This window comes from Yersinia vastinensis, from assembly GCF_044905075.1.
Taxonomy (GTDB): domain Bacteria; phylum Pseudomonadota; class Gammaproteobacteria; order Enterobacterales; family Enterobacteriaceae; genus Yersinia; species Yersinia vastinensis.
Window position 1 is genome coordinate 4088171 of record NZ_CP173260.1, and the last position, 57671, is coordinate 4145841.

The following is a 57671-nucleotide window of genomic DNA, read 5'->3' on the forward strand; positions in this document are numbered from 1 at the left end:
TAAAAATTCGGGCCAGTTAAGATTCAGTTGATAAGCCATGCTTTCACACCAGTAAGAAAAAAACGGGCCTGATTATAAAGTGGCTAATACCCAAACCGCCTTGTCATTGGTCAAGGCGAAACGAATCTTGGCGAACGGTGCTCTGGCAATAAGGAGATAGTCACAGTGCGCTGGTTTTCTCTTTGCAGATCACATGTTTTGGCTGCCGCTATTCCCTCATAAAAACTGCGCGTTATTATTCACGACGTAAATCCCTTTCAACTCATGCAGGGGTTTGATGCTGGGAATGTTTGGGATGATTGCATTCACCGCCTTGATATCGATAACCAATGCCATGCACAGTTCGAATCAATACGGGATTCACTGGGTCAAGTTCAATGGTTTTGCGCAACTTGGAAATGTGCTGATCCAATGTCCGGCTCTGCGGTAAATGGTCGTATCCCCATACGGCATCAAATAGCATATCCCGGGTCACGACTCGATTTTTGTGCTGATAAAGATAACGCAGAATATTGACTTCGCGCAGTGATAACTCAAGACGTTGCTCGCCTCGGGTAGCGCACAGCTCAGTAGGAATAACAGTCAAATCTCCAAACGGGAAACCCGCATCTTCTTCAGAGAGCGGTGCCTGTCGTAGGCAACGACGAGCAATAGTTTTAATTCTGGCGCGCATCTCATGAATACCAAAGGGTTTACTGATGTAATCATCTGCTCCCAGCTCTAATCCAATCACTCGATCAATCTCTTCATCCTTAGCTGACAGAAAGACGATAGGTATCTGCCAGTTGTGTTTGCGGATCTCCCGACAGACTTTGTAGCCATCAAGCTCCGGCATCATAATATCGAGAATAATAAAATCGGGCTGCTGTTGACGGTATAGCGCCAGTGCCTGAACCCCATTTTCGGCTGCAATAGGGTGATAGCCTTCATGCGCTAAAACCTCCATCAGGCCGTTGCGGATATGGGCATTATCTTCAGCAATTAATATTTTCACGTTGATGGCTCCTTGCCTATATTGGTTTTTTCATCCGGTGTCATGGGCAGTTTAAGGGTAAAACAGCTACCCGTCGGGCCACTGCTGACTAAAATTTCGCCCTGCAAACTGGTCGCCAACTGTCTGGCAATGGTGAGCCCAATACCGGTCCCTGATACGCCTTCAGTAATGTGGCTTTTCACTCGATAGAAGGGCTGAAAAATAGCTTTCAATTCTTTCGCAGCCATACCGCTGCCGTAGTCTCGCACCCGGATCAGCACCCTGTTGTCGGCCTGTTCAGCAATCAATTCCACCCGCTTTCCCTGCGCTGCATATTTTTCAGCGTTACTGAGAAAATTACTGATAATTTGCGTCAGCCGATCGACATCGGTCGTGAGGTGAATATCGCCATTAACTATTAACACCAACTCCATATCTTTCGCGGCAAAAGCGGGAGTAAAAGCATGGTAAATATCGTTTAGCAATGGGCGCAACACCACGGGCTGTAAGTGTACTTTTGGCACATTGGTAAAACTGAGGATATTTTGAATAAGGCGGGAGAGCCGCTGGCTTTCATTAAGGATCACTGCAAGATAGCGCTGACTAGGGCTAGAAGAGGTGCTCTCCTCCGGCTGTAATTCCTGAAGCATTTCGGCATACAGAGAAATATTGGTCAATGGCGTTTTTAGCTCGTGAGAAACCTGCCCGACAAAACTGACCTGCTGCTGTGCAAGGCGCAACTGACGGGTATATTCCCGGTAAAGGTATAACATCGCCAACCCGATAATCGCCATCAGAAACCCCAACATCAGCCCACCCCAGAGGTAAAGAGAGGAGCTGTTCACCGCTTTGGCGTAATAATCTATCTGCCAGGCGTTCAGTGGGTAAGGCAAGTGTTGGGAGTTCAATGCAACCCGATCACTCGTCAACGTTTGATGATCATTTTGGTAGAGTAAGCGCCCATCATCCAGCACCTGCAATGTATTCGGTGCAGAGTCAAAATCCAGTGAGTTAATCACATCAGACAGTAGCTTGACGTAGGGGACCTTAAAACCAATAAGCTGGCTGCCCTGTTGTTGCCAATAAATGAGCAAGGGATCGTTCGCTTCACGGCTAAAGTACCAGCCGGAGGTGGGTTGGGTCTGTTCGTCGGTGAAATGGTGACTGTAGAGTAAACTCGGATCCTGCACGATAGGAGTGATGGCCTGCACCCAGCTTTTTTCCTTCTCCGTTAATGCCGCCTCGGTATTGGGAAACAAAAGCTGATTTTTCTTCAGCACGAACAGAGCATCAATGCCGCTCTCCTGCGCAACTAATGCGTTGAGCGTTTTGCTGTCTACATTAACATAAGAAGCAATCGAGCTAAGGCGCACTGCATTTTGATTTAGCAGGTCCAAAATAAAACGACTGACTTGCTCAGTATGGCTTTGAGCTAAACGTTGATTTTGATAATGACGTAATAAGGTTTCATGGGTCAGAGTACGATAGCCAAAATAAGCAATCGCGGAAAAAATCACTAATGTGATAAACGCAAAAAGAAACAGACTTCTCGACGATTTCATGTTCCATCCCATGGAGATACTGAGCCAACCCACTGACTCAGTATTAAAGTTAACTGTTACTTCTGCTGCTGTTTGACGTTGTAGTTCTGCTCTTTTAATTCTTTACGGTAGGTGGCGGCATCTTTACTGTCAATATCCTCCGCCAGCTTGAGTTGTTTAGTGGTGCTCTCTCTCACTTTTCTCTCGGCGACAGGGCTGGAGAATGACATAGAACCTAATGCAGCAGCATTGGATTCTAATACTTTCTTCGCCTCCTCCTTATTCCCTGCATCGATAAGCCTGATGGCTTCGTCATTGGCAAGCGCCGTTTTTTGAATCTCTGACTCGGCCAAGACCTCTTCTAAAACGGCATCACTCACCTTAGCTACCGATTTGCTGTAGCTGACGATAACCCGCTCATTGATATTATTTTGCTGCTTGCTGCTGAGATTAAGGTAACTGACACTGACATCGGCGAGATTTTTTTTCTGATTATCACTCCCCTTCTCTGGTATTACTTCCAGCAGAATGTATTTCTCCTGATTGGAGTAAAGCTGGTTTAGTTTCACATTAACGGTGTTACCAGAGATATCGCCGTCACGGCCTAGCAACCGGACCGGTTTCACTTGATTGTTGGTCTTAATCTGGACGATGACATCTTGCGCCACCACCGACATCACATCCTGAAACTCTTTAGTAAAAGCACTTTCTAAATCGGCAGAGTTGGCCACGAAAGAGTGATTACCATCACTGTAGCCAGCAATAGCCGTCATCAGGTCTTCGTTGTAGTCTTCGCCCAAACCGATAGTGGTGATGGCAATCCCCTTCTTCGCGGCCATACGAGCCAGATCAGAAAGCTCACTGATTGAGGTTGGGCCGGTATTCGCCTGACCGTCAGACAACAAAATGATGCGGTTCACTTGTTCAGGGTTCAGGTTTTTATCCACCTGGCCGATACCTTTGCTGACACCGGCAAATAAGGCTGTCATTCCCATTGGGTGGATATGCTGTTGAATCTTGGCAATCAAAGCGGGTTTATTACTGACTTTGGAGGCCGGAATAATCACTTGTGCGTTGTTATCATAGGCCACCACCGATAGCGTATCAGTCGCATCAAGCATATTGACTGCCAGAATTGCAGCCTCTCGCGCCTTCTCAATACGGTCCCCCGTCATTGAGGTAGAGCGGTCAATCACCAATGCCAGATTAATGGGGCTACGACGTTTGCTGTCGAGATTAAAACCCGTCAGAGATACTTTTAGGTAGTTTTTATCTTCACTGTTGACCAACATCACTGGTGCTGAAAGTTCTGATTTAACAGTGACGGCTGGCGTAGCTACCTTGGCCATGACAAATAGCGGGAGTAGAAATAATATGAATAAAGTTATGGCCTGTTTTATTCTCACGACCTGTTTTATTAACATGATAAAACCTCTTGTGCAGGACTCTAGGAGTAGTGCAGCGATTATTCATCTTATCATGCGTCGAGTTGTCTGTTTGCTGTATAAAGTTGTCAAAAGTTTGTAAAACAAAGCGATATCAATATTTGGCTGACTGAATTTAAAACCCAAATCAGTTCTATTTAAAAATAAGGGCCTCACCCATAGAAAGCCCTTTATATTATTTTGATTAGTATCCTTCAATCGGCAGGTTTAGCTACCAGAAGTTTTGGTGCAATACAGCCTTGTCCACCCAGAAACTCGCATCAAGCTGATAGACACACAGTGGGATCGCTGCCTGAAGGCGCTGTTAGATGGTCAAGCTGACCTAGCGCTGACTGCGGGCCAGCCATCGTTGAGTACATTTAATTCAACACTGCTGTTTTCTGATAAATTTTACCTGCTGTGCCATCGCAATCATCCATTAGCACGACTCGAAATGGTAGATATTGCTGACATTGGTCAGTATCCCTTTATTGGTTTTTGTCCGGGAACCCGTATTCGTCAGCATACCGATAGATTGTGTGATGGCAGAGAAGGATTCAATTATCAAATGGAAGTACGACAACTCACCACGATGATGGGATTGATTGCTGCCAATTACGGCGTCAGTATTACGACTGGCCTCACTCTATTCCAGTTCCGCCATAAAGATATCGCCATCATTCCATTTCGCGATCTTGTACTGGAAGCACATAAAGAGATAATATTTCTCTTTATGTGCTCGGAGAATGGTCACCACCGGGTCTGAAAAGCCGAGTTTTCGATTTGCGACTGTCGGGCTGCCCTGTTCTGGCAAAAGAGTGGTAGAATCACAGCGTTAACTCACTAAACAGTAAGAATGAATGACTGTCGAAACGCAACTTAATCCTACACAGCCCGTAAATCAGCAGATTTATCGAATTCTTCGTCGGGACATCGTGCATTGCCTTATTGCACCGGGCACGCCGCTTTCTGAAAAAGAGATTTCTGTCCGTTTTAGTGTGTCTCGCCAGCCGGTGCGTGAGGCATTTATCAAACTGGCGGAGAACGGTCTGATCCAAATTCGTCCTCAGCGCGGCAGCTATGTAAACAAAATTTCGTTATCGCAGGTGCGTAACGGCTGTTTTGTTCGTCAAGCAATTGAATGTGCAGTTGTTCGTCGTGCAGCATCGATGATAACCGACAGCCAATGCTACCAACTGGAGCAGAATCTTAACCAGCAACGCGTTGCCATCGACCGCAAGCAGATTAATGATTTTTTCGAGCTAGATGATGATTTTCACCAGCAACTAGCAACTATTGCTGACTGCCAATTGGCATGGGACACCATCGAAAACATTAAAGCGACAATTGATCGAGTCCGCTATATGAGCTTGGATCATGTTTCCCCGCCAGAGATGCTACTGCGCCAGCATCTGGACATTTTTACTGCCCTTGAAAAGCATGACGGTGATGCAGTAGAGCGAGCAATGACAATACATCTGCAGGAGATCAGTGAGTCTGTTCAGTTGATTCGTCAAGAAAACAGCGACTGGTTTAGCGAAGAATAATGGCATTAATACCGCCCAAAGGCGGTATTTATCATCTGCTGATTACAGCTTTGCGGCATATTTTGCAACGGTCGCTTTTGCGCCTTCCGCCAAAAGTAACAGATACGCCTCTTTCACTCTCTTCGTGAACAGTTCAATGTGCGGAAGTTGATTGCCAAAAATTGCATCAATATCCAGCAGTGCCTGAACACGGTTTTCACCTTCGTCACTTTCTTGTACCACTTTTTGAATCACTGGTAGCAGAGGATCACTGATTTCAATTGCATGGCCTTGTTCATCTACCCCACCGACATAACGCATCCAACCCGCGACCCCCAGAGCCAGCAACTCGAAACCGCTATTATGTGCCAAATGCCAGCAAATAGAGTCCAACATACGTTGAGGAAGCTTTTGGCTACCGTCCATTGCTATTTGCCAAGTGCGATGGCGTAGCGCTGGGTTACAGTAACGATCAATCAGCAGATCAGCATAACGCTCAAGATCCACCCCCTGTACTTTCAGCGTCGGGGCCTGTTCTTGCAGCATTAATGCTCGCGCGGTCAGACGATAATTTTCGTCACCCATACAGTCGTTAATATGTTGATAGCCCGCCAGATACCCCAGATATGCGAGAAAGGAGTGACTTCCGTTGAGCATGCGCAATTTCATCTCTTCAAAAGGAATAACATCAGCGACCAGTTCTGCACCTGCTTTTTCCCACTCAGGGCGGCCCGCGACAAAATTATCTTCAATTACCCACTGACGGAATGGCTCACATGCCACACCCGCGGGATCTCGAACGCCGGTTAGTTGCTCAATTTTATCCAGTGTGTCTGCCGTTACCGCTGGCACAATCCGATCAACCATCGTGGAAGGGAAAGTGACGTTCTGCTCGATCCACGCCGCTAATTCAGCATCAATGGCACGGGCATAAGCGGTGACCACGTTACGCACGACATGACCATTTTCAGGCATGTTGTCGCAGGACATTACGGTAAATGCCGGTAAACCTGCCGCTTTACGGCGTGCCAGTGCTTCAACCACCACGCCGAGTGCCGTTTTTGGTTGCTTGCGGTTTTGTAGATCAGCTGCGATCATCGGATGATCTAACATCAATTGACCGGTTGCCGGGGAATGACAGTACCCTTTCTCCGTAATTGTCAGCGACACAATAGCAACCTGCGGTTCGCACAGCGCATTCAGTACTGATTCCAATCCATCAACTTCTGCATGCAGCGCATTCGTCACCACGCCAACCACTCTTGCTGTCCACGCATCCGCCGACATTTCCGCTACGGTATAAAGGTTATCCTGCTGTTTCAGATCAGCAATCTGCTGTTCACCGCCGATCAAGTTAATTTCGCAATAGCCCCAGTCGCTGTGGTGCTCAGTAGCCAGAATATCGGTATACACTCCTTGGTGAGCACGGTGAAATGCACCAAAACCAAGATGAACAATACGTGGAACCAGCTTAGTGCGATCATAGCCAGGAAGTGTCGCCTTTGCCGTTAAGAGCTTGTTTTGCATTGTATGGCCTACTTTATAATGAGTCAGGACGTCTTTAGGGAAACGCCTTTATGGTTACATGTACAAATTTGAATGACGTTTTTCGTCATGGGCATAACATCATTTTTAAGTTATATGCCCCCCTAACTTTCCATCAGGGGGGCACTGTATTAACTCAACGTTGTAGCCGACTTGGCTGCTTTAGCCACCGTATCATCCGCGTCGCACCACAGTGCGTCATAAGAGTAACCGGTTAAATCTTCAACAATCCGCCGAGTCTCTGGTTCTACATCCTGTTTCAGGCCATGAGCTTTCAAACGGTCCACTTCATCAACAAAGATTTTGTGCGTGCGTTTGTTCAAGTGGAATGTCACCGCCTGCCATAGTGCCAGCAGCAGTAAACCTGCGGTTCCGGCAAACAATAGTGTTGCGATGGTGTTGATCGCCTGCTCAGGCTGCACCAAACTCCCCTTCTCAAATCCACCATTCTGTAGCATCAGACCCACAATGAAGGTGGCGATGGCAACCGTCGTTTTACGCGAGAAAGTCATCACCGCAGCAAACAAACCTTCGCGGCGCTGGCGAGTGATCATCTCATCAATATCTGGAATGAAAGGAAACACGTTCCACGGGGTGAACTCCAACACACAACGACCAACTTGATACAACGCCGCCAAAATCAACAACACCGTCACTTTGTTTCCCATCGGGAACTGGTAAACCATGAACAAACCGGCCAGGCACAACATCATCAATGTGTATGCGAAGACATACAGACGAGAAGGACCGTATTTAATGATAGCCACCCCCGCTAACAAAGTGACCGGCAGACCAACAATACTCATCGACAGCAGCGTACCGGCCAGCGATGAAGAAACATTCAGGCAGTAAACACAGAAGAAAACAAACACCGTGTTGTAGACATCTTTTGCGGTAAAGGAAAACAGATATATGGCCAGATGTTTTCTGAAGGCGCGAACCTTTAATGTCGAACCATATTCCTTAAATAGCCCCCCAACCATGACTAATTTTTCACTGAACGTTTTTGGCTGATTGCTGCGTTCCAATTCTTGCAACATCTCCGGAGTTAATTCGCGCTCCCATGTTACTTTCCAAGAAATAAACACACACAGCATGAACAGAACCGCAAAAACTACGCCATTAATAAAATAGGCATTTGGATCGTGCTCACCAAAATGACCAATTAACAGACCAGGAATAAAGGTGGCCAGAAATGTACCTGATGCAGAGAGGAACATACGGCAAGTCGAGAGTTTAGTTCGGGAATTAAAATCCTTCGTCATTTCCGAGGGCAGAGTCTCCCATGGAATTAACACTACTGCTGCAATGATTTCGAATGCCAGATATACCGTAAGGTAAAACCAGAAACTCATTCCAGTTACCCACAGCAAAATATAAACCAGCATTAATGGCGCGCCGATAAGTAAAAAGAAGCGCCTTCTGCCAAATCTTTTACCCAATGCATTTTTATAAAAGTGGTCAGTAAAAGATCCCATAAATAAACTGACAATGGCATCAACGATCCTCGCAATCGCGACAATTGACGCCGCCTCGACCGGAGATAAACCGACAAAGGTGGTATAAAAGAAAAGTAACCAGGCGCCAATAACGGTAAATGCGCCGCCACCCATAATATCCGTCAGACCATATCCAATACTGACCGGAATGGTAATTTTGCGGTTGGTACGAGTCATGTTCTATCCTCACAGGGAAGAGTATTAGAAGTTGAAATAGTTATTAGCGTTAGCGTGACAAATGTTTCTGATCATTCGCGTCAGAACTTCTTTATTATTTGGTATTTCACCTTTCTCAACCCACCCACCGATAAGGTTGCAAAGGATCCTGCGAAAATAGTCATGTCGGGTATAAGAAACGAAACTGCGGGAATCGGTCAGCATGCCAACGAAATGCATGAGCAACCCTTGGTCAGCAAGACTATTAAGCTGATTTTCCATACCCCGACGCGTGTCGTTAAACCACCAGCCTGAACCAAACTGCATCGGAGATTTCACCCCATGCTCTGCACTCTGGAAATTAGCGATAGTTGTCGCAACAACATCGTTGTAACTGGCATTAAGGTTATAAAGGATGGTTTTTGGCAACGCGTTTGCTTGTACCATCGCGTCCAACAATTGATTAAGGGATGATGCCAGATGCACTTGATCGTTTATCGAATCAAAACCGGAATTAATCCCCACTTGCTGACACATTCGGCTGTTATTATTACGAATGGCACCAAAATGAATCTGCATAGCCCAATTTCTAGCTTTGTAGTGCGCGGAGAGCATGATGAAAATAGCGCTATTGAGCTGTATTTCTTCCTCGTCAGTCAGAGATTGCCCCCCGGCTTTACGAGAAAAAAGAGAGTTCACATCTTCCGGCGAACAAACTTTGTATTGAATATTTAGCGGGCCATGGTCGGAAATACGGCAACCCACTTCATGAAACCAGTCAATACGTTTACCTATTGCATCGGAAAATTGATTAAAGGTATTTATCCTGACGTCAGTTAACTGAGCGAGTTTTTTAATAAAGAGGGCAAATTCAGTCGCTTTTTCATTAAAAACATCATCGGGCCGAAATGTCGGTAATACCTTAATTAAAAAGGTTTGATCCTGCTGTAACAGGCGATGATATTCCAGAGAGTCCAGCGGAGCATCGGTCGTACAAATAACCTCGACATTTGACCGTTCCATAAGGCGGCGCGGTTTAAAATCACTGTGCTTAATAAGCCGGTTACAGTGCGCCATAACTTCACGCCAGTTCTGACTATCGAGATTTATATTGCAGTCAAAGTATTTACTCAGCTCTAAGTGCGTCCAGTGATAAAGCGGGTTACCGAATGCGGCCTCCACGGTTTCAGCCCAAGCACGGAATTTCTCTTCTGCGCTGGCGTCTCCAGTAATAAAGCGTTCATTAATACCGTTAGCGCGCATTGCTCGCCATTTATAATGGTCGCCCGCTAGCCAGAGTTGGGTAATATCTTCAAATGATTTATTTTCGTAAATATCTTTTGCTTCAAGATGACAATGATAATCGATGATCGGCAGATCTTTTGCGACGTCCTGATACAGCCGAACACCGACTTCATTGCCGATCATGAAATGATCGTTAATGAAGTCCATGTTTATTCTCCTGTATTCACTACTGAATCGTTAATTACCAGTTCCACAACGTGCCATCTTCCAGACGGGCCACGGGTAAATGGGCTGGTTCATACGGATATTTCGCTGCCAGTTTTTCATCGAACTCAATACCGAGGCCTGGCTTATCTCCCGGATGCATATAGCCGTTATCAAACGTCCAGTTGTGTGGAAAGACTTCCAGCATTTGTTCGGAATATCCCATGTATTCCTGAACACCGAAATTGGGTACCCACAGATCAAAGTGCAGAGCAGCAGCCATGCAAACTGGAGAGAGGTCGGACGGGCCATGCGAACCTGTACGAACCTGATATAAGGAGGCGAAGTCAGCAATACGGCGCATGCCGGTGATACCGCCTGCGTGGGTAATCGTGGTACGGATGTAGTCAATCAGTTGTTCTTCAATCAACTGCTTGCAATCCCATATGCTGTTAAAGACTTCACCAACAGCGATTGGGGTGACGGTATGCTGACGGATCAAGCGGAAACACTCCTGATTTTCAGCAGGTGTCGGATCTTCCATCCAAAATAGCCGATAGTCCTCGATGCTCTTACCAAAACGCGCAGCCTCAATGGGCGTCAGGCGGTGATGCATGTCGTGCAAAAGGTGCTCATTAAAGCCGAACTCATTGCGTACGGCTTCAAACAGTTTTGGTGTAAAGTCGAGGTACTTCTCGGTTGACCACAACTGTTCTTCCGGCCATTGCCCCTTGGTTGCAGGCTCGTAAGCCAGCCCTTTCCCCTTCGACATACCGTAAGTCGTTTTCATGCCCGGAACACCGCACTGCACGCGGATTGCTTTAAACCCCATCTCTTTATGACGTGCGTAATCTTCCAACACATCATCAACGGTATGGCCGGTGGTATGGCAATAAACCATAACCCCCTCGCGGGATGCACCACCTAACAATTGATACAGTGGCATATTGGCCGCTTTCGCTTTGATATCCCACAGCGCCATATCGACAGCAGAGATAGCCGACATGGTGACTGGACCACGACGCCAGTAAGCGCCTTTGTAAAAGAACTGCCAGATATCTTCGATACGATGCGCATCACGGCCGACAAGCTGAGGACACAGGTGATCTTTCAGGTACGACGCAACAGACAGTTCACGCCCATTCAACGTCGCGTCACCTAAACCGGTAATACCATCTTCGGTCGTAATTTTCAGGGTGACAAAGTTACGCCCTGGACAGGTGACAAAGACTTCAGCCGCTACAATCTTCATTTTTTGTTCCTTACATCTCTTTTGCGATGTAAAGAATTTACTCAACTCGCATACTACCATACAAGTATGATCACGATAAAATCGCTAGCTGATCACAAAAAACCGTTACTTCTGCTTAGTGAACAACATCAATACACACTATTGCTATGTGGGTTGGTGCCCCGTGGAATAAACAAAAAGGCCATTCCCGCAATGACAGGAACAGTGAGTCGGTTGGCGGGTCTCATCCGCGATGGAAACTTCGTTCGCCCTAGATGCATTGGAACATGCGATGTGGGCCAGACACATGAACGGGGCCATCCATCACAGCAACAAAGGGTCATAATATGTGTCGCTGCCTTATACACAGCGACTGAGTGACGTAGAGTGGCAGCCTGATTACTCAGGCAAAAATACTCTCCAGGAAAACCGGAGCGCTTTAATGTGTATGTTTCAATCTGAGAAAAGCCTTTTTGCTTCCTTCGTTAATCACGTCTCCAAGCGTAAAATACCAATACTATTGAATGTACTGTTCACATTTTAGCGAACCGTCCAGGCAGGGCTGAAGTCCTCTTCTTCAAACAGTTCGGTAAGCCCGCTTATCTGTTTCAGACGCAGAACCTCGTCTCTGTCCATACCCAGTTCCTGACCAATACGCTCATCCGTCCATCCGAGCCGAGCTAGGTCCCTGACAATATCTGACATGGACATTATTTGATGTTTTCCCCTGGCACGGTTATGCCTGATGGTAGAAGCTATCCGCTCAGCCTGTCCCTTCCGTTCAGGATTGATACAGGTGACAGGAAGCCAACCTTTCAGACGCTCTCCTGCTCCGGACTCGCGTCTGCCCAGTAACTGTCGGTGAAAACCATCCACAACCAGATAATTCCCTTTATCTTCGGAGACTACGACGGGCTGAGTAAAGCCGTCCTCCTGCAGTGAGCGCTGTAGTAGTTTTTTCTCACCTGCCGCCATAATGTTGGGATTGTAATCATTGGCCACTACTGCATCGGCTTTCACCCATAGCACTAGGTCTACTGGCTCCCGGGTAAAAGGACTGAGTTCATGAAGTGTTGTACGGAGATAATTCATGGCAGCGACCTTTTCTTCATCAGATTCATGCTGGCTGAAATACCGGGTAATTAATTCGGCTATCTGCTCCAAGGTCACATTATCCCCCATTCTTTCCTCCTTTGTTTCATACGCTCCCGATAACGTTCGTAATGCCGGGGTTTATTAGGGCTAAAGGACAGAGTCCGGCACCAGAAATCATTTTTAATCAACGTCTTGCATATTCGCCGCCAGGAGGGGATATCCTTGCTTCTCAGATCATTATCCTGTTCATCTGGAATATCGTCCGGGTAACCGTGCGTTTGAGACCAGCGCAGATATACCGCTATCTTGTTCCGGTAATGTTCAGCCGTTTTTTCTGGCATGGCATTCAGCAGAAACATGGCATAGCTGCGCCAGGTATGATGTGCCGGTTTGGAGATACGTTTGCGCAAGGCAAAATAAGCGCCACTTTCATTGGCATAGATAGCCCCGCTGACCGCTCCGGATACACGGGCACACATTCTGCCCCAAGTCTCCGGCTCCAGAACATGGTAAAGCCATAGTCCAAGGCGCTGTTCGGGTCCAAACGGTTCACAGACACGCATATTACGCAGGGGAACACCGGCCCTATACATCAGATCATACAACGGATTATAAATAGCACCTGTTCGGGCGTGATAAATCCAGATGTCCCGGGCTTTCCAGTCATACAGAGGATACATCGTATAATAAAAGCCCGCGGGCGAGGCGGTGGTCCAAGGTTTGTCATCCGCATAGCGAAGCTTACGCTGGCAAGTAAGGCCTAGAAACCTGTTCAAGGATTCATCCGCACGAACACCGGTCAGCACAGCTACACCACACTGATTCTGCGTGAACCAGGCTGAAAATGCCGGGATAAACTCTTCAAATGTCATGGCATATCGATAAAAGGGAAAATATGTCATATCGGTAATGGCATCTTCCGGTGGCTGCCGAACCCACTCCATGTCCGGTTCCCAGCACACCCACTCGGGTTGAAACTGTGAAACGCCGTTCACAGTAGTCAGTGGGAGTGCCACCCAGAAAAATGTCTCCGTCACATCACGGTGCAATTCCTGCATTTTCTGCACATGTTCAATTGTGTTCTGATACTGCGCCTCCCAGTCGATAAACAGAACAGAGAAACGCCGACGTTTCCTGCGGGCAATCGTGGCGACGAGATGAAACAGAACGGTTGAGTCTTTACCGCCGGAAAAAGACAGGCAAACCTGAGAAAAGGTATCGAATATCCACTCTATACGGCAGGTTACCGCTGACAACACATTCTCGCCAGCTCTGATTTTCTGTATATGATTACGTTCCATCATGGAGTTGTCTGATACGAATTCAAAAGAGTCGTTTTCCTGTTATTTTTTGATAAAGTTTTTCTTATTTATTAACTCATTTATCACTAAGATGACAATACAAAATTTAATTTTATCAACAAGAATTGAACCCGCCCGTAAATTTTTAAATTTTGCTTTATGTACAGGTGGTATTTGCCGTACGGTCAAATAGTTCCTTTTAATAAGTTAATTTTCAGTGTTGATATATAGCATTTTTTAAAGGTGGTATTTATATGTCCTGATACAGTAAGCAATGCGGAATATATAAAAACATATTAAGGATAAGATATGATCAGAGATATATTTCGACCCACCCTAGAGTGTGTCCCTTAACTATTTTTTGTTCAATCTAGCACATGGTTTAACTGCAAAAGCCCTTCAATTTGGCTCGTTACGATTTTCCGAATGATACTTGGGCGCTGATTTCACGCATGCTACCACCTGAAAAAGGCACTTCCAGAGGCGGACGCTCCAACTTTGCACACAAGCACGTCATGAATGGTATTTTGGGGTTCTTTGCTCCGATGTTCCATGGCGAGGTTTAGCCGAACGCTATGGTCACTGGAAAACTATTTTCAACCGCTTTCATTGGTGGTCTAAAACCTGAAAAATAAATAGTATTTTCAATAAATTACTACATATTTTGGATGAAACGTCGTTAATTGACTGGGGTGTTATCGCACCTGATGGCAGTAACATTTGAGCACTGAAAGCGGCAGTCGGATCGAAAAAAATCCCGATGAACCCGATAATCATGAGCTAGGTCGCTCTCGCGGCGGTATTGGCACAAAAATCCATCTGGCGACAGATGCCGCAGGTTTACCCCCCAGCTTCTGCTTGAGCGGTGGGCAGGCCCACGAAAGTCAATATGCGAAAACCTTACTCAACCGGATTGGTATTATTCATACAAGTGGTTGTCTGAAATCCCGCCCAAAAGCGGTGCTGGCGGATAAGGGAGCCTCTAGTAACAGTTTTGTACTCATCTGAAAATAAAAGCAGCAATTCCTTTTAAATCGAACGAAAAGGCGAAGGCCGGACTCGCACATGCCAATCAACTAACTGATTTCAATATTTTTTATTTATAGCGCTAGGTATTTGTACCCGCACTTGTACCCACAAATGACGATCCGTACAAAAATCAGACACAGCCAGCGTGCACAAAGCCATATCAATACAACACCAATATAGCGACCAAGACAAGGGCTAAGCAGGTAAGAATGTTTTCTTCAGAGGAACCAAAAGTTTGGTCTCAATATCAACTTGCTCGTAATTTTCAATGAGCGCCCGAACTAGATCATCAAGTGTCCAAAGAGTCAGAGGAATCGTCGAGCGATCGGCCTCATAGCGAGCATCTTTACTAAAGCCGCCGGTACTGACATAGAGTCCACGATCATCTTTATGACGACCACCAATAAAGCTACGAATTTGTTGGCTTCCCATCTGCTCTCTACGATGTTTCACCTCAACGATAATGCGCGGATTTTCGAAACCAAATCCATCAGGCGAAGCAATGATATCCTTACCGCGATCGGCTCCTGCTGGAGAAACCTGCGTTTTATAACCCATGCTGCGTAAGACTCCAGCAACAAGATTTTGCATCTCATCCCAATCGAGAGAATTGATTCGATCTTTAATGCCCTCAAACGCCAGCATTTCCATATCACGGAGTGGATCAGAAATCACTTCATCTTCATCCAGTGTAATGGAAGTCTGAGTAACAGCATCAGCTGCGGGTTTCTTATCCTGTAGCAGCTCTTCTAATGCATATTCCGGAAGCTGGAAAACAGTAAGCGTGGAACCCAATGTATTTTTGGTTGCGGTAGACAGCCTGTCACGCTCAATCTCTTCTCCGTTCCATTTGACCTGCCGGGCAATCCCCATTCCATCTTCAATCCATTCGGGATGATACTGGAAGTCGGATATTACTTTACCTAACAGGTAAGTACGGTTAGCAGGAGAATATGTAATGACCCAGTCACCTTTCTGAATTTCATTCACAAAACGCCAGACTTGCGATGCACCCGAACGGGCAGTCCCCAGCTTGGTTAACGGATCGGCTTCCTGATATAACGCGAGTAGCTGCGCTCGGGACAGACCAGGTTTAACCAAGGGAGCCAGCTGCGGCCAACCAATACCTACGATTTGTCTATCGCGAAAGTCATCATAGAGCTTGCCGCCATCGCCGCGAATCATCCACATTCTGTTAGCCATACCCGTCCCTTCAAGAAGAAAAGAAATTACGACGGATCATATGCTTGTTATCCAAGGGCGTCAAAACTCTCCGTAACTATTACGCTAGCATTCCCGGGTAGTGTTTAGCGATGATGTCGTTCATCCTCTCAACCAACTCCAAGCGCTTGAAGATCAAGTGCACCGTCCCCTTCTGAAAGTAACGAATACTGAAGAACTCATCTTCGTAAACCTCCTTCGCCGAGTTATCACGAATATGTTCCATCAATCGAGTAGAGATATCGCCACGATTGTCAGGGATAGGTTTACCATCCAGCAGGAACAGCATTCTCTCCAAGTCAGCCAGTTGGTCTCGCCGCCAGCCCCAGTTAAGACTGAATCCCCAGCGGTTATGCTTCACCAGGTTGTTAATGATGATCTTCTTACCGAACCTGCAGGGACTATTAGTTTTATAATCCCATGACAATCCTCTGAAAACATTGATGATCCCACGCTCAAATACATCTATTTTATTCAGATGCAACCGCTCAAAGGTACTGAGGATATTCGCCTCGCTGATTGCAGGAAGCTCCCCCTCCTCTAGGTTCTTATGCCACTGATCGCGAGCCTGAGCATCCATCAAGGCCATCATGCCAGACTTCAACATTAAATTGCGCCAGATACTGCGATCGATATTGCGAGTGATCGCAGGCATCGCTTTATCAGCCTTTTCTGTCAGCCAACTGTCGTAGCGGTGTCCAGCCTTCATCGCCCAGTCTTGCGCTGTACCACCGCCGATTTCTGAGGTTAACCGGGAAATAGCATCAAGCTGCTCGATGATTTGTGTAATCTGCATCAGTGCAGAATCGCGACCAGTGACAATGCGCTCGATACTGGTCGAAAGGATGAGTTCATTGTGTTCCGTCAACACGTCGGGTTCTGTTTGCATCGCTAATCGTCCATAAAAGCAAACACGCCTGCCGGGAGTGGCAGGCGCATTATGCGATGAATAAAAAGAGTGGAAAGTGCAGAGATAAAAATCAGGAATGAGGATCGAAAAATTTACGTATTCATCAGCCCGGTAGCACGTCTTGCTCTGAGAATATCGGTAGCAGTCAGGAATGGTGTCTGCTCCTGCCATGTGAAACCCTTACGATCAGTGCGCACCAGTTCATAGCGTTCCACCAGGAAATTCACTGCATCAGCAAGTGTTATTCCCGCTTCAATATGTTCCTGAATGGCCGCGTCGTTGTGGAATGGCGTGTCGTTAAACGTCAGTCCGTAATGGTGATCCAGCAGATACGTTAACAGTTGCTGCCAGACCTGCACGGGCGACAGGCGAGCCGAAACCGGCACCGTGGCCGGTACAGATGAAATGTGCATGAGTTGAATCCTGATAATAGAAGAAGAGAGAAGGTGTTATTGGGTTGGATAAATAGAAATGTAAACGTAGCCGCAACTACCACGGGTATCAGCTATGCAGGTTAAACTCGCAAGCTGAATGGTCACCTGATGTTGCTGGTGTGGATTTAGCTCACCGGAATGCAGCATTGCTTCCAGTTGATCTATAAACAGTGGGAAAGCCTGATCCAGTTTCTGTAATTGCTCCGGGCTAAAGCTCCCCGTCAACCCAGCCCTGTCAGCTAGGTAATGCAGCCGGTTACCTTCCTGAACCAATCTTGCGCCAAATTGTGGGGTGATATCGCTTTGTAAACCCCATTCATGAGGTGGTGTTAATGGCATGAAAACCTCCGTTTAAAGCAACCCCTGCTCAGCAAAAGAAACCACTTCATTCCCAACCACAAGATGATCCAGCACTCGCACTTCGACCAGTGCCAACGCTTTTACAATCTGCTGAGTAACATGTTTGTCCTGCTGGCTGATTTCTGTCGTACCTGACGGATGGTTGTGCGCCAGAATTACTGCAGCGGCGTTGTGGCGCAGAGCCGCTTTCACCAGCTCACGGGGATGTACTTCGGTATGGTTGATGGAGCCTGTAAACAACGCTTCGTGCCCCAGCAGGCAATGTTGGTTATCAAGGTACATCACGAGAAATACCTCCCGCTCCTCGCTAGCCAGTTGTAACTGTACCCAGCTTTTAGCAACACTGGTGGCGGTAAACTGTTCACCCGGCTGGCGTTGATATTTCTCCAGCAAGCGCAGGGCTCGCCGGATAATGCGCTGCTCGTTTGCCGGGAATACCGGGGATAGATGAAGTGCAGACATATCAGTTCCTTAAAACACTAAGCCCCGCCGGTTTATCGACAGGGCCTGAAGGGAGTGAGGGCAAAAAGATTCATGAAGCAAGCTGCAGCATATTCTCGGCCATCACCCACAGAGCGCGGTTAAGCTTCACATCACCGTCGATACCTTTTACAGCACGAGTGTGGGCACGTTTGCCTTTGGTCGTTCGCCCTGACAGCCCGCCTTTAATCAGGTTTTCCTGAATACGCTGGTAAGTGGTCCACAGGTCATTGTTTTCGTCCTGCCAGCGGCGGGGGGAAAGGATCTGCGATTCCGTTACCGGCTGATGCTCTTCACCAAAGCGATAGGTTAATGCTGCTTTTGCCATCGCCTGTTGAGCGGGTGGTGGTAACAGCAGCGACTGCATGGCATCGCGCTTCTCTTCCACTCGGTCAAATATCCCCAGTATTTCGTAAGCCCCTTCAATGGCTTTCTCCACCACATTGCCTTTATGCGGCACGCGCACCTCACCAAAACTCTCACCGCAAATCAGTCCATTTTGGCAAACCGATCTAAATAGCCCCGGCAACATCTGGTATGAACTGGAACCGTCATGGCTGTTAAGCAGAATGATTTCTGGCACCTGCTTACCGGTGATTTGGCCTTCGCGGCGCAGGCGCAGCATGTGTTTGGTGTGTTCACGCTTGCTCTGATCTCGGACGCGGGTCTGGCAGGCAAAGAACGGCTGGAATCCTTCACGTTGCAGGTTATCGAGCAGGGTAATGGTCGGGATGTAGGTGTACCGGTCGCTACGTGATTCATGCTTTTCTTCACTAAAGACACTCGGTACGTAATGCGCCAGTTCATCACGGGTTAGCGGGCGGTCGCGGCGTACAAGATTGACCGCACCAAAGCGGCTGGCTAATCGAGTCATGGTTAGTTCCTTATTCAGAGATTAAAAACGAAAAGGCCATGCTTCCCGAAGGGAGCATGGCCTGATGTGTAGTGAGGAGATTGTGTTAAGTTAAGGTTTGGCAGATGCATAGCTAAGCCAGTTATGATGACTTATTCCCGGCAACCGATACTGACAGTGGCTGGTAATACTGTGCGTCGAAAACGGACAGTGGCAGCCTAACCTGATGGCCGTTGCGCTCTTCGGTCGCCTTCATGATTTCAACGGCACTGACGTTTTCAACACATTCATGCTCCAGAAAAGCCTCCTGAGAACGGGTAGCGTCGCTATCGCCAAAGGGGGCAACGTCCATGGTTCCCGTCGCCAGCGTGTTGCCCGCCTTGTCTTTCAGCCTCAGCGAAACAGACAGTGGGCCAAAACCCACACCGCTACCACCATCATCCAGACGGAACTGATACGCGCAGATATTACCGGGAGTCCACACGGTATCGGTGTTGCGGATGCTGATATAGCGTTGTTCGTCAGCATAAGCGGATGACAGGTGGCACAGCATTAAACCGGCGATGACAGGTAAGGCTTTAACAAATTGGCTCATGGGTGGCGCGATTTTGCGGTAAATAGGCTTTGCCCATACCCTTGCCGTCGTGAGAGCCGGTATCGCAATAACCTTCTGATAATCCTTTTCCATCGATCTTTGCCTTTAGTGGTATTGAGAAGAAGTCAGCAGTTTCCTGTGCGGCGACATAATTCAGCGAGACTTTGCTGTGCCACCCATTGCTGGAGCTTTCGGTCTTCTTCCGAACGTTTAGCAGCCAAAACGGCCTGCTGTTGTTTATTCACGCAGTTATCCGGCATGACCATAACTACCTGTGGGCTGAATTGCTGCCTGATTTTAGCCAGCTCGTTTTCCACATTATCGACGCGAGGATAGCCATAGAGAACATTCTGCTCGGCCTCGTCTCTTGCCCAGAATTTGTTATCAATAATGGCGAAATAACATCCATTTCCGTTATTCTCTCCCTGGTAGACCATTTCAATATCGTTGTAATTACCGCTAAGTGGATTCAATTTCAGCTGACGGATGGTGTGATCTTTCTTGTCAGCCAGGAAAATTGCACCGCCGCCACGGACACGTAGCAGAAACTGTTTCGTCCACGGGTAGTTATCAATCACGCTGGCTTGATAGAGCATGTTGTGCAGCTTATTGTCATCCATGCCATCGGCGGATTTCCAACCGTCAGCCTGCATGTATTGCCAGGCTTTGACTGTGCCGACGGTGTTTCCAGCGTTAGCCGGAAAAACAGCACCAAGGCAAAAACTGGCGGCCAGCACTGTAGTGGTAAGCAATTTCATCGTGATTATTCCTTCTGAGGTATAAGCCCGCCGTCAGTTGCGACAAGCAATGAATGGAAAAAGCGAAAGTGGGGTAAAGCCTGAAGAAAATCCGGGTGAGAGAGGATGTCGCGCATCACTATATCCGGGGCGAAGCTGCCGTTGTGGAGCGTGACCGCCCGAATATCGGTCAGGGGAAAAACGGCAATCCGGGCCTGATGCTCACCCGTCAGATACCACTCGCCCTCACGCAGAACCAAGCGATAGGGAGCAAGGTCTGTGCAGCGACAACCGCTTCCCAGTAGCGTCACCTTCCGGTGTTCCGATACTGCGCTCACCAGTCGTGTGAACACGTCCAAGTCTGGGGATGACGCTTGGGCCACTCCCTGCCAGATAAGGCAGGGAGACTCACCAGGACCGCTCAACAGTGAAGCGACTAGATGGTTATCCATACCAGGAAACAGTGCTTCAACGCCCGACTGGCGGGCAAATGTCATCACAGCCAGCTCTCTCTGGCGGCCGCCGGACAGCAAGCGACACTGACCCTTGCGATACTCTAGATCCAGATACATCAGCCGTTCCCGAAAGTCCCGGCGCAGGGTACGAACCGACACGCCAAATTCAGTTGCCAACGTTCGCAAATCCAGCGTTTCACCCGCCACCAGACGGCTGATAATTAACGACAGCCTGACGGCAAGCCGGTCATGACGGCGTTCAGCCTGAGTCATGAGACAGGTTCTCCAGTGAGATAATTAGCTGAAAATAAAACAGTTATTTTAACGAGGGGCAGGGACAGGGAATGGACACAAGAAGACGTATTTTTTACTGTTGCCGAACTCAACTGTGACGGGGCTTAGAGAGAAAACATACCAAATTCGATAGCTTATAAAACGTCATAACGGACAGGGTATGTCCCTAAGATAACGGCAGGTGCGCCAGCTCAGAAGAAAATCCAGTCCCAAACGGCACGGGCAACGGATACCACGGCCTCGCGGACGGTACGAATGATCGCTTTTAGTGGTGCGGGAATAAATGATGCCGCTTCCGCAGAATCAAATACCTCCCCCACGGCATTGCCAAAACCCTCACGCGCCTGCTTTTTTACCGGTTCACTGCATAACCTCCCGTGCAGTTGCGTCGCCAGAGGGCTGGTGGCACGGTCAGGCAGGCAACGCATCATGGTTTCGACCATTGACGGTAGATTCCATTCTGTCCTTGCTGAAACAGCGCACACTGGATGGCTCGGTGAAAACAGCTGGCGAATGGAGTCCAGCTTGGACTCGATATTAGCCAGCTGGTGCGGTGATGGCGTATTGCTGGTGGCGTTCCATTCATGGCAAGGTTCGATTTTGTCGACCTGGTTAATGACAAACAGTATTCGCTGTTGGTAGCCCGTCATCACCCGTCGGTAGAAACGTTCATCGATGGAGAAAGCACGATCATCGGCTTTGATGATCCACAGAATAAGATCCAGCCCAGGTAAGACTTGGCGATACAGATATTCATATTCTTTATCTCGTTGCTCGCTCTCGCCTACTCCGGGTAGATCTACCAATATCAGGCTATGTTCACCACTGCTCAGCCGCAATCGCAGTACCTCACGGGTGCAGGCTTGGACATCACTGACGGGCGTGACCTCACCTTGGAACAGCGCATTGCACAGGCTACTTTTCCCGGCCCCTGTTTTGCCCATAATGCCGATGATCGGCTCGTAGTGAGTGAGCTTTTGAATATGATCAAGAATATGTTTGCCGATAGCGTGGGGGAGTGATGCCAGCGGCTTTTCGATAGCCTGCAAACTTTCTGATTTTTTCATGAAACGACCTCAGACAGAAAAACAAAACCCTCGAGCCTGAATGGTTTCGGGGGTGATTCACAGAGATAATATCTGTCTGAATTTTTTTTGAATATTATTATTTCTTTGCAATTTTATTTTTGTATGCAACCTTAATTGCATGTTCAACTACCTTGTCGTTCGATATGCATCCGTCCAAAGCCAAAGTCCTTAACATTAGATGAGTATCTTCAGAAATGTAGATATTAAGTGGCTTTAGTTTTTTAGTTACTTTGTTTTTCAATCTATTTTTTTGTGTCGCCCATGCACTTTTGAACTTAATTTTAAATAAACTTACAGTATCAGGTGACTCTGAGTTTTTCTTTTTCCATTCGAAGTATAGGGCGTAGCACCATGCAAGAGTTTCGTCTCTAGCATTACCACAAACACGCATACCTGAAGATGGAATATGCTTCTCTAGATAACCTTTTAACCAACCATAAACATCATTTTCTTGAGAGTGAAAATCACTAAAAATATTTTCATGCTCAATTAATTTAGCCCATTCTATTGCTTTAGATTTCATAAACTCCTTAGGTGTTATACTAAGTGGCCAGCTGTGAATTACCTTTCTGATATTCTGTATCCTGACAAGATGATCGGGCGGTAAAGAATCTGGAGACAAAATATCAAGAACCCCCGTTCCCAACGTCATTCCTTGCGTTTTAGAATATAATTCACATGCCAACCACAGGCTCGCACGAGCATCACTTTTAAACCATCCAAGATCAACTTCCGTAGGGAAGGAAAATGATTGATAGCTTTCCACCTCAGCAAAGAAATTGTCTAAATCCTGCTCATTATGACCAAGAGACTGGCAGTGTTTTCTGACACGTTCGAGATAGGTGCGATAATTCTTATCACCTGTATGTGATGGGCAATTAATATTGTATCTCTGTAGTGCATTTTCCAGGATTTTTATCATCTCACCATCATTACGAACTACCCGAACCATTTTCAATCTCCCACACCAATAAAATCACTTAGTGATTTACAGTAATTTTAAGTCACATATCATTTTGTTTTACAGGCATTTCACATTTATTTCAAGTGAAAAAATTTGCCGTGATCATGGTCTAATGTTACGCAATCACTGGATGCATTGGTATCTGAGTGGTGATTCTATTACAAAAATTTAGCTACAGGAACGTCTATCAGGGCGTGGAGCAGTTCAAGGATAAGACAGTCATATCCACAAATTCAGGGTGACTCAAAAGTTAGTAAGAACAAAACTGCGGTACTATTACTTTTTTGATGGCATATTCGGTCTATGATCTTGTTGCCAGTTCGTATCCTCCGTCGAGCGTGATTTTCCATCATCCTCGATTATCGCCTCAGAAAAGGGGGTTATGCTGTAAGCAGCCATGATAGGGAATTAAGGTTAATTAATATTATTAAAAGAAGTACATATACCTATCACCTCCCGTATACGTTAAAGATGATAAGCATGTACTGGATAAACCTATCGACTTATCCAAGTAAAAATTACAGGACTACATCTTCCTTTGAATCACTACTGAGGAAGAAAAATGAAAAGACCATATAACGCCAACCCAAAGTATGAAATGGATGGTCTATTGCTGACTGATATTAATATGCATATGGAGGCGATGTTCCAGCGTTTTGCAAAATTACTACCTTTCAGGATCGACTTTGCGTATAAAAAGAGCTCAGCAAGCTTTGGTCATGCCTGCAAACATTCAATGTATAACGAAGTCCTAATATTGATTAAAGAGTTCGGAAAACACCTTCCGATTGTGGGCTATTACTGGGTGATAGAGTACACGAAGAGAAAAGGACTGCACGTCCATTTTGTTTGCTATCTAAATGGGCAGTTTCAGAACTGTCATTATCCTATATCCCGAGCGATGGGGAATATTTGGAAACAAGTAACAGATAATGATGGATGTCATCACCTTTGCGTCCCTAAAGATATTTACGAAGTCAAAATTGGCAAGGTTATCCGACATTTTGATACGGACGAGATCGATGATTTGCGTTATGTGATTAGCTATCTGGCTAAATGTGAGCAAAAGGAAAATGGCATCATCGCGGGTAAAAGTGAGATACCGGTAAAAAGCAACCGAGGTAGACCACGCATACGCTGAACAACCTTCACTGACTTTTTACAGATCCCCCGGTTGGTATGTTGGAGCTGGCATGAGTAATCATCAACCACGACTCCGGCTAACCCAAATGCTACCGGAGAACTCAATCATGACCATCAAACCTTCCTTACTTGAAGACCAATTTGTCGATATGGCATTTATCACCAGTCTTACCGGCTTAACCGATAAGTGGTTCTATAAGCTTATTAAAGATGGTGTCTTTCCGAAACCCATCAAGTTGGGGCGCAGTTCCCGCTGGCTACAAAGCGAAATAGAGTCCTGGTTGCAGGAGCGTATCAGCCAGTCTCGTCAGTAATCACCTTTCTGAAAACCATCAGCGTCATCTCCCCAAAGCACAGTATGACGCTAGTTTTAACACAGCACATACGGATAATTCCCCCATGCAAGATACAATCGCTCGCTATGATTTTTTACTCAAAACTTACCAAAGCTGGCTTACTGACTTGACCAAACTGACTGTCAGGCATGGAATATGCCATCAGAATATTTATCCCAGCCATTACCTTACGCTGTCCACACTTTACTTCCCGGATACCGGCCCTGTACCTGGGATCGTGCCACAGTGCTTGTATCGAATGATCTATAACAAAACCAAACCAGAGCCACTGAGTATTCAAAATGATTTACGTCTTAGCCTGGAGACTGACGGGCAGCTACTTTTTACTCACGGGGGCCTAGAAGGCGTATTGCTTAGCGAGTGCGTCAGACTCAAACAACGCTCACTTGCCAACAAACTGATAAGTCTGCTTCAGCAGTTCAATAACTTGGAATATCGTCATAAGCTTGTTTGGCTTTTCTGGTATGACCGTATGCTCGGAGCGTCTCTTGATGACTGGCTGGAGAACCTTAAGAAAATGAATGACGAAGAATTCTGCTTTTGGCTGTTGCAGCGTCAGGAAGAAAACTCAGAGTTAACCCATTTGATGGATGAATATGTGAACTTTACGTACTACTGATGTGCTCCTGACTTGCCCCACGTGTTCATTTTTCGGTGCGCTAAAGATGTACAAGCTCACTTTGTCTGCCAAATTAGTGTGATATTCTTTCCAGAAATCCTGTTGTATCCACGATATAAGGCGATGATTGATGGAGCAGTCTCTCAATTTTGAAATGTTGCGTAGCCAGTGGCCAGAGCTAGCTGAACTCGGATGTATGGCTGAACGATATATTCATTCCGATCCTGAAAGCTGTCTTGTGAAGCTACGCAACTACACCGAATTGATGGTCCGCTGGTTGTATCGTCAGGAGCGTTTACCGGAAGGTTTCAAGGCAAATCTGTACGACCTGATGAACGCCGATGTGTTTGCCAGCATGATGCCGGAAGCGATCGTCATGAAGATGGATGCACTGCGTATCCATGGTAACCGTGCTGCACATGGTGGGCGTATTAAAGCCAAAGATACTTACTGGTTGCTCAAAGAAGCATACCTATTAGGGGTTTGGCTGTATGTCCGTTATGCAAATGGCAACGTTGATCACAGTCCTAAATTTTCTCTTCCTCCGCTGACTCAATCTCCAAGTCGTGCAGATGAAAAACATCTGAAAGATGCAATCAAGGCACAGGATGAAAGCCGTGAGCGTGAGTTGGCGTTACAACGCGCCTTACAGCAGGAGCAGGAAAAAGCTGAGATCCTCACTCAGCGTTTGAATGAAGCCAGAACCCGCAACCAGCACGTTGCCGATATCCTCTCCATCGATGAAGCAGAAACCCGCCGTCGTCTGATCGACTCTAGGCTACTTGCTGCTGGCTGGGACGTTGGGGATGAACTTAAGAATACCGATCAGGTCACTCAGGAACATCTAGTTAAAGAGCAGCCCACTTCAACCGGTGATGGCTATGCTGACTATGTATTGTGGGATGAAGCACATAAACCACTGGCAGTTGTGGAAGCAAAAAAAGCCAGTGTGAGCGCCGAACAAGGTCGAATTCAAGCCCGGCTATATGCAGACTGGCTGGAGAAAGAATACGGGCAGCGCCCCGTTATCTTCTACACCAATGGTTACGATATCTGGCTTTGGGATGACAATAAAACCCACGGATACCCACCGCGTCGGATATTTGGTTTCTATGGCAAAGAAAGCCTGCAATATCTTATCCAACAGCGTGAAACACGTTTACCATTAAACAGTATACCGCACGTTAAAGACAACGAAGGTAAGGCGGTTGCAGGCCGCCTATACCAGCTTGAAACCATTGCCCGCGTCAGTGAACGTTTCACCAACAAGTATCGTCAGTCATTGATTGTTCAGGCCACCGGTACTGGTAAAACCCGAGTAGCGATTGCACTTAGCAAGCTAATGATTGATGCCCGCTGGGTAAAACGAGTCCTGTTCCTTTGTGATCGTAGAGAGTTACGTAAACAGGCAGCAAATGCCTTCAATCAGTTTACCAACGAGCCGCTGTATGTAGTTGGCAAGTCGAAGAAAGAAGATAGGCAGAATGCAAGGATCTACATCGCTACGTATCCCGGCATGATGAAAATTATGGATCATTTCGATGTAGGCTATTTCGATCTGATCATTGCCGACGAATCCCATCGTTCTATCTATAACGTCTATGGCGATGTGTTTAAGTACTTTGATGCGCTCCAAATCGGCCTGACAGCAACGCCGATTGATATGGTGAGTAAGACCACCTTCGGCCTGTTTGGTTGTGAGGGACGTATCCCTACGGCGAACTACAGCCTTGAGGATGCCATTGCTGACAACAACCTAGTTCCCTATGAGGTAGTTACTCACACCACCGAATTTTTGCGCGAAGGCATTAAGCGAGAAAAATTGAGCGACCAGCAAATCCGCGAGCTGGAAGAGCAAGGAATTGATCCCAACACTCTGGAGTTTGAAGGTAAGTCGTTGGATGAGGCGATCTACAACAAAGATACCAACCGCCATATTCTGCGTAATCTAATGGAAAATGGCCTGAAAGACGCAGATGGGCAGCTTCCCGGTAAGACGATTATTTTCGCCCGTAACCACAAACACGCGCTGCTGCTGAATAAGCTATTTGACGAAATGTATCCGCAGTTTGCCGGGCACTTCTGTCAGGTTATCGATAACTACGATCCTCGTGCAGAACAGCTTATCGATGATTTTAAAGGACTGGATGAAAGCACCAATAAAGAGCTGACCATTGCTATCTCCGTCGATATGCTTGATACCGGTATTGATGTCCCGGAAATTGTGAATCTGGTCTTTGCCAAACCGGTCAAATCGAAAGTGAAGTTCTGGCAGATGATTGGGCGTGGTACGCGCCTCTGCTCGGGGCTGTACGGCAACGATGAGAACGGTAAACCGCTGGATAAACAGAAATTTCGCATCTTCGATCATTGGGGCAATTTCGAGTATCACGAACTTCATACCGAAGAAGCCGAAGTTAAACCAACGAAATCGCTGGCGCAAAAACGCTTCGAGGCATGGGTAATTTTGGGAGCAGCAGCGCAGCGTAAGTTCGACAAACAAGCTGTAGATTTGGTAGCTCGTCAACTTCTTGAACAGATCAATGCGTTGGATGAAAAGTCGATTGCTGTGCAGGAAAAATGGCAACAAAAAGCGCAGTACAGCGATGAAAAATTGCTGCGTCAGCTTTCACCAAAAACACAGCAGGATCTGCTTTCTATTTTGGCACCGTTAATGCAATGGCTGGATGTACGCGGACAAAGCGACGCCATGCGCTTTGATATGGACATCCTTGCGGCGCAAACCGCTCGATATACCAACCCGGAAGAGCTAGACGTACTTTGGCCGGAAATCGTGGAAAAAATAGAGCGCTTACCGCCACATTTGGCGCAGGTACAGCAGCAGGGTCAGCGGATTAATCAGCTCCATGATTTAAGCTGGTGGAAGCAGGCCAGTCTGGAAGAGCTGGAAGATATTCGCATTCACCTGCGCGGCATAATGCACCTGATGGAAAAAGATCCAACGCCGCAATTCAGTTCGTTGCAGGTGGATATCACCGAGGATGCAGACCAGATTCAGACGGAAACCCGCAAAACTAATGTTCGCTCCATTGATTTCAAACTTTATCGCCAGCAGGTTCAGGGTGCTCTGGAACCACTGTTCCAGCAAAATCCGGTGCTGAAGAAAATTCGCAACGGCGAACCGGTAACGCAAAGTGAGCTGGATGAACTGGCAAAACTGGTGCTGATTCAGAATCCCAACGTTGATATCCGAGCTCTGAAAGAGTTCTACCCGCAGGCAACCGCCAGCCTAGATAAACTGTTACGCACCATCATCGGGATGGACAGCGATGCGGTAGAGGTACGTTTTGCGCAATTCGCCGCCGATAACAGCCTGACCAGCCCGCAACTGCGTTTCCTCTCGTTGCTGAAAAACCATATCCGTGATTATGGCACTATCGAGATGAAGCAGCTCTTTGAACAACCTTTCACACATATTCACCAAGGAGGCGTCGCGGGCGTATTCCCGGATGTGGCACAAATCACCCGCTTGCAAAAGATAGTCGAAGAGCTGGGTGTCGTGACCGACACGGCAACGGTATAATGCGTTCATGACAAGCCCTGGCAGCGGGGCTTTTGTATTTATAACAAGGTAGACGTTAACGATGATCACCGGTGACTTAAAAAGTAAAATCGACGGGCTGTGGGAAGATTTCTGGGTGGGCGGCATCACCAACCCACTGACCGTTATCGAACAGATCACCTACCTGATGTATTCCCGTATGCTGGATACCCAGGAACAACGGGACGAAAAGCGTAAGCAAATTGCGGGGGTCGATTTTAAACCGCGCTTTGCACCTGAGCAGCAGGAGTTTCGTTTCAGCCACTACAGTAATCTGGGTTCAGATGAAATGATGGATGTGGTGCGCGATGGCGTATTCCAGCACTTCCGTCAACTTGGACAGGCGGATAAAACGAAGGCCACGCTGCTGGGTAACTTTATGAAGGATGCCCGACTAGAGATCGTCAAGCCTTCGCTGTTGACCAAAGCGGTGGAAGTCATTAAAAACCTGCCGCTGGATCGCGGTGACACCAAAGGTGATCTCTACGAATACCTATTAAGCAAGTTGACTACCGCCGGGATCAACGGCCAGTTCCGCACCCCGCGCCATATCATCCGTACCATGGTCGAGATGATGGAGCCAAATCCGGCGCGTGGTGAGACGATTTGCGATCCGGCCTGTGGTACGGGTGGTTTTCTGGCGATTAGCTATGAGTATCTACTGGAAAAATACAGCTCGCTGGAATCCATTCATACCGAGATTTGCAGCAACGAACGCGGTGAGCTGGAAGAACAAAAAATCTTTACTGGCGATCTGCTGACGCAGTGGCGTGACCATGTGGATAACAATATGTTCCACGGTTACGACTTCGATACCACTATGCTACGTATCGCCGCCATGAACCTGATTATGCACGGTGTAGAAGAGCCGGATATCCACTATCAGGACACAATGAGCCAGAGTTTTAGCACCAACTTCCCGCAGGCCAGCAAAAACGCCTTTAACCTGATCCTGGCAAACCCGCCGTTTACCGGTTCACTGGATGAGGAAGATATTGATGCCTCGCTGTCGGGAATGGTGAAGACTAAAAAAACTGAGCTGCTGTTCCTGACTCGTATTCTGCAAATGCTGAAAGTGGGTGGTCGCAGCGCCACTATCGTACCGCAGGGTGTGCTATTTGGTTCCAGTAAGGCGCACCAGTCGCTGCGTCAGGCTCTGGTGGAAAATAACCAACTGGAAGCGGTAATCAACCTGCCTTCCGGCGTATTTAAACCTTATGCGGGTGTGGCGACCGCGATCTTAATTTTCACTAAAGGCGGTCAGACGGATGAGGTTTGGTTCTACGATCTGCACAATGACGGCTATAGCCTGGATGACAAACGTAACCCGATAAAAGATAACGATCTGCCACATCTGCTGGCTAGCTGGAAGCAATATCGTACTTTACGTGGTTTTCCGGTAGATAACTTTATGGGCGAGAAATTTGCCTCGTTGCTGAAACAGCAGTATCCGGAAGGGATTGATGCTGGCGCTGATTTTAAAGATCGTTCACAAGCAGCGTTTGTAGTATCGAAAGATGATATCGCGGCGCAGAAATATGACCTCTCCATTAACCGTTATAAAGAAGTGGTGTATCAGGCTGAGGAGTATGAAGATCCAAAAGTGATTTTAAAGCGGTTAAAAGATCTGGAAAAAGAGATTCTGGCGGATTTAGATGAGCTGGAGGGGATGCTATGAGTTGGCCTATGGTGAAACTTAAGGATTGCTGCGACGTTGTGGGAGGAGCCACACCTAAACGTAATATTGCATCTTATTGGGAAGGGGATATTCCTTGGATAACACCTAAAGATATATCAAACCTTAACTCTCCTTATATTCATGAGGCGCCAGAATATATATCTTCGGCAGGGTATAAAGCTGCTGCAACATATATATTACCAATAGGAACTGTATTACTTACCTCACGAGCACCTATAGGAAATGTGGCTATTGCTGGTATTGAAGTTTGTACAAATCAAGGTTTTAAAAGTTTAATCCCAGGCAAGAATGTTCACAATAAATACTTATATCATTGCATTAAGAAATTCGTACCAAAATTAAAGTTGCTAGGTAATGGCGCAACTTTCAAGGAAGTATCTAAAACAGTTGTAGAAAATTTCGAAATACCTTTGCCTCCTTTTGAAGAACAGAAACGCATCGCGAGCATTCTCGATAAAGCTGATGGTATCCGTCAAAAGCGGGAACAAGCGATCAAACTGGCTAATGATTATTTACGTGCAACTTTTTTGGATATGTTTGGGGATCCAGTTCGCAATCCCAAAAATTGGAAATTAGGAAAATTAGGCGATATCGCAGATTGTCAACTTGGAAAAATGTTGTCCAAAAAATCAAAAACAGGGATTTTTTCAAAAAAATACTTACGAAATGCTAATGTCAGATGGCGAAAAATAGACATTCACGATCTTCTTGAAATGGATTTTAATGAAAAGGAAATGTCTAAATTTGAGCTTAGGAAGGGGGACTTACTGATTTGCGAGGGTGGGGAAATAGGTAGATGTGCAATTTGGAATAACCAAATTGCAGATTGTTATTACCAAAAAGCTCTGCATAGAGTACGGCCTAATTATAGCCTAGTAACTTCTGTATACTTACAGGAGTACTTATATTCAATGGCAAAAAAAAATGCTTTCTCTGAGTTTGTATCTGAAGTTACTTTCAGTCATTTGACTGCCGAAAAATTAAAGAACTTACTTGTACCAGTACCATCATTATCGCTTCAGAAAAAATTTGAACTGATATACAACAAATTTAATTCATTACTTAATGATAAGTATAACAATGATGAACTTTCGTTTATTTTGTTATCAAATATCATTAAAGAAAATATTTTTAAATAATCCTTATCCAAGGAAAAATATTTAACGACATATATATTTATTAAATGCGCCGTCACTGTATTGACGGCGTTTTTCATTCTATAAACGATTGCTATTTTTTATGTAGTCATACACGCAGACTAATCGACAGAAATTGCTTGATAAGGTTTGAATACTCATAGCTTCATCAATATGTTTCTTCAAAATTTTAAGAAGTTCATCTATGTCACGCTTGATTAATCCAGGCTCCATATAAGGCATCATTCTTAAAAAGAAGCCGAAATCATAAGCAAGATATAACTCATTGACACCCACTCTGACTTCAGGAACGGTTTCAGAGCGTCGTTTATCCCAGCCTTGAGACTGAAAACTTACAGGAGTGATATTTAATCGTGATAAAACACCACATGAGAGTCCTGTTTCATTAATTAAACTCCCATCGGGATTAATTAAATTAGCGTGATTTAAGAAGTGAAAAATAGGAATACGTGCATTGCCTTTGCATATATTTGGTAGAACATCATTAACAACGCATTCCCAATCATAATATCCATTTTCAAAAACAACTTCTCGGATGAGATCTACACGTTCCAGCCCAACCAATCCTTTTGCTGCCATCGATTCTGATTTTTTCACCATCGAAATAGCACCATATCCTACAACAAACTCAGTAGTACTAACCCCCTCTTCAATTTTCTCTGAGTCTCTCACATATAATTTTCCTTTAGGATCATCAGTTAAGACTAGTTCATAAAGCTCGTCTTTTATCATTCTGAATAAGTGTGCAGGGATCCTTTTTTTAGTTTCACTCAGCACTTCAAATATTTCTTTATAAGATGGTGCCTGAACATATTTTACTGGGATTTTTTTATGAATAACAGAATCACTAATATCGGCTTCATCTAGTTCAGGTTTCCACTCAACAAACAATAATTTGTTTTGTAAAAAATCCAGACTGGCATCAGGAAAACAACTGACTATATCTTCTAGAATTTCAGCTATATGCTCATCTGTTAAAGAGTAACCTAAGAAGATAACAGGTCTCTCAATAAACATAGTTAGTAATTTAGAGGAAAGGTAGGGGTTTTTCTTTCTATATTTATCATAGTCATTTGATGTCAAAATTAATGAGTTAGGTTCAGTGCAGCAGCCATGTATTTTATATATCTCGGCAATACCATGACTCCTGCCAGTAATTAATCCATCTTGGCCTATAAATGTTGTAAATTTCGGAAATAGGCTTTCTAGAAAGATATCCCAGTTTGTGGTAATGACTCCGTCAATATTTGCTTTCGCAAAAAGAGAAATCTCATGTTTTAATTCATCATCATCTATAATATTTTTATGTGCATTTTCAATATATTTAGATATTGAGAGTTTCAAAGGAGATTGTTCATTAATAAAAATTTCTTCTTGCTCTTTTTCACTTAATGCTAATTTCCCTTCTTCAGTATCCCACCATTTATCAGCATATGGCGATACCAATAATTGAGCATACTCGGGTAAGTCACCATTAGCTTTTGTTTTATATGATTTTCCCCTATCGCTTCAGCAAAATGCTTCAGAAGATTTTGCCAGCAGGGCACACCAAGGTAACGTCGAGACACTCCAGAGCCAACAAACAACACTGGGGATGCCTCGAACTGTTTAAAATGATTTTCGAGTTTTTTCTTAAAATTCATACTGATACTCTCTTTAAAAGAAATAAAAAACCCTCATAGCGATAACATTAAGGTATTACTGCTTCCATCACCAGTACATTTGTCAACTTTATACAATAAATTTTATCGTTAAAGTTCAATTGGTTATTAGAATAGATGACTGAGAGGTAGCATAGAACTCCTGATGGTAGCCGAATCGCAATTCCCGCGTTACGATATGGGGAACCAATCAAGAGCCCTTTTCCCCTAGGGGGTAATCATGCCTTTAGATTTAAGTAACACTTTAGTTATTGGCATTAGCGCAACTGCGCTTTTTGACATGAGCGAATCCGATCGCATGTTTCAGGAGACTTACGAAACCGATCCTGATAGAGCCATCGAGAAGTACCGTGCCTACATGCTGGAGCACGAAAACCACCCCCTACAGCCCGGTACAGGTTATCCCTTAGTGAAGGCGCTTCTGGGTCTAAACCAGTATCGCCAACCGGATGACAAATCATCTCTGGTTGAAGTCGTCATTATGTCGCGCAACAGCCCTGATACAGGTATCCGAGTTCTGAATACAATTCGCCACGACAAGCTAGATATCACACGATCTGCGTTCACTGCGGGTGAAACGGTCGCTGATTACCTTGATGCCTTCGATGTTGATCTGTTTTTAACAACTAGCGTAGAGGACGCGCAAAAAGTCATTGATTCTCGATTTTGTGCGGCTGCAATATTAAAAGATCCGCCTTCAGGTTCTTCCGAAATCCCTGACGGGCAAGTTCGTATTGCTTTTGATGGCGATGCAGTACTTTTCTCAGATGAAAGTGAGTTGGTCTATAAAACTTAGGGTATGGAAGCTTTTCATGCGCAAGAAGATGCACAACAAGATATTCCCATGGCAGAAGGTCCCTACGCTACTCTGCTAAAAAAATTAGCAAAACTTCAAGACCGCCTGCCTACTCGAATGGAGTATTCTCCAGTACGTATTGCCTTAGTTACCGCCAGAAACAGCCCTTCAGAAATGCGGGTAATTAAAACGTTAAGGAGTTGGGGTGTATATGTTGATGAGGCTTTTTTCCTTGGAGGCGTGGAAAAAACCAAAGTACTTCAGGCATTTAAACCTCATATTTTCTTTGATGATCAAGATGTACATTTAAATGCTGCAGCGAAACTTATTCCATCAGGCAAAGTGCCTTATGCCAGCAATTCTGAACTATTTAAAGCGTCTTGATCGTTATAAATTCCCGGGAACAGCTCATGTCTCCCGGGATAAGGTACCTGTATGGTCGATGACTGAAGTGGCTTTACAACCTTCAGCTCGGTCTATGGACTGCTTTCCCGAAATCAAACGGACTAATCCCATTCTCCCGATTCGCATCCAGATAATCCGCCCACCATTGCACCATTAACCTACGTTCCCCTAAATGTTCGGCCTTATGAATATAAGCCGCACGCACAGAGTTACGTTCCTGATGACTCATCTGACGCTCTACCGCATCCTTCGACCACAATCCCGACTCAATCAATGAACTACAGGCCATGGTTCTAAAGCCGTGACCACACACTTCTACTTTCGTATCGTAGCCCATCACTCGCAGGGCTTTGTTTACCGTGTTTTCACTCATAGGCTTGCGTGGGTCATGATCACCGATAAAGATCAGCTCACGATTTCCACTCATGCTTTTGATCTTTTCCAGAATGGTTAGAGCCTGGCGGGATAAGGGTACAAGATGCGGAGTCCGCATCTTCGAACCTCGATGTGAATGCTTCACACCTTCCAGTGGTTCACGCTCCCCAGGAATCGTCCACATCGCGGTTTCAAAATCTACTTCTGACCAGCGTGCGAAGCGCAGCTCACTAGAACGAATAAATACCAATAACGTTAGTTCTACAGCTAGCCTTGTTAGTGGTCTGCCGGTGTAGGTATCAACTCGATGAAGTAGTTCAGGAATGCGGTTAAGCTCCAGAGCCGCACGATGCTGTCTTTTAGCAGTAGCAACCGCACCGGCAATTTCTTGCGCAGGGTTGTAGTCGATTAAGCCGCTCTGAACGGCAAAGCGCATAATCGCGGTAGTTCGCTGCTGTAAACGGGCGGCGACTTCAAGACGCCCGGATGACTCCACCGCTTTAATGGGTACAAGAAGATCCCGAGTCTTAAGCTCTGCAATGTTCCGCTTACCGATAGCAGCAAAGAGATTATCTTCCAGGCTTTTCAATACACGAGCACTATGCGATGCAGACCACTTTTGATTGCTGGCGTGCCAGTCTCTGGCAACCACTTCAAAAGTTATCGCCTCTTGCTCCTGCTCTACCTTAACGGCTTTCTTGTTTTCACTGGGATCGACGCTGTTTGCTAATAGCTTACGGGCTTCATCCCGACGAGCCCTGGCATCCGCCAGCGAAACTTCAGGGTATTTCCCCAATGCCAGCATCTTCTCTTTACCGCTGAAGCGATAACGAAGCCGCCAATATTTCGAACCGTTGGGGTGAACAAGCAAAACCATACCGTCGCTGTCAGTAAGTTTATAGGCTTTTGCTTCCGGCTTAGCCGAACGAACCTTCACATCACTCAGAGCCATGATGAGTATCCTTTCAAGGGTTCTGTGTGGGTACAAACATAATCGAACCGGGATATACCCGCAGTTGTACCCGCATCAGTAAGTTGATGTAGATTGAATCAGGTTGACGTCGGTTGACTGAAAAGCGGGGCAAAGCCTTGCGGGGACTGGATTTTAGGCAAAAAAAAAAGCCACCTTTCGGTGACTTGATTTTCATACTAATGGTGCCGAAGGCCGGAATCGAACCGGCATGCCTCGCGGCGGTTGATTTTGAATCAACTGCGTCTACCGATTTCGCCACTTCGGCACTGAAGTAGTATGCGGAGAACGAGGTGAATTATACTTACCTGTGATCCGCATGCAACTGTTATCCCATCAAGTTTAGTCTAAGTGCTGAAAAAACCGCCATCAGCGCCGTTTTAGTAGCAAATAAACACTGATTAGAAGGAAAAGTATACTCGGTAGCAGTGCTCCGATGACCGGTGGGATGCTATAAACCAGACTCAACTGACCAAAAATCTGATCCAATACGTAAAAAACAAAGCCAAAGAAGATACCGGTGACAATCCGAATCCCCATTGGCACACTGCGTAGTGGACCAAATATGAATGACAGCGCCATCAGCATCATCACCGCCACAGAGAAGGGTGCAAATATCTTGCCCCACATGTTCAGTTCGTAGCGGCTCGACTCCTGACCACTTTGTCGCAGATACTTACTGTAGTCGTGCAAGCCACTGATAGAGAGTGAATCAGGGTTCATGGCGACCACACCCAGCTTTTCTGGTGTCAGGTTGGTTTTCCATTCTCCAGTTAATGTCTGCGTGCCAGTCACTTTATTTGGATTGCTCAAATCAGATTCATCAACTTGCGATAAACGCCACAGATTGTCTTCAAAAGTCGCCGTGGCCGCGTAACGAACCGAGAGCAAACGATCCTGTTGATCAAAATGATAAATATTGACGCCGGTCAGTTCTTTGTCGCCTGACACACGCTGGATATAAATAAAGTCAGAGCCATCTTTTGCCCACAAACCCGATTGCGTTGATAACAATGAACCGCCGTACATTTGTTGTGCACGGAAGTTACGCGCCATCTGTTCGCCTTGAGGCGCAACCCACTCACCAATGGCCATAGTGAGCAACACTAGCGGAATAGCCGTTTTCATCACCGAGGCGGCAATTTGCATGCGAGTAAAACCAGAGGCTTGCATCACGACGAGTTCACTGCGAGTAGCCAGCGATCCCAAGCCCAACAATGCCCCCAATAGCGCAGCCATCGGGAAGAAAACCTCAATATCTTTTGGCACCGTCAGTAAGGTAAACATCGCAGCGGAGGTTGCTGAATAATCGCCCTGCCCCACCCTACGCAACTGCTCAACAAACTTGATGATGCCCGACAGCGAGACCAACATAAATAAGGTCATTAAGATGGTATTGAGGATAGTCCGTCCAATATAACGGTCTAATACACCAAACATCAGGCAGTACCTCTCAATCGAGCACGTAACTTACGAGCCGGTAGGCTATCCCACAAGTTTAACAACACCGCTAGGGCCAAATAAGCCCCATTCACCACCCACAACCAGACCAACGGGTTTAGGTTGCCTTTACTGGCATTAGAGCGCAGCGACGTTTGCAGCAGGAAGAAAATCAAATAGAGCAACATGGCTGGCAACATGCTCAATACCCGCCCTTGACGTGGATTGACCACGCTCAACGGCACCACCAGCAACGCCATAATGATCACTGAAACAATCAGTGTCAGACGCCAATGAAACTCAGCACGAGCATCAGGTTCGGTAGATTGCCACAGTTGGCTCATCGTCATTTGCTCGGCCACATTGTTATTTTGCTGTACTTCTTGATGACCGATAATCGCCTGATAATTAATGAAATCAGTGATGCGGAAATCACGCAATAACGCCGTGCCTTCATAACGAGTGCCTTTGTTTAGGATAACCACTTGTGAGCCATCCGGGCGCTCAGTCATATGACCGCTGTCCGCCACAACAACAGAGGGACGCTGATTACCGTTTGGCCGCAATTGTGCCAAAAATACACGGTTAAACTCTTTGCCCGACACATTGCCGATAAACAGGGCTGAATTGCCATCTGTTGAGGATTTGAACTGCCCACCAGCTAAAGCAGCCAAGCTCGGGTTGGCTCTGGCATCATTTAATACTTCATCTTGATGCTTAGAAGACCAAGGCCCCAACCAAATAGTGTTAACTGCCGCTAATGCCGAAGTGGCAAGCGCCAGAATCAATGCGGCCATAATCAAGGACTTCTTACCCATGCCGCAGGCATGCATCACGGTGATTTCACTCTCCGTATACAATCGGCCAAACGTCATCAACAAGCCAAGAAATAAGCTCAATGGCAGGATAAGTTGTGCCATTTCAGGCACGCCAAGCCCCAAAAGGGATAAAACAAGGTTCGTCGGGATTTCACCATCAACCGCAGCGCCTAATATCCGAACTAACTTCTGACTAAAGAAGATTAATAGCAGGATGAACAGAATCGCAATTTGGCTCTTAAGTGTTTCCCGTACCAGATATCTAATGATGATCACGCTAATACGCCTGTGAAAACTTGTCTTTTTGCAGGAAAATCGATAGTTTCATCGTTAATCCGCCATTTATTCTCATCATATGGCAACCTTCACAGCTAAAATAGTATTACAGCATCTAGCGTTTAGGTGTCCTATAGGAACATGCTTATAGTCGCCAAAACAAAACAACTTATGCCGTTAAGGTTAACACACGTCGTTAACACAACGGAGAGAGATCGTTGCGGAGCGCTACATTCTAGCGGTAGCTCCCGCCTTTGTCTTTAAGATTCAGGAGAGTGCATGGAGTTCAGTGTAAAGAGCGGCAGCCCGGAAAAACAGCGCAGTGCCTGTATTGTAGTCGGCGTTTTCGAACCTCGCCGTCTATCTCCCATTGCCGAACAACTCGACAAAATTAGTGATGGCTACATCAGCGCTTTATTGCGCCGCGGTGAACTTGAAGGCAAAGTCGGGCAGACGCTGTTGCTGCACCATGTGCCTAATATTCTCTCCGAGCGCATCTTGTTAATTGGCTGTGGCAAAGAGCGCGAGCTTGATGAACGCCAATACAAGCAAGTGATCCAAAAGACCATCAATACCCTAAATGACACCGGCTCGATGGAAGCGGTTTGCTTTCTGACAGAGTTACATGTCAAAGGCCGTAACACTTACTGGAAGGTGCGTCAGGCGGTAGAAACAGCCAAAGAGACGCTTTATACCTTTGATCAGCTTAAAAGCAATAAAACCGAGCCTCGTCGTCCACTGCGTAAAATGGTATTCAACGTGCCAACTCGCCGTGAATTGACCAGCGGTGAGCGTGCCATCCAGCATGGTCTGGCGGTAGCATCAGGGATTAAAGCCGCGAAAGATCTGGGCAATATGCCGCCTAACATTTGTAATGCTGCATATCTGGCATCTCAAGCGCGCCAATTGGCTGATGCATTTAGCACTAATATCGTCACTCGCGTGATTGGCGAGCAGCAAATGAAAGAGTTGGGCATGCACTCTTATCTGGCTGTTGGCCATGGCTCACAAAATGAATCATTGATGTCGGTGATAGAATATAAGGGCAATCCAAACCCTGACGCTAAGCCAATTGTGCTAGTGGGCAAAGGGCTAACCTTCGATTCTGGCGGTATTTCTATTAAGCCTGCCGAAGCCATGGATGAAATGAAATATGACATGTGCGGTGCCGCAACAGTTTATGGCGTCATGCGCGTGGTGGCTGAATTACAATTGCCGTTAAACGTCATTGGCGTGTTGGCTGGCTGTGAAAACATGCCGGGTGGCAGTGCTTATCGTCCCGGTGATGTATTGACCACGATGTCTGGTCAGACAGTTGAAGTGCTGAATACCGATGCAGAAGGCCGATTGGTACTGTGTGATGCGCTGACCTACGTTGAGCGTTTCGAGCCAGAACTGGTGATTGATATTGCCACACTGACCGGCGCGTGCGTCGTGGCACTAGGCCATCACATCACCGGTCTAATGTCGAACCATAACCCGCTGGCTCATGAGCTGATCGGCGCATCAGAGCAAGCGGGTGACCGTGCATGGCGCTTGCCACTGAGTGATGAGTTCTACGAGCAGTTGGACTCCAATTTTGCTGATATGGCCAATATTGGTGGCCGTGCTGGCGGGGCCATTACCGCAGGCTGTTTCTTGTCGCGTTTTACCCGTAAATACAGTTGGGCGCATTTGGATATCGCGGGCACAGCATGGCGTTCGGGTAAGAACAAAGGTGCAACAGGCCGGCCAGTCGCGTTATTGTCTCAGTTCCTGCTTAACCGTGCTGGGTTAAACGGCGACGATTAATCGTTTGATATTTTGATTTGATATACACCCAAAGTCATTGAAGTTGCAGGTAGATAGCAAATGAACTCATCCCGATGAGCTGGCTGACGTTAGTCATTAAGTCAGTGATTCGGGTGAGTGAGTGCCGCTAACAATCCTGCCGCTTCAAGGATGAAGGGTGCAGAGAAAACAATGAAAAACGCCACCTTTTATTTGCTCGAACACGACACGCCCTCAGGCGAGTTGCGCGCTCATGAAGCGTTGGCCTGCGAGGTTGCTGCTGCTCGTTGGCGAGCTGGCAAACGGGTGCTGATCGCCTGTGAAAGTCAGGAGCAGGCCCAACGGCTAGACGAAGCCCTGTGGCAGCGCGCGCCTGAGCAATTTGTGCCTCATAATTTGGCGGGTGAAGGGCCAAAATATGGTGCACCGGTCGAATTGGCATGGCCGGAACGACGTGGAAATTCCCCCCGAGATCTGCTTATTAGCCTGCTGCCAGAGTTCGCAGGTTTTGCCACTGCTTTCCATGAAGTGGTAGACTTCGTCCCTTACGAAGAAAATTTGAAACAGTTGGCGCGCGACCGATATAAGTCTTATCGCAGCGTCGGCTTCCACTTGACTACGGCAACGCCGCCAACTAATTGAACTAAAAAAGAAAATGGAAAACACACCGTCTAATATCGATAAAGCTGAACCTTCCCTCGATAAAACATACAGTCCGCAGGAAATCGAGCAGCCGCTGTATGAACACTGGGAAAAGCAGGGTTATTTCAAGCCAAACGGCGATACCAGTAAAGAAAGTTACTGCATCATGATCCCGCCGCCAAACGTGACCGGCAGCCTGCATATGGGTCATGCTTTCCAGCAAACCATCATGGATACCTTGATTCGCTATCAGCGTATGCAAGGTAAAAATACCTTGTGGCAAGCCGGTACTGACCATGCCGGGATCGCGACCCAAATGGTGGTTGAGCGCAAGATTGCCGCAGAAGAAGGCAAAACCCGCCACGATTATGGCCGTGATGCATTTATCGATAAAATTTGGGAATGGAAAGGCGAATCAGGCGGCACTATTACGCGTCAGATGCGTCGTTTGGGCAACTCCGTGGATTGGGAACGTGAGCGTTTCACCATGGATGAAGGCCTGTCCAACGCCGTAAAAGAAGTGTTTGTCCGCTTGCATAAAGAAGATTTGATTTACCGTGGCAAACGTCTGGTGAACTGGGATCCCAAGCTGCGTACCGCTATCTCTGATTTAGAAGTGGAAAACCGCGAATCCAAAGGCTCCATGTGGCATCTGCGTTATCCTCTGGCCGATGGCGCGAAGACCGCAGAAGGTAAAGATTATCTGGTTGTCGCCACCACCCGTCCGGAAACCGTGCTGGGTGATACGGGTGTTGCAGTTAATCCAGAAGATCCACGTTATAAAGATCTGATCGGCAAAGAAGTGATCCTGCCACTGGTTGGCCGCCGCATTCCGATCCTTGGTGATGAACACGCCGATATGGAAAAAGGCACCGGTTGCGTAAAAATCACCCCGGCCCACGACTTTAATGACTATGAAGTCGGTAAGCGCCACGCCCTGCCTATGATCAACATTTTGACCTTTGACGGCGATATTCGCACAGAAGCAGAAGTGTTTGATACCCACGGTGAAGCCACCGATGCATGCAGCAATGCAATTCCAGTACAGTTCCAAGGTCTGGAGCGTTTCGCGGCGCGTAAAGCGGTGGTGGCTGAATTCGATAAACTCGGCCTATTGGAAGAGGTTAAACCGCACGATTTGACGGTGCCTTATGGCGACCGTGGCGGCGTGGTTATCGAACCGATGCTGACCGACCAATGGTATGTCCGTACCGCACCGTTGGCCAAAGTTGCCATTGAAGCGGTCGAAAACGGCGAGATCCAATTCGTACCTAAGCAGTACGAAAATATGTATTACTCGTGGATGCGTGACATTCAAGACTGGTGTATCTCACGCCAATTGTGGTGGGGCCACCGGATCCCGGCTTGGTATGACGAGCAGGGTAAAGTGTACGTCGGCCGCGATGAGGCTGAAGTGCGCCGCGAAAACAACCTCGGTGCAGATGTTGCATTGCGTCAAGATGAAGATGTGCTGGATACTTGGTTCTCATCCGGCCTGTGGACCTTCTCAACACTGGGTTGGCCTGAGCAAACCGAAGCACTGAAAACTTTCCACCCGACCAGTGTCGTGGTCAGTGGCTTCGACATTATTTTCTTCTGGATTGCGCGCATGATCATGCTGACCATGCACTTTATGAAAGATGAAAATGGTAAGCCACAAGTGCCATTCAAGACCGTCTATATGACCGGTCTGATCCGTGATGATGAAGGGCAGAAAATGTCCAAGTCAAAAGGTAACGTCATTGACCCACTGGATATGGTTGATGGCATTTCGCTGGAAGAGCTGCTGGAAAAACGCACCGGCAACATGATGCAGCCGCAACTGGCCGAGAAAATTCGTAAACGCACCGAGAAGCAGTTCCCGAACGGTATTGAACCGCATGGTACTGATGCCCTGCGCTTCACCTTAGCTGCATTGGCCTCCACGGGCCGTGATATCAATTGGGACATGAAGCGCCTGGAAGGTTATCGCAATTTCTGTAATAAGTTGTGGAACGCCAGCCGTTTCGTGCTGATGAATACCGAAGGGCAAGATTGTGGGCAGAATGGCGGCGAGATGGTGCTGTCACTGGCTGACCGCTGGATTCTGGCTGAATTCAATCAAACCATTAAGGCCTACCGTGAAGCGATGGATACCTACCGCTTTGATCTGGCGGCTGGTATTTTGTATGAATTCACTTGGAACCAGTTCTGCGACTGGTATTTGGAACTGACCAAACCAGTAATGAACAGTGGTTCTGAAGCGGAGTTGCGCGGCACACGCCATACGCTGATTGAAGTATTAGAAGCGCTGCTGCGTTTGGCGCACCCTATCATTCCTTACATCACTGAGACTATCTGGCAGCGGGTTAAAACCCTGAAAGGCATTACTGCGGACACCATTATGTTGCAGCCTTTCCCGGAATATGACGCCAGCCAAGTTGATGAAAAAGCGTTGAGTGATTTGGAATGGATCAAGCAGACCATTATTGCCGTACGTAATATTCGGGCAGAAATGAACATCGCACCGGGTAAACCACTGGACGTGATGCTGCGCGGTGCCAGTGCTGACGCCCAGCGTCGCGTGCTGGAAAACCAGAGCTTCATTCAGTCGTTAGCGCGCCTATCCTCCCTCACCTTGCTAGCTGAAGGTGATAAAGGCCCGGTATCCGTGACCAAATTGGTTGAAGGTGCTGAAGTACTGATCCCGATGGCCGGTCTGATTGATAAAGCCACGGAGCTTGATCGTTTGGCCAAGGAAGTGGCAAAACTGGAAGCCGAGATTGAGCGTATCGAAGGTAAATTGAGTAACGAAGGTTTTGTGGCGCGTGCGCCAGAAGCCGTCGTTGCTAAAGAGCGCGAAAGAATGGCGGCCTGTGCTGAAGCCAAGCAGAAATTAATTGAGCAGCAGGCAGTTATCGCCGCACTGTAATTAATCTGAGATTCATAAAACCAAAACAGCGGGATATTCAATATACCCGCTGTTTTTTTATCATTGCCTCCTTGCGTCATTCAATGGTATTACAGATTATGACTAAGTTATTACCATTCGATTTATAGAGTAATACACCATGACCACAGCTACACCTATCCGCCTGTTGGTGCGCCCTATTACCGCAGCGGACAACCTTGCTATCGCCAATGTTATCCGTGACGTTTCGGCTGAATTTGGCCTAACCGCGGACAAAGGCTATACCGTGTCTGATCCCAATCTGGATCACTTATATGAGCTGTATAGCCAGCCACGTAGTGCATATTGGGTGATTGAAGTGGACGGTAATATTGCGGGCGGCGGCGGCGTTGCCCCTTTAGCGGGCGGAGAAGCAGATCTGTGTGAATTGCAGAAAATGTATTTCCTGCCGGTATTACGCGGTAAAGGGTTAGCCAAGCAGTTGGCATTACAAGCACTGGAATTTGCTCGCCAGCAGGGGTTTGGCCGCTGCTATCTGGAAACAACTGCCAGCCTGACCAGCGCCATCGGTTTATATGAAAAATTAGGTTTTGAGCATATTGGCAGTTCGATGGGCAATACTGGCCATGTGGATTGTGAAGTCACTATGCTGAAAAAATTGTAATTATTCAGGGCGCATCAAGCGCCCTGATATTATTGGCTAACAACCTTGCGATTTTAAATCCTCAAAGTCGTTGGAATCGCAATAGCGCAAATCCCGATGAGCTTACATCAGTAACTAATTCGGGTGAGTGAACGAAGCTAACAACCCTGTTATTTCAAGTACAAAGGGATATTAGTGACGTTTACCGTCGTCATCTTCATCAATCAGCTCTTCGTCATCGAACTCGCCGTCTTCGTCATCTTCGCCATTAGGATCTTCATAGTAAGTGCCCCAACCGTCGTAATTCACACCACAAGTCTCAGCCAGTGCAATCAGCTGTTCTACCTGCGCATCAATAATTTCAGCATTCAGGGCTACTTCACTAATCACATCGCAGCACATCACTACTGAACCATCTTCCACTTCCAGTTCTTCAGCATCGGTCACTTCATAACCCAGCTTGAAGGCTTCAACAGCAGCTTTTTCCAGCACTTCAAACTTCTCGGCTGAAAGGTGGTGTTCAATAGTGTATAGCGCATCCGGATCGCTGCCATCGTCCAGCAGTTCTTCGATGATCAGGCGGGTCTCGTCACGTTGTTCGTCCAGCATTTCGCGGTTTGCCATGCCTTTATCCTCAGTCAATGGGCTTTGTATGCTGCTATTTTCCCACACCCACGCGGTTGCCTCCACTACAAACGAGAAAGATTTGTTGATTGGGGTTGTAATTGAATATTTATACGTATAAATTGAATTTAAATTCATATCGAAGTTCAATTAAACCCAAAATAATTGGTGTTGTGGCTAGGCATCGAATATGAAGGGACACATGGAGATGAACAGATGAGTCAGTTCTATAAACGTCACTTTTTGAGGTTACTGGATTTTACCCCCACCGAGATAACGGCCCTGCTGGCATTGGCTGCTAAATTGAAGCAAGCCAAGAAATCCGGCACTGAGCAGCAAAAACTGGTCGGTAAGAATATCGCGCTCATCTTCGAAAAAGACTCGACCCGTACTCGATGCTCTTTCGAAGTTGCCGCATATGATCAAGGTGCGCGCGTGACTTATCTCGGCCCAGGTGGGAGCCAAATCGGGCATAAAGAGTCCATTAAAGATACTGCCAGAGTATTAGGCCGCATGTATGACGGTATTCAGTATCGTGGTCACGGCCAAAAGGTAGTTGAAACGCTGGCTGAATTTGCAGGTGTGCCAGTATGGAATGGACTGACAAATGAGTTCCACCCCACCCAGTTGTTAGCCGATTTACTAACCATGCAGGAGCATTTACCGGGTAAGTCACTCAGTGAAATGAAGTTTGCTTATCTTGGTGATGCGCGCAACAACATGGGCAACACAATGCTGGAGGCCGCAGCACTGGTCGGGATGGATTTACGTCTGGTTGCGCCAAAAGCGTGCTGGCCAGAGGCCGAGTTGGTCGCGGTTTGTCAGGCTCAGGCACAAAAAACTGGCGGTAAAATTACCCTGACTGAAGATATTGCCGAGGGTGTAAAAGGCGCTGATTTCCTGTATACCGATGTTTGGGTCTCTATGGGGGAACCGAAAGAAGTATGGCAAGAGCGCGTTGCCCTATTGAAGCCCTATCAGGTCAATATGAATGTGGTGAAACTGACCGACAACCCGCAGGTTAAATTCCTGCACTGTTTACCCGCATTCCACGACGACCAAACTACCGTCGGCAAACAAATGGCTGAACTTTATGACCTACCGGGTGGCATGGAGGTGACTGATGAAGTGTTTGAATCCGCCCACAGCATTGTGTTCGATCAGGCTGAAAACCGCCTGCATACCATCAAAGCAGTGATGGTCGCCACCCTCAGTCACGCATAAGAATAGTTAGCATAGCAAAAGGCCAATACAGTTATTGTTTGGCCTTTTTTCGACCCAATGGGCGTTATTGGTGAAGGCAGATTGAACACGGACAGCGCACGGCAAACGGAGCGTACATGTAGCCCGCAACGGCGGCGAGCACTGGCCACATTCAAAACGGCAAGTAAAATAGGTTATTTCACTGCCAGTTTAACAACGGCTTTACGCACATTGGCAGGCTCACCCACCGCACACAATGGCTTATGTACTTCCCCTGGATAAAACACCACGAAGTCACCGGTTTGCATCACAAACTGCTTCTCCTGCTCACCTGCGGGTAAAAAGGCAATATCTTTATCTGCAAGCCAGTCAGTATCAGGTTTACCGGCAGGTAAATTACTGAACGTCATCCCCTCAACTCCAGCCAGCACGATCTGGATATCCAGATATTTAGCGTGATACTCCGCCCGGCGGTTTTCCAGATAGTCAGTGCTGTCATTGGATATCAATACGAACAGATTATTGCCATCAATATCATGCTTACCCAATGGGGTTTCTGGGGTGATATTTTTTTTCACATATTCAATGGCGTCTTTTAATTCCGCAGGCAGATAAGGCAACAATTCCAAATGATGAATATTTCCGGTGATCATGGCTTTCCCTTTTGTACAAATAGACCCTTCATGCTTCAAGCTGCATGTGTGTTGGCTACGCTCAATAACCCACATCACTCACCACAGTAAGCTCATTGGGATTATTTCTCTTGCCGCTTTCCAGCAACTCGCATCATTTGGGGTGTAAAATGAAATGACGTTCCATTATAACCAGTTCCACCTATATTTAGTGGGAGGTTTCTAACATTTATTCATACCCATATTGAAAGCTGTATTTCTTGACTAAGTTCATCTCCTTGTCGATATTTCCTCAGAATCATTACTTTTTTGTAATATTTCTTTATCACTAATTGTTATAACAAATAACTGTTGAGACTTTGACCACAGACAGCAAAGTCATTATCGTGAGAAACTGCGATGAAATAGTCGAAAAAACAATAATTTCCTATTGGTGTAACTATCTATCACCCGCAATATCTATTAACAGCATAATGGCGCTAATCCATCTTCAGGGAGTCTCAATGAAAGCTAAAATTCTGTCATTCTTGATTTTGACAGCACTATCGAGTGGCGCACTGGCAGCAACACCACCTGATACTCTGGTCGTCGTACAATCCCTAGATGATATCGTCAGCCTTGATCCGGCAGAAAGCAATGAACTGTCTAGTATTCAAACAGTTCCAAGTCTGTATCAGCGTCTGGTTCAGGCTGATCGTGATGATCCGGCAAAAGTCGTTCCGGTGCTGGCTGAAAGCTGGCAAGGCGACGCCGCCGCAAAAACACTTACCGTAAAATTACGCCCAAAAGCCGTATTCTCCTCCGGTAATCCAGTGCAAGCCGATGATGTCATTTACTCATTCACCCGTGCAGTCAAAATGAATCGCTCACCGGCCTTCATTCTTAACGTACTGGGCTGGGATCCGAATAATATCGAACAAAATCTGAAGAAGATTGATAACAATACCGTGCAACTGAGCTGGAGTGCGGATGTCAGCCCAGCGGTGGCCCTGAATATTTTATCAACGCCGATTGCGTCGATTGTGGATAAAAAAGCCGTAACCGCCAATGTGAAAGAAGACGACTATGGTAATGCCTGGTTGAAAATGCATTCAGCTGGTAGTGGCCCGTTCAAAATGCGTGTTTATCAGCCGCATCAGGCCATCGTATTGGATGCCAATCCAACATCACCTGGCGATAAACCGCAGATTAAAAATATCATCATCAAAAACGTGCCAGATCCAAGTGCTCGCCGCTTGCTGATTCAGCAAGGTGATGCCGATATCGCCCGTGAATTGGGGCCGGACCAAACTGCAGCGCTTAAAACACAAGCTGGCGTAAAAGTGGTTGAGATTCCCTCTGCGGAACAAAACTATTTGGTCTTTAACACCGCCAATCCAGCCAACCCACTGTTGAGTAAACCCGAGTTTTGGCAAGCTGCCCGTTATTTAGTGGATTATCAAGGCATTACCAAAGACTTGCTCAAAGGCCAGTATTTTGTGCATCAAAGCTTCTTACCTGTTGGTTTACCGGGCGCGCTAGAAAGCAATCCGTTTACTTTTGATCCCGCTAAGGCAAAAGGAATTCTGACAAAAGCCGGTATTAAAGATGCCACATTGACACTGGATGTGGAGAATAAACCGCCGTTTATTACCATCGCCCAATCACTGCAAGCCAGCTTTGCACAGGGTGGCGTGAAATTGGTATTGCTGCCAGCAGCAGGTAGTCAGGTTTATGGTCGCGTGCGTGCCAAGCAGCATCAGTCGGCTATCCGCCTGTGGATCCCGGATTATTTCGATGCGCACTCCAATGCCAGCGCTTTTGCTTATAACGACGGTAAGAGCAGCACAGTTGCCGGTTTAAATGGCTGGGTGATCCCCGAGTTGAATAAACAGACATTAGCCGCTGTCGCCGAAGCAGATCCCGCCAAGCGCACGGCGCTCTACACTCAAATGCAACAAGAACTGCAACAAAATTCACCTTATATCTTTATCGACCAAGCCAAAGCACAAGTTGTTTTGCGAGATAATGTAAAAGGCTATCAACAAGGTCTAAATGCGGATATGGTCTATTATGACCGTGTCACCAAATAGCGTTGGCACATTGATAATCTTATCGATGAAACAGTGAGTTACGAGTAGATGTCTGTAGCATTAAATCATACGCCGGGAACTCAATCCCGGCGTCGTCTTTGGGGGCTATTACAGGGATTATTTACCCTGGCCCTGACCTTATTCGGACTACTGGTTATTACCTTTTTCCTCTCGGCGTTGTCGCCAGTGGATCGGGTATTACAAATTGTGGGCGATCACGCCAGTGAAGCCACTTACCAGCAAGTTAAACACCAACTGGGGCTAGACCAACCATTACCTGTGCAGTTTTGGCACTATCTAGAGCGCCTTGCTCATGGGGATCTGGGGCTTGCCAGTGCTAGTGGGCAGCCGGTTTTACATGACCTGCTCACGGTGTTCCCTGCCACATTAGAACTGGCGACATTGTCGCTTGTCATCGGCGCTGTTCTGGGGGTTATCCTCGGTTTATTGTGCGCTCGTTGGGCGGGTAGCAAGCTGGATGCCACGATTCGTTTCATCACCCTGTTGGGTAACTCCGTGCCAATCTTCTGGCTCGGTCTGCTGATGTTGCTACTGTTTTATGCTCGTCTGCAATGGAGTCCCGGCCCCGGTCGCCTTGATGATATCTATCAATACACTGTGGAAGCGAAAACCGGTTTTGCCCTGATTGATACGTGGCTGTCCGGTGACGCCGGTGCCTTTGGTAACGCGATTGCCCATTTGGTCTTACCGGTAGCTCTGCTCTCTTACTATGCATTAGCCAGTATCACCCGTCTGACGCGGTCGGCCTGCCTGAGTGAACTGAATAAAGAGTACATCACATTGGCGAGAGCCAAAGGCGCAGGTGAGATGCGAATTCTGCTGATGCATGTGCTGCCGAATATCCGTGGCACCTTGCTAACCGTCATTGCTCTGGCCTATACCAGCATGTTGGAAGGGGCGGTGTTAACGGAAACCGTCTTTGCCTGGCCGGGCATTGGCCGCTACTTGACCAGTGCACTATTTGCTGGCGATACCACGGCCATTATGGGCGGAACTCTGTTGCTCGGGATGTGCTTTATTTTGATTAACAATGTGACGGATCTGCTGGTCCGCCTGCTGGACCCGAGAACGCGCTGATATGTCGATAACAAAATTCTGCCACGCGCTGAAGCGTTCGCCCTCCACCAGCATTGGGCTGTTTATTCTCTCTTTGCTGGTTATCATCGCCCTTTTTGCACCGGTGCTCGCCCCCTTTGATCCTAACTGGCAGAACGCGGCAGACCGATTATTACCGCCGGGGGAGAGCCATTGGTTGGGAACTGACAGCTATGGTCGCGATATGTTATCGCGCCTGATTTACGGCACTCGCCCAACCTTGGGATTAGTGCTGCTGGTCACGGTAATCACCTTACCGCTGGGGCTATTGGTTGGGGTGCTTTCCGGCTATTACGGTGGCTGGCTCGAGCGTATTCTGATGCGTATCACTGATGTGGTGATGTCGATGCCACGGCTGATTCTGGCCTTTGCATTTGTTGCCATGCTTGGCCCCGGTTTAATCAACGGTGCACTGGCTTTGGCCCTGACCACTTGGCCGGCTTATGCCCGTCAGGCCCGAGCCGAAATTCAGCTATTACGCAAAAGTGACTATCTAGCGGCGGCTGAAATGATGGGAATCAAAGGCCTACGGTTGCTGTGGGGCCATATTTTACCGATGTGCCTCCCTTCTGCAGTCGTGCGTCTGGCACTCGATTTGGCGGGTATTATCTTAGCGGCCGCGGGGTTAGGTTTCCTCGGACTGGGGGCCAGACCCCCAATGTCCGAGTGGGGGTCGATGGTCGCCGATGGTATGCAGGTGATTTTCGACCAGTGGTGGATTGCCGCGATTCCGGGCTGCGCTATCTTACTCAGCAGTATGGCATTTAACCTGCTAGGCGATGGCCTGCGTGATATTTTGGACCCTCACCATGACTGATAAAATTTTCGCTGTCGATAATCTGTGTGTCGATTTTCAACAACAGCGGGTGGTGGATAATATTTCATTTCATCTCGGTCACGAGCGGGTTGCACTGGTGGGTGAATCTGGGTCAGGTAAGTCGATTACCGCCAGAGCGTTAATGGGATTAGTGCGCGCACCGGGGAAAGTCAGTGCCAAGAAGCTGAGTTATTATGCAGATAATACTGACGAACAGGGTAATTCTGGTCAGGTAGTTGAACACGATTTAACTCGCCTGAAACCTAAACAATGGGGCGCATTGCGTGGCAGTGAAATTGCCATGGTGCTGCAGGACCCCCGCTATGCGCTCAATCCGGTACGCACCGTGGGGAAGCAAGTTGAAGAGTCCCTGCTCCTGCATAATGCTCTTTCCGCTGCCGATACACGTGAGCGGGTGTTAAATGCACTCGCCTCTGTTGGGTTAAACGAAAGTGCATATCACAGCTACCCCGGCCAGCTATCTGGCGGTATGGGGCAGCGCGCGATGTTAGCCATCGCCTTGGTGAATAACCCCAGAGTACTAATCGCGGATGAACCCACATCAGCGTTAGATGCCAAACTGCGCAATCAGATCCTTGAGCTGATCGTCGAACAAACCGAACAACGCAATATGAGCTTGCTACTGATCAGCCATGATCTGCCGCTCGTCGCCGAACATTGTCACCGCGTGCTGGTGATGTATCAGGGAAAGTTAGTGGATCAAGGGCTGGCGGCAGATTTACCTCATTCAACACATCCTTATACCCATACACTCTGGGCCTGCCGTCCGAATGCCAGCACCTATGGCACTGACTTGCCGGTACTGGATCGCCATGCCGATTTTTCTGGAGGCCTCCGTGGCACTGATTGAAGTTAATAATCTGCAAGTCCGCTTTGCCCAGAAAAACCAGATGAAAACGGCGGTTGAATCAGTCAGTTTCGTGGTTGAAGAGGGCGAAACTTTCAGCCTGATCGGAGCTTCTGGCTGCGGCAAGTCGACGGTGTTGCGCACATTAGCGGGTTTACAGCGAGAGTGGCAAGGCGAGATAACCTTGCTGGGCCAGCCAATACGGTCAGGGCAACGTTTTACGGGCCAGTTGCGTAAGGAGGTGCAGATGGTATTCCAAGACCCCTATGCCTCACTCCATCCGCAACATAATATTCAGCGCACACTGGGTGAACCGTTAAAAATTCATGGTGAACAGAACATTCAGCAGCGAATTGATCAAGCCCTCGAGCAAGTGGGCTTACCGGCATCTGCGGCCCAGCGTTACCCCCATCAGTTCTCCGGTGGTCAGCGCCAGCGGATTGCCATCGCCCGCGCCCTGTTATTACGCCCAAAATTGTTGCTATTAGATGAACCCACTTCGGCATTAGATATGTCGGTGCAGGCTGAAATCCTCAATTTACTCAATCATCTGAAGCGTGAATACGGGATGACCTATTTACTCGTGAGCCACGATAGTGATGTGGTTGCGCATATGTCCGAACGAGCCGCAATGATGGACGGCGGCAAGATAGTGAGAACCTTTACCCGGCGAGATTTAGAGCTTGCCGAGCATTTTATGGGGTAACGTTTTATCCTTCACAATAGGGCAGGTTTGAGGAATATGAGCGGGCTTTGATTAACAGCGGCCCAATCACAAAAACCTGCCATCATCAGACCTGCCACACAACGGGAGATAAAACTCCCCATGTCAGCCAGTATTGAACAGGAATAGAGCAAACGCTAATTTCCTTGTTCTAAGTCAAACTTGTTTACTGTTATCTATATATAGTGTCTTCAGGAAACAAAGAGACCTATATGTAGTAGTTATCCACAAAACCATCCACACCCTCTCGCAGCCCTTATGTGCTGTGGGTTGTCTTGTGGATAACCTTTGCTGCAGGATACAGGAGCGACATTGTGAAAACAGTAGTGATTAAACGGGACGGTTGTCAGGTGCCTTTTGATGAGGTGCGAATCAAGGAAGCCGTCGAACGCGCAGCTTTAGCTGTTGGCGTTGTCGATGCAGATTATTGTGCAACTGTTGCCCGAGTGGTCGCTCAGACGATGGAGAACCAGTCGAAGGTTGATATCCGCGATATCCAGACTGCGGTAGAAAACCAACTGATGGCCGGTCAATACAAGCAGCTCGCCCGAGCCTATATCGAGTATCGCCATGACAGAGATATTTCGCGGGAACTGCGCGGTCGCCTGAACCAAGAAATCCGGGGTTTAGTAGAGCAAAGTAACAAAGCCCTGCTGAACGAAAATGCCAATAAAGACAGTAAAGTCATCCCGACTCAGCGCGATCTGCTGGCCGGTATTGTTGCGAAACACTACGCGAAACAACATATATTGCCACGTGACGTGGTGCTGGCTCATGAACGCGGTGAAATTCACTATCATGATCTGGATTACGCACCCTTCTTCCCCATGTTCAACTGCATGTTAATTGACCTTAATGGCATGCTGACTCAAGGCTTTAAAATGGGTAACGCGGAAATCGAACCGCCAAAATCCATTTCTACCGCCACCGCAGTGACAGCACAGATTATCGCGCAGGTCGCCAGCCATATATATGGTGGTACAACCATCAACCGCATAGATGAAATTCTGGCCCCATTTGTCACTGAAAGTTTTAATAAGCATAAGGCTGTGGCTGAAGAGTGGCAGATCCCCGATGCCGCTGGTTATGCCATGTCACGTACCGAAAAAGAGTGCTACGACGCCTTCCAATCATTGGAATATGAAGTCAATACGCTGCATACCGCCAATGGCCAAACACCGTTTGTTACCTTTGGATTTGGGTTGGGCACCAGTTGGCAATCGCGCATGATTCAGCAAGCTATCCTGCGTAATCGCATCGCCGGTTTGGGAAAAAACCGTAAAACAGCGGTGTTCCCGAAACTGGTCTTTGCTATTCGTGATGGCCTGAACCACAAATTTGGCGATGCCAACTACGATATCAAGCAGTTAGCGCTTGAGTGCGCCACCAAACGCATGTATCCCGATATTCTGAATTACGATCAAGTGGTGAAAGTCACTGGATCCTTTAAAACGCCTATGGGTTGCCGCAGCTTCTTGGGTGTGTATGAAGAGAATGGTGAGCAAATCCATGATGGCCGTAACAATCTGGGGGTTATTAGTCTTAACCTGCCACGCATTGCACTGGAAGCCAAAGGGAATGAAGAGAAATTTTGGCAATTGCTGGATGAGCGTCTGCTGCTAGCCAAAAAAGCCTTGATGACCCGTATTGCCCGTCTGGAGGGGATTAAAGCGCGTGTCGCCCCGATCCTATACATGGAAGGTGCCTGCGGAGTGCGGTTGCAAGCAGATGATAATGTTGCTGAAATCTTTAAAAATGGCCGCGCCTCTATCTCTTTGGGCTTTATTGGTATTCACGAAACCGTTAATGCGCTGTTTGGTCATCAGACTCATGTCTTTGATAACGAAAAATTACGTGAAAAAGGCGTGGCGATCGTCGAGCGAATGAGGCAAGCAACCGATACTTGGAAAGAAGAAACCGGTTATGCCTTCAGCTTGTACAGTACTCCGAGTGAAAATCTGTGCGACCGCTTCTGTCGCCTTGATACCGCCGAGTTTGGCGTGGTAGAGGGCGTCACAGACAAAGGCTATTACACCAACAGTTTCCATCTGGATGTTGAAAAGAAAGTGAACCCGTACGACAAACTCGATTTTGAAGCACCTTATCCACCTTTGGCTAACGGCGGTTTCATCTGTTACGGCGAATACCCTAACTTGCAGCATAACCTCAGAGCACTGGAAGATGTCTGGGATTACAGCTACAGCCGAGTCCCTTATTACGGCACCAACACGCCAATTGATGAGTGCTACGAGTGCGGCTTTACCGGTGAGTTCTCTTGCACCAGCAAAGGCTTCACTTGCCCGAAATGTGGCAATCATGAACCCTCGAAAGTGTCTGTCACTCGTCGGGTATGTGGCTATCTGGGCAGCCCGGATGCACGACCATTCAATGCCGGTAAGCAAGAAGAAGTGAAACGTCGGGTAAAACACTTGGCTAACGGGCAATTGGGTTGATGGCTAAAAACAATGACCCAAAGTCATTGCGGCTACTGTAGACACTAAGCAAACGCATCCCGATGAGCTTACTCCACGTAAGTGATTCGGGTGACAAATTAGCCGGGAGCCGATTTGAACGCTGTTTGCTGTGCTCTAGAAGAGGCGAGGCCCAAGGATGGACCGAGCAATAGAACATAGCCAATCCCTGAGGCTTCAAGTACAAGGGAGACACTGATGAATTACCATCAATATTACCCAGTCGACGTGATTAATGGCCCTGGCACTCGCTGCACGCTGTTTGTTTCCGGCTGTGTCCACGAATGTGTGGGATGCTATAATAAAAGTACCTGGCGGCTTAATTCGGGTAAGCCGTTTACTCAGGAAATGGAGGATCAGATCATTGCTGATCTGAATGACTCCCGTATCCAGCGGCAAGGGTTATCCCTCTCCGGTGGTGATCCGCTGCACCCGCAAAATTTGTCAGCTATTTTGTCGCTGGTAAAACGCGTACGCCAAGAGTGCGATGACAAAGATATCTGGCTCTGGACTGGCTACACACTTGACGAACTGACCGACGAACAACAGCAAGTGGTTTCACTGATCAACGTACTGGTCGATGGCAAATTTGTGCAAGACCTCAAAGACCCGTCACTTATTTGGCGTGGTAGCGGTAATCAGGTCATCCATTATCTGCGCTAGCCTATTCCAAGGCGTAATCAATCTGAGTACGCTCCACAACATCCAGAGCAGACTATCATCACTGGGCAAGCCAGCAATATCACCAAGCTGACTTTGCTCAGTCCATTGATTTTAGCTACGCCCTCTCAGAAGGACACCACCACGGCGTAGAAATAACTCAATGTGATAAATTTTTTTATTCGCTTTACATGCCCCTCTAGCCGCAAAAAAACTTCATCGTACCGCCATCTCAGCTTAACCCTATTGTCATTAAAAACCGCCAGCATAGCGGTGAGATCACTTACTGGTTATCGCCATGACAAGCTGCCACCTACCCGTCCATGCTTATTTTTCTGTCATTTCATCGTGGTCACGGTCAGGGGGGCTAAGACTCAGAGAGGGTATATCCGCCATGCACTTATCTAGACCACCGACCAGTTATCCCACCCGCTATCAACAAATTGCGGCCCAATTGGAGCAAGAACTGCGTGGCGCCTATCGCTGTGGCGATTATCTGCCTTCAGAGCAACAGTTGGCTGACCACTATCAAGTGAACCGCCACACCTTACGGCGGGCAGTGGATGAATTGGTCGAACGCGGCTGGTTACAGCGCCGTCAGGGCATCGGCATTTTGGTGTTGATGCGCCCTTATAACTATCCGCTGCATGCCAATGCTCGCTTTAGCCAGAACTTACTCGATCAAGGGAGTGACCCCACCAGTGAGCGCTTACTTGCAGTTCTACGTCCTTGTATTGAGCATGTAGCAAAAGCGCTGTCACTGACCGAAGGGACGCCTGTTATCCATCTGCGCACGTTACGGCGTGTCAATGGTGTGCCAGTCTGCGTTATCGATCACTACCTGCCAGACCTGAATTGGTGGCCTGTTCTTCAACAGTTTAACGCCGGTTCACTACATCAATTTATCACCCAGCATCTACAACAACCGCTGCGTCGCAGCCAGACCCGAATCAGTGCGCGACGTGCTCAGGCAAAAGAGAGCCGTTTGCTTGAAATTGCTACCCATGCGCCGCTGCTGTGTGTACGAACCCTGAATGTCTGTGCTGATAGCCAGCAAGTGGCGGAATATTCCGTCAGCCTGACCCGTGCCGACATGATTGAACTGACCATGGAGCACTAAATGGAAAGCGCCTCTACACCTCGACAGAGCTGGATGTCAGTGCTGGCTCATAGCCAACCGGATGAATTACTTGCCCACTGGCAACCATTGAATTTATCACCGCACTATCAGGTTATCCGCGCACCGGAAATTGGCTTGAACCAATTGCAAGCCAGAATGGGGGGCACAGGCCGTCGGTTTATTCTCGGTGATATGACCATTACCCGTGCCGTCATTAAGCTCAATGACCACGCGGATATTTACGGCTACAGCTACATTGCTGGGCGCAATAAACCTCATGCTGAACTTTGCGCACTGCTCGATGCTTTGCTGCAACTGTCTACTGTTAGTACCACATCGGCGGGATTAAACGAATTGTTGCTTAATACCGTCATTTACCCGCTGGCAGCAATACAACAGGAACGGCGGGAATTACGCGCTCGTGCCATCGCCACCAGCAAAGTTGATTTCTTCACATTGGTGCGAGGAGAAGATTGATGACTATACTCAGCCATTTCGACCATCCGGTTGACGATGCCCAACACGCTTTTCGGCGTATTCTCAAAGCATTAAGCGAACCCGGTGTGCTGGTTTCATTGCCACATAGCATGGGTTGGCAGCCATTGACCCCCGCAGCAACCAGCATTCTGCTAACACTGGCAGATCAGGAAACACCACTCTATCTAGAGGCCCCGCTGAACAGCGATTCTGTGCAACAGAATTTACGCTTTCACACTGGCGCGCCTTTGGTCGCCAGTAGCAGTGATTCCAGTTTTGCTTTATTTAGCAATGCGATAACAGAGAAACAGATTGCGAACTGCCCGGTGGGTAGCGAGCTGTCTCCGGAACACTCTGCCACGGTGATTGTTCAGGTTGATAGTCTGCACCAAGGCGTGCCGCTGCGCCTACACGGACCGGGCATTGAACACCGTCGTACCGTCGCGCCACAACTGCCAACCTCCGTATTGAATTACCTGCTCAACCGCCCTGCGGCATTCCCTGC

The 57671-nt window shown here is 47.3% G+C and carries 51 protein-coding genes, 1 tRNA gene and 1 pseudogene (2 of these 53 running past the window's edge); 25 read left to right on the forward strand and 28 right to left on the reverse strand.

Going from position 1 to position 57671, the window contains the following annotated elements; all coding sequences use genetic code 11:
* The 4 genes from ACIOG0_RS18880 to ACIOG0_RS18895 all read right to left on the reverse strand — a co-directional run.
* Positions 1-39 carry the start of a cupin domain-containing protein gene (locus tag ACIOG0_RS18880; protein WP_145581855.1) on the reverse strand. 1095 nt of this gene lie to the left of the window's left edge, so only the first 39 of its 1134 coding nucleotides appear in the window; the start codon lies at positions 37-39; the stop codon falls past the left edge of the window.
* Between the two features lie 223 nt (positions 40-262).
* Positions 263-994 (reverse strand): response regulator transcription factor, encoded by a 732-nt coding sequence (locus tag ACIOG0_RS18885; protein WP_050099966.1) that lies wholly within the window; start codon positions 992-994, stop codon positions 263-265.
* A complete protein-coding gene (locus ACIOG0_RS18890) occupies positions 991-2535 on the reverse strand; it encodes a cell wall metabolism sensor histidine kinase WalK (RefSeq protein WP_128451340.1) in 1545 nt (514 codons plus the stop codon). Before ACIOG0_RS18890 ends, ACIOG0_RS18885 begins: the two co-directional genes overlap by 4 nt.
* Positions 2536-2591: 56 nt before the next feature.
* Positions 2592-3938, reverse strand: a complete 1347-nt coding sequence (locus tag ACIOG0_RS18895) for a VWA domain-containing protein (protein WP_087770181.1) — start codon at positions 3936-3938, stop codon at positions 2592-2594.
* A gap of 247 nt (positions 3939-4185) precedes the next feature.
* Between ACIOG0_RS18895 and ACIOG0_RS18900 the strand changes: the two genes are divergently transcribed.
* Positions 4186-4704, forward strand: a complete 519-nt coding sequence (locus tag ACIOG0_RS18900; protein ID WP_230678361.1) for a LysR substrate-binding domain-containing protein — start codon at positions 4186-4188, stop codon at positions 4702-4704.
* Positions 4705-4798: 94 nt separating this feature from the next.
* Positions 4799-5485 (forward strand): GntR family transcriptional regulator, encoded by a 687-nt coding sequence (locus ACIOG0_RS18905; RefSeq protein WP_050099961.1) that lies wholly within the window; start codon positions 4799-4801, stop codon positions 5483-5485.
* A gap of 42 nt (positions 5486-5527) precedes the next feature.
* Here the strand turns inward: ACIOG0_RS18905 and ACIOG0_RS18910 are convergent, their stop codons facing one another.
* The 6 genes from ACIOG0_RS18910 to ACIOG0_RS18935 form a co-directional block, all read right to left on the reverse strand.
* Positions 5528-6991 carry a mannitol dehydrogenase family protein gene (locus ACIOG0_RS18910; RefSeq protein WP_128451339.1) on the reverse strand — a complete coding sequence of 488 codons (1464 nt, stop codon included), beginning with the start codon at positions 6989-6991 and terminating at the stop codon, positions 5528-5530.
* A 149-nt stretch (positions 6992-7140) separates the two neighbouring features.
* Positions 7141-8685, reverse strand: coding sequence for an MFS transporter (locus ACIOG0_RS18915; RefSeq protein WP_050099957.1), 1545 nt, complete (start codon positions 8683-8685; stop codon positions 7141-7143).
* Between the two features lie 24 nt (positions 8686-8709).
* Complete coding sequence (gene uxaC / locus ACIOG0_RS18920) at positions 8710-10116, reverse strand: glucuronate isomerase (protein WP_128451338.1); 1407 nt, start codon at positions 10114-10116, stop codon at positions 8710-8712.
* A 34-nt stretch (positions 10117-10150) separates the two neighbouring features.
* On the reverse strand, positions 10151-11365 hold the full coding sequence (gene rspA / locus ACIOG0_RS18925; protein ID WP_050295901.1) for a starvation-sensing protein RspA: 1215 nt from the start codon (positions 11363-11365) through the stop codon (positions 10151-10153).
* Positions 11366-11884: 519 nt separating this feature from the next.
* Entirely contained in the window at positions 11885-12526 is a 642-nt protein-coding gene (locus ACIOG0_RS18930; protein WP_050140922.1) for a ParB/RepB/Spo0J family partition protein, read from the reverse strand.
* On the reverse strand, positions 12511-13743 hold the full coding sequence (locus tag ACIOG0_RS18935; protein WP_128451337.1) for a phosphoadenosine phosphosulfate reductase: 1233 nt from the start codon (positions 13741-13743) through the stop codon (positions 12511-12513). The genes ACIOG0_RS18930 and ACIOG0_RS18935 overlap by 16 nt, the downstream gene beginning before the upstream one ends.
* Positions 13744-14460: 717 nt before the next feature.
* Between ACIOG0_RS18935 and ACIOG0_RS18940 the strand changes: the two genes are divergently transcribed.
* Entirely contained in the window at positions 14461-14748 is a 288-nt protein-coding gene (locus ACIOG0_RS18940) for a transposase (protein WP_080991524.1), read from the forward strand.
* A gap of 216 nt (positions 14749-14964) precedes the next feature.
* On the opposite strand, the gene ACIOG0_RS18945 is transcribed toward ACIOG0_RS18940, so the two are convergent.
* The 11 genes from ACIOG0_RS18945 to ACIOG0_RS18995 form a co-directional block, all read right to left on the reverse strand.
* Positions 14965-15972, reverse strand: a complete 1008-nt coding sequence (locus tag ACIOG0_RS18945; RefSeq protein ID WP_404704888.1) for a restriction endonuclease — start codon at positions 15970-15972, stop codon at positions 14965-14967.
* A gap of 79 nt (positions 15973-16051) precedes the next feature.
* Positions 16052-16879 (reverse strand): DUF4942 domain-containing protein, encoded by an 828-nt coding sequence (locus ACIOG0_RS18950; protein ID WP_404704889.1) that lies wholly within the window; start codon positions 16877-16879, stop codon positions 16052-16054.
* Between the two features lie 113 nt (positions 16880-16992).
* Positions 16993-17313, reverse strand: a complete 321-nt coding sequence (locus ACIOG0_RS18955) for a TA system toxin CbtA family protein (protein WP_404704890.1) — start codon at positions 17311-17313, stop codon at positions 16993-16995.
* A 36-nt stretch (positions 17314-17349) separates the two neighbouring features.
* The gene (locus ACIOG0_RS18960) at positions 17350-17673 is read right to left on the reverse strand and encodes a type IV toxin-antitoxin system YeeU family antitoxin (protein ID WP_404704891.1); all 324 of its coding nucleotides are present in this window, start codon (positions 17671-17673) and stop codon (positions 17350-17352) included.
* A 12-nt stretch (positions 17674-17685) separates the two neighbouring features.
* Complete coding sequence (gene radC / locus ACIOG0_RS18965) at positions 17686-18156, reverse strand: RadC family protein (protein ID WP_404704892.1); 471 nt, start codon at positions 18154-18156, stop codon at positions 17686-17688.
* Between the two features lie 70 nt (positions 18157-18226).
* A complete protein-coding gene (locus ACIOG0_RS18970; protein WP_404704893.1) occupies positions 18227-19048 on the reverse strand; it encodes a DUF932 domain-containing protein in 822 nt (273 codons plus the stop codon).
* Between the two features lie 121 nt (positions 19049-19169).
* A complete protein-coding gene (locus tag ACIOG0_RS18975) occupies positions 19170-19622 on the reverse strand; it encodes an IrmA family protein (protein ID WP_404705059.1) in 453 nt (150 codons plus the stop codon).
* 125 nt (positions 19623-19747) lie between these two features.
* Complete coding sequence (locus ACIOG0_RS18980; protein WP_404704894.1) at positions 19748-20380, reverse strand: hypothetical protein; 633 nt, start codon at positions 20378-20380, stop codon at positions 19748-19750.
* A 5-nt stretch (positions 20381-20385) separates the two neighbouring features.
* Positions 20386-21087: a helix-turn-helix transcriptional regulator gene (locus ACIOG0_RS18985; protein WP_404704895.1), complete on the reverse strand. Its 702-nt coding sequence runs from the start codon at positions 21085-21087 to the stop codon at positions 20386-20388.
* A gap of 212 nt (positions 21088-21299) precedes the next feature.
* On the reverse strand, positions 21300-22175 hold the full coding sequence (locus ACIOG0_RS18990; protein WP_404704896.1) for a GTPase family protein: 876 nt from the start codon (positions 22173-22175) through the stop codon (positions 21300-21302).
* A 97-nt stretch (positions 22176-22272) separates the two neighbouring features.
* Positions 22273-23148, reverse strand: a complete 876-nt coding sequence (locus ACIOG0_RS18995) for a hypothetical protein (protein WP_404704897.1) — start codon at positions 23146-23148, stop codon at positions 22273-22275.
* 574 nt (positions 23149-23722) lie between these two features.
* Here ACIOG0_RS18995 and ACIOG0_RS19000 point away from each other — a divergent pair.
* From ACIOG0_RS19000 to ACIOG0_RS19025, 6 genes are all read left to right on the forward strand, one after another.
* Positions 23723-24301: a hypothetical protein gene (locus ACIOG0_RS19000; protein ID WP_404704898.1), complete on the forward strand. Its 579-nt coding sequence runs from the start codon at positions 23723-23725 to the stop codon at positions 24299-24301.
* 109 nt (positions 24302-24410) lie between these two features.
* The gene (locus ACIOG0_RS19005) at positions 24411-24617 is read left to right on the forward strand and encodes an AlpA family transcriptional regulator (protein WP_021807839.1); all 207 of its coding nucleotides are present in this window, start codon (positions 24411-24413) and stop codon (positions 24615-24617) included.
* An 85-nt stretch (positions 24618-24702) separates the two neighbouring features.
* Positions 24703-25278 carry a hypothetical protein gene (locus ACIOG0_RS19010; protein ID WP_211134702.1) on the forward strand — a complete coding sequence of 192 codons (576 nt, stop codon included), beginning with the start codon at positions 24703-24705 and terminating at the stop codon, positions 25276-25278.
* A 130-nt stretch (positions 25279-25408) separates the two neighbouring features.
* The gene (locus ACIOG0_RS19015; protein ID WP_404704899.1) at positions 25409-28822 is read left to right on the forward strand and encodes a DEAD/DEAH box helicase family protein; all 3414 of its coding nucleotides are present in this window, start codon (positions 25409-25411) and stop codon (positions 28820-28822) included.
* A 61-nt stretch (positions 28823-28883) separates the two neighbouring features.
* Positions 28884-30518: an N-6 DNA methylase gene (locus ACIOG0_RS19020; protein ID WP_404704900.1), complete on the forward strand. Its 1635-nt coding sequence runs from the start codon at positions 28884-28886 to the stop codon at positions 30516-30518.
* Positions 30515-31678 carry a restriction endonuclease subunit S gene (locus ACIOG0_RS19025; protein WP_404704901.1) on the forward strand — a complete coding sequence of 388 codons (1164 nt, stop codon included), beginning with the start codon at positions 30515-30517 and terminating at the stop codon, positions 31676-31678. The genes ACIOG0_RS19020 and ACIOG0_RS19025 overlap by 4 nt, the downstream gene beginning before the upstream one ends.
* Before the next feature lie 78 nt (positions 31679-31756).
* On the opposite strand, the gene ACIOG0_RS19030 is transcribed toward ACIOG0_RS19025, so the two are convergent.
* Positions 31757-33142: an SIR2 family protein gene (locus ACIOG0_RS19030; protein ID WP_404704902.1), complete on the reverse strand. Its 1386-nt coding sequence runs from the start codon at positions 33140-33142 to the stop codon at positions 31757-31759.
* A gap of 435 nt (positions 33143-33577) precedes the next feature.
* Between ACIOG0_RS19030 and ACIOG0_RS19035 the strand changes: the two are divergent.
* A pseudogene (locus ACIOG0_RS19035) lies at positions 33578-34537 on the forward strand (5'-nucleotidase).
* A gap of 82 nt (positions 34538-34619) precedes the next feature.
* On the opposite strand, the gene ACIOG0_RS19040 reads toward ACIOG0_RS19035, so the two are convergent.
* The 4 genes from ACIOG0_RS19040 to lptF all read right to left on the reverse strand — a co-directional run bounded on the left by ACIOG0_RS19040 (position 34620) and on the right by lptF (position 38437).
* On the reverse strand, positions 34620-35885 hold the full coding sequence (locus ACIOG0_RS19040) for a tyrosine-type recombinase/integrase (protein WP_404704903.1): 1266 nt from the start codon (positions 35883-35885) through the stop codon (positions 34620-34622).
* 201 nt (positions 35886-36086) lie between these two features.
* Positions 36087-36171, reverse strand: a tRNA-Leu gene (locus ACIOG0_RS19045).
* A 101-nt stretch (positions 36172-36272) separates the two neighbouring features.
* Positions 36273-37343 (reverse strand): LPS export ABC transporter permease LptG, encoded by a 1071-nt coding sequence (lptG, locus tag ACIOG0_RS19050; RefSeq protein WP_050099928.1) that lies wholly within the window; start codon positions 37341-37343, stop codon positions 36273-36275.
* Positions 37343-38437: an LPS export ABC transporter permease LptF gene (gene lptF / locus ACIOG0_RS19055; protein ID WP_050099926.1), complete on the reverse strand. Its 1095-nt coding sequence runs from the start codon at positions 38435-38437 to the stop codon at positions 37343-37345. Before lptF ends, lptG begins: the two co-directional genes overlap by 1 nt.
* 279 nt (positions 38438-38716) lie before the next feature.
* On the opposite strand from lptF, the gene pepA reads away from it, so the two are divergent.
* The 4 genes from pepA to ACIOG0_RS19075 all read left to right on the forward strand — a co-directional run bounded on the left by pepA (position 38717) and on the right by ACIOG0_RS19075 (position 44403).
* On the forward strand, positions 38717-40228 hold the full coding sequence (pepA, locus tag ACIOG0_RS19060) for a leucyl aminopeptidase (RefSeq protein WP_050099925.1): 1512 nt from the start codon (positions 38717-38719) through the stop codon (positions 40226-40228).
* Between the two features lie 171 nt (positions 40229-40399).
* Positions 40400-40849, forward strand: a complete 450-nt coding sequence (locus ACIOG0_RS19065) for a DNA polymerase III subunit chi (protein WP_050099924.1) — start codon at positions 40400-40402, stop codon at positions 40847-40849.
* A 13-nt stretch (positions 40850-40862) separates the two neighbouring features.
* Positions 40863-43760 carry a valine--tRNA ligase gene (locus ACIOG0_RS19070; protein WP_050099922.1) on the forward strand — a complete coding sequence of 966 codons (2898 nt, stop codon included), beginning with the start codon at positions 40863-40865 and terminating at the stop codon, positions 43758-43760.
* A gap of 139 nt (positions 43761-43899) precedes the next feature.
* On the forward strand, positions 43900-44403 hold the full coding sequence (locus tag ACIOG0_RS19075) for a GNAT family N-acetyltransferase (protein ID WP_050099920.1): 504 nt from the start codon (positions 43900-43902) through the stop codon (positions 44401-44403).
* Between the two features lie 171 nt (positions 44404-44574).
* On the opposite strand, the gene rraB is transcribed toward ACIOG0_RS19075, so the two are convergent.
* Positions 44575-45006 (reverse strand): ribonuclease E inhibitor RraB, encoded by a 432-nt coding sequence (rraB, locus tag ACIOG0_RS19080; RefSeq protein ID WP_050100141.1) that lies wholly within the window; start codon positions 45004-45006, stop codon positions 44575-44577.
* Positions 45007-45222: 216 nt separating this feature from the next.
* Between rraB and argF the strand changes: the two genes are divergently transcribed.
* Positions 45223-46230 (forward strand): ornithine carbamoyltransferase, encoded by a 1008-nt coding sequence (argF, locus tag ACIOG0_RS19085; protein WP_050099918.1) that lies wholly within the window; start codon positions 45223-45225, stop codon positions 46228-46230.
* Positions 46231-46403: 173 nt separating this feature from the next.
* Here argF and ACIOG0_RS19090 read toward each other — a convergent pair whose 3' ends face one another.
* Positions 46404-46862, reverse strand: a complete 459-nt coding sequence (locus ACIOG0_RS19090; RefSeq protein ID WP_050099917.1) for a YhcH/YjgK/YiaL family protein — start codon at positions 46860-46862, stop codon at positions 46404-46406.
* Between the two features lie 482 nt (positions 46863-47344).
* On the opposite strand from ACIOG0_RS19090, the gene ACIOG0_RS19095 reads away from it, so the two are divergent.
* The 10 genes from ACIOG0_RS19095 to phnH form a co-directional block, all read left to right on the forward strand.
* Positions 47345-48913, forward strand: coding sequence for an ABC transporter substrate-binding protein (locus ACIOG0_RS19095; RefSeq protein ID WP_050099916.1), 1569 nt, complete (start codon positions 47345-47347; stop codon positions 48911-48913).
* Between the two features lie 48 nt (positions 48914-48961).
* Positions 48962-50011, forward strand: coding sequence for an ABC transporter permease (locus ACIOG0_RS19100; RefSeq protein WP_050099914.1), 1050 nt, complete (start codon positions 48962-48964; stop codon positions 50009-50011).
* 1 nt (position 50012) lies between these two features.
* Positions 50013-50846 (forward strand): ABC transporter permease, encoded by an 834-nt coding sequence (locus tag ACIOG0_RS19105; RefSeq protein WP_050099913.1) that lies wholly within the window; start codon positions 50013-50015, stop codon positions 50844-50846.
* Complete coding sequence (locus tag ACIOG0_RS19110) at positions 50839-51717, forward strand: ABC transporter ATP-binding protein (RefSeq protein WP_050099911.1); 879 nt, start codon at positions 50839-50841, stop codon at positions 51715-51717. Before ACIOG0_RS19105 ends, ACIOG0_RS19110 begins: the two co-directional genes overlap by 8 nt.
* A complete protein-coding gene (locus tag ACIOG0_RS19115) occupies positions 51704-52420 on the forward strand; it encodes an ABC transporter ATP-binding protein (RefSeq protein ID WP_050099910.1) in 717 nt (238 codons plus the stop codon). The genes ACIOG0_RS19110 and ACIOG0_RS19115 overlap by 14 nt, the downstream gene beginning before the upstream one ends.
* 332 nt (positions 52421-52752) lie before the next feature.
* Positions 52753-54891, forward strand: coding sequence for an anaerobic ribonucleoside-triphosphate reductase (gene nrdD, locus ACIOG0_RS19120; protein ID WP_050099908.1), 2139 nt, complete (start codon positions 52753-52755; stop codon positions 54889-54891).
* Positions 54892-55107: 216 nt separating this feature from the next.
* Entirely contained in the window at positions 55108-55572 is a 465-nt protein-coding gene (gene nrdG, locus ACIOG0_RS19125) for an anaerobic ribonucleoside-triphosphate reductase-activating protein (RefSeq protein ID WP_050099907.1), read from the forward strand.
* Between the two features lie 391 nt (positions 55573-55963).
* Positions 55964-56689 carry a phosphonate metabolism transcriptional regulator PhnF gene (gene phnF / locus ACIOG0_RS19130; RefSeq protein ID WP_050099905.1) on the forward strand — a complete coding sequence of 242 codons (726 nt, stop codon included), beginning with the start codon at positions 55964-55966 and terminating at the stop codon, positions 56687-56689.
* Positions 56690-57166: a phosphonate C-P lyase system protein PhnG gene (phnG, locus tag ACIOG0_RS19135; RefSeq protein ID WP_050140967.1), complete on the forward strand. Its 477-nt coding sequence runs from the start codon at positions 56690-56692 to the stop codon at positions 57164-57166. It abuts the gene before it with no gap.
* Positions 57166-57671, forward strand: partial view of a phosphonate C-P lyase system protein PhnH gene (phnH, locus tag ACIOG0_RS19140; protein ID WP_050099901.1) — the 5' portion only. Its footprint extends 76 nt past the window's final position; the window shows 506 of its 582 coding nt (coding positions 1-506); its start codon is at positions 57166-57168; the stop codon falls past the right edge of the window. Before phnG ends, phnH begins: the two co-directional genes overlap by 1 nt.

Bases quoted from the DNA above. Each gene is read 5' to 3' on its own strand.
- ACIOG0_RS18890 (WP_128451340.1), bottom strand. From the start codon at position 2,535: ATGAAATCGTCGAGAAGTCTGTTTCTTTTTGCGTTTATCACATTAGTG.
- ACIOG0_RS18895 (WP_087770181.1), bottom strand. From the start codon at position 3,938: ATGTTAATAAAACAGGTCGTGAGAATAAAACAGGCCATAACTTTATTC.
- ACIOG0_RS18905 (WP_050099961.1), top strand. From the start codon at position 4,799: ATGACTGTCGAAACGCAACTTAATCCTACACAGCCCGTAAATCAGCAG.
- ACIOG0_RS18910 (WP_128451339.1), bottom strand. From the start codon at position 6,991: ATGCAAAACAAGCTCTTAACGGCAAAGGCGACACTTCCTGGCTATGAT.
- ACIOG0_RS18915 (WP_050099957.1), bottom strand. From the start codon at position 8,685: ATGACTCGTACCAACCGCAAAATTACCATTCCGGTCAGTATTGGATAT.
- uxaC (WP_128451338.1), bottom strand. From the start codon at position 10,116: ATGGACTTCATTAACGATCATTTCATGATCGGCAATGAAGTCGGTGTT.
- rspA (WP_050295901.1), bottom strand. From the start codon at position 11,365: ATGAAGATTGTAGCGGCTGAAGTCTTTGTCACCTGTCCAGGGCGTAAC.
- ACIOG0_RS18930 (WP_050140922.1), bottom strand. From the start codon at position 12,526: ATGGGGGATAATGTGACCTTGGAGCAGATAGCCGAATTAATTACCCGG.
- ACIOG0_RS18935 (WP_128451337.1), bottom strand. From the start codon at position 13,743: ATGATGGAACGTAATCATATACAGAAAATCAGAGCTGGCGAGAATGTG.
- ACIOG0_RS18945 (WP_404704888.1), bottom strand. From the start codon at position 15,972: ATGGCTAACAGAATGTGGATGATTCGCGGCGATGGCGGCAAGCTCTAT.
- ACIOG0_RS18950 (WP_404704889.1), bottom strand. From the start codon at position 16,879: ATGCAAACAGAACCCGACGTGTTGACGGAACACAATGAACTCATCCTT.
- ACIOG0_RS18955 (WP_404704890.1), bottom strand. From the start codon at position 17,313: ATGCACATTTCATCTGTACCGGCCACGGTGCCGGTTTCGGCTCGCCTG.
- ACIOG0_RS18960 (WP_404704891.1), bottom strand. From the start codon at position 17,673: ATGCCATTAACACCACCTCATGAATGGGGTTTACAAAGCGATATCACC.
- radC (WP_404704892.1), bottom strand. From the start codon at position 18,156: ATGTCTGCACTTCATCTATCCCCGGTATTCCCGGCAAACGAGCAGCGC.
- ACIOG0_RS18970 (WP_404704893.1), bottom strand. From the start codon at position 19,048: ATGACTCGATTAGCCAGCCGCTTTGGTGCGGTCAATCTTGTACGCCGC.
- ACIOG0_RS18975 (WP_404705059.1), bottom strand. From the start codon at position 19,622: ATGAGCCAATTTGTTAAAGCCTTACCTGTCATCGCCGGTTTAATGCTG.
- ACIOG0_RS18980 (WP_404704894.1), bottom strand. From the start codon at position 20,380: ATGAAATTGCTTACCACTACAGTGCTGGCCGCCAGTTTTTGCCTTGGT.
- ACIOG0_RS18985 (WP_404704895.1), bottom strand. From the start codon at position 21,087: ATGACTCAGGCTGAACGCCGTCATGACCGGCTTGCCGTCAGGCTGTCG.
- ACIOG0_RS18990 (WP_404704896.1), bottom strand. From the start codon at position 22,175: ATGAAAAAATCAGAAAGTTTGCAGGCTATCGAAAAGCCGCTGGCATCA.
- ACIOG0_RS18995 (WP_404704897.1), bottom strand. From the start codon at position 23,148: ATGGTTCGGGTAGTTCGTAATGATGGTGAGATGATAAAAATCCTGGAA.
- ACIOG0_RS19000 (WP_404704898.1), top strand. From the start codon at position 23,723: ATGAAAAGACCATATAACGCCAACCCAAAGTATGAAATGGATGGTCTA.
- ACIOG0_RS19005 (WP_021807839.1), top strand. From the start codon at position 24,411: ATGACCATCAAACCTTCCTTACTTGAAGACCAATTTGTCGATATGGCA.
- ACIOG0_RS19010 (WP_211134702.1), top strand. From the start codon at position 24,703: ATGCAAGATACAATCGCTCGCTATGATTTTTTACTCAAAACTTACCAA.
- ACIOG0_RS19015 (WP_404704899.1), top strand. From the start codon at position 25,409: ATGGAGCAGTCTCTCAATTTTGAAATGTTGCGTAGCCAGTGGCCAGAG.
- ACIOG0_RS19020 (WP_404704900.1), top strand. From the start codon at position 28,884: ATGATCACCGGTGACTTAAAAAGTAAAATCGACGGGCTGTGGGAAGAT.
- ACIOG0_RS19025 (WP_404704901.1), top strand. From the start codon at position 30,515: ATGAGTTGGCCTATGGTGAAACTTAAGGATTGCTGCGACGTTGTGGGA.
- ACIOG0_RS19040 (WP_404704903.1), bottom strand. From the start codon at position 35,885: ATGGCTCTGAGTGATGTGAAGGTTCGTTCGGCTAAGCCGGAAGCAAAA.
- lptG (WP_050099928.1), bottom strand. From the start codon at position 37,343: ATGTTTGGTGTATTAGACCGTTATATTGGACGGACTATCCTCAATACC.
- pepA (WP_050099925.1), top strand. From the start codon at position 38,717: ATGGAGTTCAGTGTAAAGAGCGGCAGCCCGGAAAAACAGCGCAGTGCC.
- ACIOG0_RS19065 (WP_050099924.1), top strand. From the start codon at position 40,400: ATGAAAAACGCCACCTTTTATTTGCTCGAACACGACACGCCCTCAGGC.
- ACIOG0_RS19070 (WP_050099922.1), top strand. From the start codon at position 40,863: ATGGAAAACACACCGTCTAATATCGATAAAGCTGAACCTTCCCTCGAT.
- ACIOG0_RS19075 (WP_050099920.1), top strand. From the start codon at position 43,900: ATGACCACAGCTACACCTATCCGCCTGTTGGTGCGCCCTATTACCGCA.
- rraB (WP_050100141.1), bottom strand. From the start codon at position 45,006: ATGGCAAACCGCGAAATGCTGGACGAACAACGTGACGAGACCCGCCTG.
- argF (WP_050099918.1), top strand. From the start codon at position 45,223: ATGAGTCAGTTCTATAAACGTCACTTTTTGAGGTTACTGGATTTTACC.
- ACIOG0_RS19090 (WP_050099917.1), bottom strand. From the start codon at position 46,862: ATGATCACCGGAAATATTCATCATTTGGAATTGTTGCCTTATCTGCCT.
- ACIOG0_RS19095 (WP_050099916.1), top strand. From the start codon at position 47,345: ATGAAAGCTAAAATTCTGTCATTCTTGATTTTGACAGCACTATCGAGT.
- ACIOG0_RS19100 (WP_050099914.1), top strand. From the start codon at position 48,962: ATGTCTGTAGCATTAAATCATACGCCGGGAACTCAATCCCGGCGTCGT.
- ACIOG0_RS19105 (WP_050099913.1), top strand. From the start codon at position 50,013: ATGTCGATAACAAAATTCTGCCACGCGCTGAAGCGTTCGCCCTCCACC.
- ACIOG0_RS19110 (WP_050099911.1), top strand. From the start codon at position 50,839: ATGACTGATAAAATTTTCGCTGTCGATAATCTGTGTGTCGATTTTCAA.
- nrdG (WP_050099907.1), top strand. From the start codon at position 55,108: ATGAATTACCATCAATATTACCCAGTCGACGTGATTAATGGCCCTGGC.
- phnF (WP_050099905.1), top strand. From the start codon at position 55,964: ATGCACTTATCTAGACCACCGACCAGTTATCCCACCCGCTATCAACAA.
- phnG (WP_050140967.1), top strand. From the start codon at position 56,690: ATGGAAAGCGCCTCTACACCTCGACAGAGCTGGATGTCAGTGCTGGCT.